This is a genomic window from Pseudomonas sp. X10 (genome assembly GCF_054889225.1).
In genome coordinates this window covers 1657916-1714254 of sequence record NZ_CM142677.1, presented here as the reverse complement: position 1 = coordinate 1714254, position 56339 = coordinate 1657916, and the positions used below count along the sequence as shown (strand labels likewise).

Genomic DNA, 56339 nt, shown 5'->3' with positions numbered 1-56339 from the left:
CCCGAGGAGAGCCATGCCTTGTTTATGGAGCGCTTCGACGAACTGCTAAGCCTGCTGCCGCAGGACCCGCTACATAGCCAATACTTGGGGCAGGATCTGATTTGCCAGGTAATCCAGCGCTACCCGCAGATCGCCCATCTAGTGCCACGCGACCTGCTCTGGTTCTTTGGCGGCGACTGCCTTCACTTCATGCCCGATGAAGAGTTGTACCTCTATCAGCAGCTGGAGGAGCGCCGCTATGAAGCCGAGCAGAATGGCGATCCCTTCGATTGGAACAAGCAGAAGCAGCTGCTAAACGCCTCAGGCCATAGCCACTGACACCATCCATTTCGGCAGGCATCGCGTTTTCCGCCCACCCAAAAGAATTCCCCTACAGATCACATTTTACGATCACCGATAGGCTTGCTAGTACCGATTAGGCGTCTCTCCCCTGGACGCCGCATCGGCATACACCGACAAGTCTACCCTCTATTGGATCGCAAAATGAAACGTATCCTTACACTATTCACCCTGGGCCTGTGTTGCAGTTCTGCTATGGCCGCCGAGACAGGCACCGGCATCATCACCTTCGAAGGCAACGTTGGTACCGGTGGCACCTGCCCGATCAACGTCGTCATGCCGGGTGGCTCTAGCCTGCCGAAGGTCTACCTGGGAGACTTCAACACCAAGGACTTCAAGCAGGTGGGCCTAAAAACCCCGATGCAGAAGTTCGGCCTGCGGGTTGACACTGATGTTTGCACCCTCCCCACTGATGCCACTGCAACTGTGAAGTTCACCGCCGGCTATGGCGAGGCCCCCTCTGGGCTATACAAACTGCAAAGCGGCCATGGCTACAGCTCTGGCTTCGCCATGGCCATCTACGACAAGAGCGACACTCAGCTCAAGCCGGGTGATGAATCTGTTGTCTACGAGGACATAGAGAACACCGACATGAACTTCACCGCACAGCTGCATACCATTGAGCCCGCGGTGACTGAAGGGCACATCTCGACAAGCGTAAACTTCCTGGTTGCCATTCCTTGACACCGGCCCCCAGCAAGTGCAGACCGCTGCGCTTGCTGGCGACCATTTACAGAACACCACTTATGCCTACCTCATTTTTTCGCAACCTGCTATTGGTTGCTGCCGCCACCGGCTGCTTCATGCCGGCTGCCCAAGCAGCGCTCACCATCAGCGCTACACGCATCATTCACGGCAGCGACAAACAAAGCAGCTCGATCATCGTTGCCAACCCCAGCACTCAAGTTTTTGCGGCCCAGAGCTGGGTCAACACCGACACGGACGACAGCACCATCGCTGTGCCACTCATCGCTACGCCTTCCTTGTTCAGGCTGGATCCTGGCAACGAACAAACCGTACAGATCAATCGCCTCCCCAATGACTTGCCAAAGGACCGGGAATCATTGTTCTACTTCAACGTACAGGAAATCCCTCAAGCGGATGACGAGCCATCGAACACGTTGACCATCGCAATGCGCACCCGGATCAAACTGTTCTATCGCCCAGCCGGGCTGCAAGGGTCTCCAGAGGAAGGCTTAAAGACCTTGCAGTGGTCCGTGCAACACACCAACGGCAAAGCAAAACTGCTCGTGCACAACCCTTCGCCCTACCACTACACCTTCCAGCGCGTTCAGGTAGGCCATCCCACAGCGCTTGAAAGCGTCGAAACCCGGGAGATGGTCGCCCCTGGGGGTACACAGGCCTATGCTTTGCCAACACCGGTTCCAGCTCAAGGCATGCAGGTATTTTTTACAACAATCAATGATTACGGTGGCACGACAAGAGAGATCACGGCGCCTGTCTCCGAGCTGTGAAGGCATACGGCTCAGGTTATCAGTGTCGGGCTTGAGCTCGGGAAGTTTACGGGAACGCCTTGCTCGGCAAATCTGACCTGAACGTGCAAGGTGAACGCCTCATCAAGCTTCAGCGTCGCCAGATAAGACTTCAATACAACCACATCATCAGCTCGACCTATGCCTCCACTCAGATCACCTGACTGGACTGCATAGTCTTTCAGCACCTGAAATGGCTCTGCACCTGTGCCATTGCGCAACACCCCAGTGACCCAGATGTCGACGAATTGCCCCTCAGCCATCAAAGGCCAGGTCTTCAGCGTTACGGGAATTCGCTCTGGCGCCTTTGACAGGCTCAATTTGCCACTTTCGACGCGTGCCAGCTGGACCACGGGCAACCCCTTGCTCAGCGCTGATACGACCAGATTGACCACTGGCGACGGATAATCCTGACGCTTGTCACCAGATGCCGCGAACCTCACTTTGGTCTCGATTCCGCTCTGCGCCGCGATTTTCTGCACCGGGATCTCGAACGCTCGCTCTCGCCCCTCATAGCCTGTCGTCGCGGAGAAATAGCCAGGATCATCCGGCTCCCCCCACTCGACTCGCAGTGTTTCATCCGGATAAACCGAAGCTTCCTCCGGCACCTCCACCAGCAGCGGCAGACTCAGGTCATTCAGCGCAAGACGTAACTGGTCCCCCGTTCCCTCGGCCTGGGCAACTTCCGGTAACGGAAAGGTTCGCGTAGCTGCCGATACAGCCACCCTCAAGGGTTTGGAAAACGCGCTGAAGTTGCCTGCTCGATCCTTGATCGCATAGTACAGATAGCGATTACCGTCTCCGCGCTGAAGAATCATTTCACTGTCAAAGTCGATGTAAAACGGGCCAGGAATGTCTTCGCAATCCATTGCGTATTGATCAACCTCGGTCTCGTCTAAAGCTTCGTCATCCCAGTAGTAAATAATCGTGTCACCCGCCACCGGCGTCGTGTACCGCGGTACCTCGGTTCGCAAGCGCTGACCATGGTTTCTTAGATAGCGCTCCGTCAGGCCGTCGCGCTCGATTTCCTCCGCGTCCTCAACTATCGTCAGCATGCCTCGCTCCCCGCCCAATGTGGGCTTATCGAGGTCAATCAACAACTCCAGCACATCGGAGGGGCTCATGTCGCCATTGCTCCCCGTCACCTCGTAACGCAGTTCATGGGGTCCGCTCACGAGTTTTGCCACTGGAACGCTCAATTGCAAATCCCCGGGTAACACCGGAGATTCCCACTCTTTTTCGTCCACAACGACATTATCCCAGAGAAGCTGCAGGCGCTCCGGCTCACCGGGATGAGGATTGGAGAAAGGCCACATGGGCACTACTACCATTAGCGCTTGCTCCGTTGCAATGACGGGTAGAAGGTTGTGATCGCCGCCTGGAATATCTTCGAGCAGCGCTGGCACCTCTGCGGGCTGCAGCAACGCCTGGTCGTTATGTGATATGGACCCCATCTGCCTCGCTCTCCTTGAAAGGAGGCCAGGCGGCCTCCTCGATTAGCGTTTACCAGTTGTAGCGCACGCCCAAGTTCACACCCCAAGGTTGGTCAATATGCTCTCCGCGGCTGTGATCAAGGTCGACATGCATTTGCAGGCGCTCGGCCACCGCTACCGCCAGACCTGCCCCGAGCTCCAGCCGCGAGCCCGAAAGGTCATTGGAAAAACGGTTTTGGTTCACCTTCACATCGTTATTGTTGATGAACTCATGAACGTAGGCTGCACGCAGATATGGCTGGATGACATGACCGCTCTTCACCTCTAGATTACGACCAAAGGTTGCCCCTGCCTTGCCAAGCACGGAAGCCACCGCGTCACCCTCAGCCTGCAGGCCATTATCCAAGTGGTAATCCTTGCCTTGAAAATACGCCGTGGACCATTGGGTGAACGGCTCGATGAAATACCCTTGCTCCATTTCGATATGCCGCCCAAACTCGGCCGACACACCGATACCCTGATTGCTGTAGTGCCCCTTGGCCCGGGTACCATCACTCATCGCAACTTTCGAATCGTTATCAAAGCGGTTGAGCTTCATAACACCATCGAAGTAATAGCCACTGGCCCGATCGAGCCAGGTGGTGTAAAGCCCCAGGTAGTAGCTGTCGACATCGCCACTGGTGCCACCACTGAGGTCCAGGTCCGAGCGGCTATGGCCGGCCATTACACCGAGTAACCATTGGCCATCCCCCACCGGCAGCGGCGCGTCCGCCCCCAGCGAAAAACCTTGCTGAGTTTGCTTGTAGGCAACGCCGGAACTGGCGGCCACGTCGTACTTGTTGCCATAAGTACGTATCCAGCCACCTGCCTTGCCACCGTCCAGTCGCAGTTCTCCCATGCGACCACGCAAAGATGTCAGTTCGCCATACCATACAGTGGGGGCTGCATTGAACAACGCCATTACAGAACTTGTGCCGGGGCTGATGATCTTGCGCGAGCCATCCAGGTACCAGTCGTTGCCGCGCTGAACGAGCTCATAGGAAAAAGCCCCCAGGTCCACTGTGCCGTTGACCAACGAGAACGAAGCGTCACCACCGCCTGTGTGCACCACCTGAAGGTTGCCTTCCTCCTGTGGCTCTGCACCGCTACTGCCAATCAACAAATCGTGATTACCGCTGGCATTGCCCGTGATATCGAGAAAATCGGTTTGTCCGCTGGCGAAGTCTGCATGCATGACGAAAGTGCCGCTACCCGACAAGCTATCCAGCGTCAGGCGGTGGTAGTCAGTGGGCTGGCCAAACTGCACCGTACCGCCATCGAGGGCAAGATCACCCACGCTGGCATCTGCGCCCATAATCCAGCGCGACTGATTGCCGATGGTCAATTTACCCACATTTTCCAACTGCCCGGTGAGCGTGGCTTGCTTGTCGAGCATAACGGCTGCGCTGGAGCCTTGCTCAACCCAGACATTGCCCTCCAGATGACTATTTTCGACGGTCAGTTCGGCATTGGACTGGTTACGCACTTCAAGCAGGTTTCGATTGCTGCCACTCAACTGCGACCCATTGCTGACTGTGATCTTTGCCGCTGCCGCTCCTTGTCGACCAGCTCCTACCACGATGGCGGCGCCGTCCTGCCCGACGACTTGCGAACCGTCAAGCTCAACCCTGGCCTCGCCCGCAGTGCCATCGGCATTGACCCGAATCCCCTCTTGGGCACCGATGATCTGGCTGCCTTGTGCCTCCAACCAGCCATTTACCATCTGCACACCGGCACTGCCTGCGCCTATACCCTGTACTTTGCTGCCATTGAGGTGCAACTCGGAAGTGCTCGCAACAGTGGCACCGCCATTCTTGCCGGTCACGGTACTGCCGCTGAGCCAGGCTGCCGAACCGCCCACCCGGCTACGGCCCACGACGATGCCACGATCCTCGCTGGTAATGCTGCTGCCATTGATAATGGCTTGCGCGCCGCCCTCCATTAACAGGCCATAGTCCGCTGTGATGATTGAACTACCGTTGAATTCCAATGCCCCCCCTTCGCGCAGGAAAATCTGCTCGGTGGTCGCACCATTGGCTGTCAGCGTAGCGCCATTCAAAACCTGATAGTCGACCAAGGAATTCGAACTATCGATGACCGTATCACGCTCGATAATGGCCTGAGCGGCCAGAAGGTCTCCGGCGTATATACCCACAGGCAATGCCGTCACGCAATACACCAAGCCACGGCAAAACTTTCGATGAAATAACGTGCTGCCCATATCAATACTCTCATGCTATTCAGGTTCAGGCACCACCTTGGCGATTAGTAGAAACACGCAAGCCAGCACCAGCAGCAGTCAAGCTACAAGATTGAAAACCTCGCTCGTATAGGAAAAGTCCTGCAGATTGCAGGGAATATGCCGACACCGCACAGAGGCCATCCGTACAACATCGGCTCGCTCCGGTACCTAAGAGCTGCTAACGTCGCAATGGCCGCCTGGGGGAATAAAAGAAAGCCTGACCTTGGCTACTTCGGAAAGGACATCCCCCTTTGCCATCTTCAGGGCGTAGGTCACGTTTGCCCTGGAACTTTTAAAGTAGGGATCATCAGAGCCATCATAAGTCGGGAGAACATGGGTTGCATAAGGTATGCGCCAGGTAAAACCGGTAACCGGATGCGCGTCATCCAATGCGACCGTCTCCTCAAGCCTGACTTCTTCAATTTCGTCGAAACCTTGCTCATCGCTGCGCCCGCGATAGACCCACCATGTGAGATCAATATTCGTAAACGCACCATGTTGCTGATACTCAGTAAGATCTGGGATCAACACCTCGACTGCGGGCCCATCCTCATGTCCTGCCGTTGCCTGGATGCTGGCGCAGCTGACCAATCCATTGACCAAGTGATCGAACGTGGCTGGTACTGGAGTAATGGTAATGGCGTCAACCTTGACGGAGGTAATGGCAGAACGCACGGGGTTGTGTACCCCATCTCGCCTGGCCTCATAGTCCACAGGCACAGCGGCGTTGTTGCCAACTGCGTGGATAATCTCCCAAGGCACCTCCAGATCAATTGTGTCACCAGGTGAATCGGTGCCCTTCACACTGTAAGTCTGCGCTGCCTCACCCGCCCAATAGAACGTCAGGTCATCATCCTCTTTGGCAAAACCATAAAGTTCAAACGTCAGTATCGCCGGTTTGTCTGCATCACTCTCGTCCAACTCATCTTTCTTACCGCTCTCCGGGCCGGTGATAACGACCTTTTTCAAACCTGGATGAATCGGCAGTGGCCAAGTCGGGTCGGGACCGCCCGGATCCATGGTTTCGAAATCGACCTGGATATCGATATCAGCGCCTCCCATTGGGTGGGTGCCTCGCAGCAGTGTATAACTGACGTTAGTCGCCACTGGACCTGTGCCGCTGCCATACTCATTCAGCATTACCTCACCGGGTACCTGAACTCGAATAAAATCGCCACCAGCGGAGCCAACCATTTCGGGCAGCAAACTTGTGTCACCCCATTTCACGACGACGAAATCACTGGCCTTCTTGCCCTCGTAAACCGGGACCCAAACTTCAACGCCCTCGTTGGCGTCAGCCTGATCGATCAGGTACTCGTCTTCTTCTGTGGCAAGCGGCACAACAGGAGGGGCGAAAACCGTGGGCAGCTTGCCAAGTGCCACAGCGATGCTGGTGTAAACAGAGATTTCACTGACGTTGCCAGCTTTGTCAACTAGCAAGTAGACCACGAACACGCCACCGTCGCCCACAGTGCGAATGGCACTTTCGGGGATATCGATCTGTTGATTAGCTCCGGTTGTCGGCAGCGTGACGACAGGCGGGTCCAAGTCTGCAGCATTTTCCGGGAGGTGGTTCATCCAGTATACAAGGACATTGTCGCCATCTGCCCAATCTGGATAGGCTGGCAACTGCAGAACCGCCTTGCCGCCGGCAGCACCCAACGACTCATCGGTCACTACAGAAATGCTGGGGAACTTGGTGGGGGATTTATGGCTGTAGGGGGGTACACGATCAAAAATCAGTGCCAGCGGTTCAGAGAAGTTAAAATCCCCGTTGTCATCGTTCATAACCCAGGACCGGAAATAATGGGTACCATCCAATCCCATTTGGTCCTTGCTTTTATCCAGCACGATCGGGTGAGGATCAGCAATTGGCTTGTCAAAATACTCTACAGTTTCTTGATGGAGCACAGTCCAGACCGATCCATCGCGTGAGTGCTCGATACGCAAAATATCCTTGAGGGAAAAAGACCAGGCCGGCACCTTCAAAACAATATTGAGCGCATCGTCTGTCAAGTAGCGGCTGCGCAACAGGCCGGTTTCTTTATCAACTAACAATTCATCGTCGATTTGCAGATCGTCCAACGCTAAAGGTGTTTCAGTTGAGCGGACCGTTTGCCAGGCCGTGGTCAAGCGCCGATAAGCCTGGCGAACAAGTTCGGAAGCGGTTTTTTTCTGATTAAGAGCACTCATATTTTCTCTCTCTAAACGAGGACAAAACAGACGACACGGGTTGATTTAAAGCGATACGCCCGCTCATGACAACTGGCATTTTTACTAGGTCCTGCATGAAACCTTTGAAACTTGGCCGAGCCTGCGCAGGGCCTGATTGACTTAAACACCTGGAGCATCGACCCAAAAGCCGTAAGGGCAACGCGGGTCTCTGCGCTTGCTGTGTATGTTTGACAAGCCCACGTATCGACAACGAAACGCTATCGAACCACTGTTGATTGGCTGCAGGAGAACCGCCGCCTGCTTGCTGGCGGCGGTGTTTACGACTTTACTTTTCGTGAAAAGCCCACAAAAACTATTGCAGTTTAAGCTCCAGATAATTGCGAGGGTCTACCTCACCGGAAAACAGCACCCTGAGCTTGTGCTTGTTTCCGTAATTATCGACAACCGTAAACTTCATAGCACTCTTCAACACCTGTCGGTACTGAGTATCTTGATACTCGTCCCAGAAATTCAACCCCGAGGTGCGGTGCAGCGTGATCAATACCGCTCCAGCTGTAGGTTCCTCCTGGCCTTTAAAACTGTAATCAAGCTCGGTAAAACTGACCGCCGGCTCATTGGCCAGCAGCTGCATTTCAGCTTGATAATTTACGCCTGACACTGTATCCATCGCTTCTTCTGGTCGTCGTGGTTTGAAGGCGAACCCGGTGTAGCTACAAAAAGTCTCATCGAGTTGTTCCGACTCCCACATGGTCATCGATTGAGTGTCGCACTGTACACCAACAATACTTATACCTTCTCCAGACAACTCCCAATAATCAGTGGTCGAGTGCCAATAGTTGAAGCGATCTCCCTCGTAATCTTCACCACGCAAACTCTCCACGCGCTTACCCATCGCTGGCCAGTTGAAATAACTCAAACTTTTTTCAGGCAGTTTCATGCCTTCGAGCAGAATTTCGCCCTTTTCGCTGTCGATGTCCACCGATCTATGCCAGCCATTCCTATGATCCTGGAACGTGGCCCTGAACTTCGCCGTTTCCACCTCGCGTGAGTGAACGTAAAGGGTGATTTCGACCTTGCCATCATCCTCCGCAAACCTGCGCTGCGTTGCTACGGGTTCCGCGGGTTCGGCAGCTCCCGCCGTGGGGTAATAGTCATAAATTTTTTGACGCCGCTTGGTGTACATCCAAGTGTGATCGCTATCTTCTGGAATGCCTAGCTGGTCCCCTGTCAAATAGGGAATTACATTATTTTTCCCGTCCGTGAGAACTAGCGAACTCAGTTCAATATTATCGATCGGGTCCCACACTTCATCACCGTGCGAGTTCGTGAAGCTGACGGTAGCAATTACGATGTCTATGCCAACCTGCTGCAGACCATTAGGGAAACTCCGAACAAGTTACTCAGCGACCAGCACTGAACGGCATCTTGACCCAGGCCGACTCGATTTCGGCCGCCGATCATTGCGATAGCCAGGGCTCAGCCCTGGTTATCGCACCTTACAGGCGCACCTCTCCCGCAGGGCTCAATAACTGCCGGCGCGCCATCCACAGATTCGACAGCGCAAACAACGTGGTCAATTGCGCCGTGTTCTTGGCCAACCCACGGAAGCGGGTCTTCACATAGCCGAATTGGCGCTTGATCACCCGAAATGGGTGTTCGACCTTGGCACGTACCTGGGCTTTGGCCTTTTCGATCTTGCGTCTGGCCTTGTACAGCGCGCTGCGTTTGCTCAAGCGTTTGTAGGTGCTGCGTCGGGCTGCGATCTGCCAGATCACCTGCCGCCCTTCATGCTCTGGTCGTTTCTCGACACCTGTATAACCCGCATCCGCACAGACGACATTCTCCTCACCATGCAGCAGTTGCGCGACTTCCGTCACGTCTGCGACGTTCGCGGCAGTGCCGTGAACGTGATGCACCAGCCCCGACTCAACATCGGCGCCGATATGCGCCTTCATGCCGAAGAGGTGAGTCGGCCACAGGAACTGCCCCCGTAGCCGCTCGCAGAACCGTACGTGACACTCTCGCGTCATACGGCTCCCGTTATCCAACCTGTTGCTCGGTTACTTGCCAGTGATAAAACAGTCGAGGGGCAGCCGTATGCACCGTGTCCAACCATTGAGATATACGCCGCTTGCGCCCGTGAAGTATTTTGTACTTACGACTGGCCCAACGCTTGAGCGCGCTATCGATATGTCGAAAGATGCCAAGCATGGCCGTCCGATAGAACGCGCCATAGTACTGCCACCAACCTTGTATCACTGGGTTGTAAAGCCGAGCCACAGCAGCCAGCGTCACATGAGTTTGGCGGCTGACCCGCCACTCGCGCACTGCTCGCCGCATCCGCTTCAACGCTTGCGCACTGACTCCCGGAAGGAAGCTGGTGAAAAGCTTGTTCTGCTGGCCGATTGCCTTCCTGGGTCTAAAAGTGAAACCAAGGAAGGTAAAGCTCACATGCGGATACCCTGCGCGTCGATTGCTGTCCTTGCAGTACACGATTTTCGATTTCTCGGGATGCATCGTGAGGCCACAAACCGCTAGACGTGAAGCGATTGAACGCATCACGTGTTCTGCTTGCCTCTGGCTACGACAATGCACTACCGCATCATCGGCATACCGGGCAAAAGGACAGTTTGGGCTGTTTCGTTGCATCCATGCGTCAAAGGCGTAATGCATGAACAGATTCATCAAAATGGGACTGATCACGCCGCCTTGCGGGGTGCCACGTTCGCGTTGAATGCGAATGCCATCTGCTGCCTCGAACGGAGCAACCAGCCATCGTTCGATGTACAGCAGTATCCAGTCCTCTTTGATATGGGTTCGCACCGCTTTCATCAGCAGTTCATGATCAATGTGATCGAAAGCCGCCTTGATATCAAACTCCACCACCCAGTCGTATCGCCAGCAGCGTTCGCGTGTGATCGCTATGGCCTGTTTGGCTGAACGTCCTGGTCGGTATCCATATGAGTCCGGATGGAAAAGCGCATCCAGCTTTGGCTCGATGAGGAGTTTGACTACAGTTTGTGCGATACGGTCGCTGACCGTAGGCACTCCCAGCCTGCGTATACCCCCCGATGCCTTCGGTATCTCAACAACCTTGACCGGCGGCGGGAAATAAGACCCCGACGACATTCGATTCCATAGCTTGTAAAGATTCTTCGGCAGGTTCCGCTCAAAATCGGCAATGGTCTCATCGTCGATTCCAGCAGCTCCCCGGTTGGTTCTGACCTGCTGATAGGCCCCCCATATCACGCGCTTCGCTATGTTGTAAGGTTTGTTCGAACTCACACCGCTCATCCCCTGAGGTTGGCGGCGTTCGTTGACAGGATAACGCCTCCCCTTCGCTCCAGCTTCATTACAAAGCCTTCATCACTACTACAGGAGGCTCCGCCCCTCATTCCAGCATTGGTATTCTTCCTCATGGTTTTAGCCATTTGTCATTTTCCTTTGCATCTGGAACAAGGTTCTCACGTTCCGTACCCAAGCCTGTATGAAGATCATGCCGCCTTTACACCGGCTGCCACTGGGGCCGTAAGCAGGTAACGCCCCAACTCGTCCTGAAGCCAATACTCAACCTCAGTTTCGACAGCACTTTAGGGAATAACGATGCGTCATCGGACGGTTTGCTCTCGCTCATCTTCTCCATACTCACCTGCCATCATCATGGGATGACTTTTCCTCGGTCGCTCACCACCGCACCTTTTGGATGCAGCAGCACCGGGTGGTTTGAAGCCTGCTCCTGCAAGCCGACTTCGGAAGGCCTACTTCCATCTTCGGTACAGCATCACAGGTCATACGACCTGTGTTCGTGACACACAGTACTGGTTGCCTTTCTTGGTTTGATGCATCTCTGGATCGCGCTTGCCTTCCTTGTTCTTGGTCGAACTGGGCGCATGGATGATCGTGGCATCGACAATCGTGCCCTGGCGCAGTGACAGGCCTTTGTCTTGCAGATAGTTGTTGATGGTTTCCAGAATCCCTGCTGCGAGCTGATGCTTCTCCAGGAGGTGTCGGAAATTCATGATCGTCGTGTCTTCGGGAATCGGCGCGCTTAGCGTCAGCCGAGCAAACTGGCGCATAGAGGTGATCTCGTACAACGCTTCTTCCATCGCCGGATCGCTCAGCGAAAACCAGTTCTGCAACAAGTGAATGCGCAGCATCGTTTCCAATGCATAAGGCTTACGACCGCCACCGGCCTTTGGATAGTGCGGCTCGATCAACGCGACCAACCCGCTCCACGGCACGACCTGCTCCATTTCGGCCAGGAAACGCTCTCGGCGGGTCTGCTTGCGCTTACCGGCGTACTCGAAATCGGAGAAGCTCATCTGACTCATGGGCAAGGCTTGCTTGGGGTGGCTAAACGAAGGGCCATTTCAGCACAGGTCGTGCAGCCTGTGCTGACTTGATCGGAGAATCCCTTAAGCGAGTATCCCAAGGTTGTTTGCGACAGGGTGGATTCGGGCAAATTGTCATTGACATTGGTTCCCGACGCGGGTGTCGATCTTACTTTGGGTACTTGGTACTACGCTGGCAAAGGGAATCTTGTTGAATTGTCAATTACTGGCGTTACCAAAAACGGCGGTTTGAATGAAATTATTCGTGATGCGTCGCAACCGGTGACTGAAAGTGAAGCGAAAGAGGGCATCAAGGCGAAACTGCAGAGGTCAATACTGGAAAAGTTGGATATGGATTCCAATTTCACGTTGCATGCACGGATGAGCTTTGATGGGGGGGCGCATTATTTCTCCTTTCCCAACCAATCCGTTCAGATTGTGCCATAAGCCCCCTGGCGATGAACAAATCGATTGCAGTGCATTGATCATGTTTCTAATCTCTGAATATATGTATCGAGGACCTTGATATGCCTAGGCCAACCATGGAACAGTACGTACAGTATCTCAAAATGCGACCACGCACCTTTGACTGGGGGGCGTTATTGGTTTATGACCGTTTCAAAACCAACAGGCTGCTGGCTCAAGAGCATGTAGAAAATTTGGACCTCGGAAAGTGGATGCCCCTGATCACGTTTCGCAAAGAGAGCGACGGGCTGACTACAACTGTGAGCGATCTGCAGCTGGACAGGCCGGTACTGTCTTTCGTGAACTCCAACTTGGGTGCTTCCCGGGCCCGATTGAGCATGAATGTAATCAGTGGTCTTATTGTTCAGACGCGGCGGCAACCAGGGAGCGATCAAGATGAGCTCGTGAGCTATTCCAATCTGGACTTGCTAACGGCACCCGCAGTGCGCATGGACATCTATCTGAATGAGTCCAATCAGGGTAACGTAAACGATGCAGGGCGAGTGACGCTCGATCTTTCCAAGGGCGAAAGCTACAAATTCGAGGTTTCGACGTGGAGAGACCTGAATGAAAAACTGGGTCAGGCAATTGCTGATGAGTTACGTGGCTGGAATGAGGAGGACCAGGTGTGGGAGCTCAATGTTCTCAAGCCAATAGAGGGTCAGTTAAACCCAACCGCTTTCGAGGTGCGTACACATTCATATGCCAGAGCGCAACAAATTTCCAATGCGAGTGAAGAAGAACAAGAAGAAGGTGCCGTTATCGTAGGGGTTGCGTTCGATGGCAAAGCGGGCGGGAGTTTCCCAGGCCAGGATTCGGCCATGCCGTATCTGCTGCCAAGTCCCACTCATGATCCCGAAAAACCGTATACGCTGAACCTGATTTACAGTAATGAAGTTTGGCTGAAAGATACATTGTCTGAAGTGGTTGAGAAGATTTTAAGCTTGCAGAATATAAAGGTGGAGCGCAATCATTACGGGTTTTATGGGGATGTTACTGGAGACTTGGATCTGTCCATTCCCGGGCGTGAAGATAGAACCGCGCGAGAATATGACACCTTCGATGTGTATAGCTTCAAATGGCCGGATTTGAACCTTAATTCATCGTTTAATATTCGGCATGATGATGATATGCTGAACTATGATTTCGCGGTTGCTACCGAATCGCAGCGCTATGTTGTCCAGTTCATGCACCCGGACGGGGTCAAGGTCATGCGCCCAAACGGGGAGATCTCGGTAAAAATAAAAGGGGGGCTGCAATTCAAGTTGGCTGAGGAAAGCTCCAGAAAGGGAGAGCTCGATATTGTCGTTCATCCGGCGACAGTGGAGTATAATACTGCTTTTTCAGGTTCCGAGTATAGTTACTATGATAGCTATACCAAACGCGCCGCCGAAGATTACGTCATGGCGGAGGTTCGAAAAAAAGTAGAGGCATTCGTCAGTCAATTTACCTCGCTTTCTGAGATTACCATTCCATTCAACTTGCTGCGTCTCAATGGGTTGCTGTTCCGCGGCACGGACGTCACTACCCCGCGAAGCCTGCTATTGCCTGGTGATCTCTCGCTACTGGGCGATCTTGCGCCGAAATTGACAACGTTTGCCATCGAACCGCTAGAAAGTGTTGTCAGTGCCGGCACCGGCGAGACGGTGGAATTACGCCTCGACCCAGAGCCGAATGGCCCTGTGGATTGGCAGGTCAAACCGCTGAAAGGCGAGTCAGAAAACGCAGGTACAATAGCTAATGGTGTCTATACCCCTCCTGCTGTTTCATCCATTAGCGGTACGCAGAAACGTGTGATCGTCACGGCTACTGCCGACGGCAGTTCCAGCAGCGCACTGATTACCGTGGTGCCGAACAGTGTCTCCATCTATCCATACTTCTTGATCGCACAGTACGACTCCAGTAAACCTGAAGAGCTCCCTCCGCGGTACGTGTTAGTGGGTGGCGATATCAATAACGAGCTGACCTGGAGTATGGTCGGTGGCAGTAAGGGCAGTCAACGTTTGCCTGAAGAGGGTGATAGCGATCTGGACATTCCCAAGGACAAGAATGTTCGAGTTTATGTGTCCCCAAAAAGGGCACCAGGCGAGGGCGGGGAGGTGGAGGCGCTTGTTCATCTTGACCGGGTGCAAGTTTCAGCTGGCGGGTTGACGCAGTGGATTGATGTCATCGTCCCCTGGACAACTGCCACCGCAAAAATCAAGTCCCACCAGATATCTGAAGGGGGGTGGCAGCTCGCGGTTGCGTATGACAGCGCAGAAACCGGTGAGGAAGAGGAACTTGGGCCTGAATTCACCAAATGGGCCGTGCTTTTAGGCACCGGCGAAATTGACCCTGCTACCGGTATTTATCAACCGGGTGAATCTGAGGGGCCCTATATTATTGTGGCCGGTCGCGAGACACCTCCAGAACGTATCGCCACCTGGGGTTTTAAAGTGATCTTGTTATCCAGCACTGCGAAGCACGCCGTTGCCTTAGGCGCTCCGTTCAAAAAGGAGGTGTGACGATGAGCATCAACTCAAAAGCAGCGTTGCTTGAAGAGCTCCGCAAAGGCTCAGCTGTTCACGATTGGGGGGCGATCTTGGCCCTTGGGCGTGATACGGTGAATGCGCTGCTTGAGGCTACATTCAGCGAGCGTTTGAGCCGGATGGATTTTATCCAGCCCATTACTGGAACTTACTATGTGGATGAACATAGAACCGAGCGGGTGGCTTTCGAGGAACTGATGTTCGGGCCGCCATCCCTGTCATTCGAACACGCCTCGGGTCGGACCAGCAGAGTACGTGTGCACATGGAGTTGATTGCCGGGCATTGCGCGCGCTGGTCGATGGCTCCCGGAGAGCCGAAGTACTTGCGTGACAGTCATCAGTTATCCCAGGGCCTTGGCTACTGGCTTGCGTTTACAGTCGACCTTGTGGTGATTCCCATCGAAGGGTCGGATGTCAGGCAATTTCAGTTGGGGCTGGATTTGTTCAATGCAAGAGACCCAGATTGCAACCTTGGCCGGGGGGCGGCTGCCCGAATGGGGCAATTCATGCTGGAGCAGTTACTGCAACAATCGGCATTCGCCCAGCCTTATACGTTCCTCACCATTGCTCCAGTTGCCCAAGATGTATTTACGACTGTCGAGGTTACGCCGATCACCCAAAGGGCCCCGGACGGCGCCGGTACTGGCGTTATGCCTGAAACCGATGGGGCCATGCTCTTGCTGATGCAACTGACCGGTTCCGCGAAAGGTGGTTTAATTCCGGGATCGATGCCCTATCTGTTGCCCCGTAAGGTTGACAGCGTCGCTGAAAATACGGGTGCCGCACTGCTGATAGGCAGGGTGAGGGCCTTGATTGGGGCGGCGCAAGCTGACCGGCTGTTGTCGCAACTGGTTTTGCCTGGTGGGTCGATCATTGTTCTTGACGATGACGATGAGAACCTACTGCCTTACGACATGATCCGTTTTGGGGAACTTGAAGCAAGTTCCCAGGTGGCCCGGCTTTCCCCAGCCCTCAGCAGTATCGCCGCAGGCGAACGGGTCGCTTTCACATCCAATGGCGTTCCAGTGCATGGCTGGCAGGCGCAGGGCATGAGTAGCCCCAGGTCAGCAGGAACGCTATCCGAACAAGGTGAGTACCGCGCAAGGTCGATCGAAGAGTTTGGAAGTGCTCAACGTTTGACTGTGGTGACAGCGAAAGTTTCGCAGGCGGCGGATGCTGCAACTTCGGCGGCATTGGTGGTGGAATCTGCGGAGCCGCTGACAATATCGCCGCGCGTGGTTACCTGGTACCCAGGTTATGAGGATGTTGCCCTGCGCGTATCTGGAGGCAGCGAAGTCACATGGAAAGTACTTGGCGATGGAATGGGTGAGATCAAGCCTGACTCTGAAGGCGCTCGCCAAGCCACGTTCAAACCTATACCCCAGAATACGCCCTTCGTGCGTTTGCAGCGCATTGAAGTCAGCGACGGCGAGAATACCGGCCATGCCACGATCGTGTTGTTTGGCGTTGGCCATAGATTGGATATCGAGCCTTTCCCGGTCCCGCGCCTGTCGCCAAATGCCTCGCAGTCGTTCAGCCTGGTTGATCAAACATCGGCCAATTGGCAGGTGTTTGGCCGCGGCCAGATCGAGCCTGCCACGGGGTACTATACGGCCCCCGCGCAAGCTAGCGAAGAGGCAAGCGTTGTCGTGGCATTCGCCGGCCCATTTGCCGGTGCGGCTGTGGTCGAGCATCGAACACCGGCCCCTGTCCAGGCTCTGGCGTTGGAGGAGCGATGGAGGGATCTGAAAGAATTCAGCCTGAAGCTGAACAATCCGGCTCGAAACCGGGTATATGCTAAGGATTCTCCGATCAAGTCAGCACAGGCTGCACGACCTGTGCTGAAATGGCCCTTCGTTTAGCCACCCCAAGCAAGCCTTGCCCATGAGTCAGATGAGCTTCTCCGATTTCGAGTACGCCGGTAAGCGCAAGCAGACCCGCCGAGAGCGTTTCCTGGCCGAAATGGAGCAGGTCGTGCCGTGGAGCGGGTTGGTCGCGTTGATCGAGCCGCACTATCCAAAGGCCGGTGGCGGTCGTAAGCCTTATGCATTGGAAACGATGCTGCGCATTCACTTGTTGCAGAACTGGTTTTCGCTGAGCGATCCGGCGATGGAAGAAGCGTTGTACGAGATCACCTCTATGCGCCAGTTTGCTCGGCTGACGCTAAGCGCGCCGATTCCCGAAGACACGACGATCATGAATTTCCGACACCTCCTGGAGAAGCATCAGCTCGCAGCAGGGATTCTGGAAACCATCAACAACTATCTGCAAGACAAAGGCCTGTCACTGCGCCAGGGCACGATTGTCGATGCCACGATCATCCATGCGCCCAGTTCGACCAAGAACAAGGAAGGCAAGCGCGATCCAGAGATGCATCAAACCAAGAAAGGCAACCAGTACTTCTTCGGCATGAAGGCGCATATCGGCGCCGATGTTGAGTCGGGGCTGGTGCATCACGTTCACGGCACTGCCGCGAACGTCGCAGACGTGACGGAAGTCGCGCAACTGCTGCATGGTGAGGAGAATGTCGTCTGTGCGGATGCGGGTTATACAGGTGTCGAGAAACGACCAGAGCATGAAGGGCGGCAGGTGATCTGGCAGATCGCAGCCCGACGCAGCACCTACAAACGCTTGAGCAAACGCAGCGCGCTGTACAAGGCCAGACGCAAGATCGAAAAGGCCAAAGCCCAGGTACGTGCCAAGGTCGAACACCCATTTCGGGTGATCAAGCGCCAATTCGGCTATGTGAAGACCCGCTTCCGTGGGTTGGCCAAGAACACGGCGCAATTGACCACGTTGTTTGCGCTGTCGAATCTGTGGATGGCGCGCCGGCAGTTATTGAGCCCTGCGGGAGAGGTGCGCCTGTAAGGTGCGATAACCAGGGCTGAGCCCTGGCTATCGCAATGATCGGCGGCCGAAATCGAGTCGGCCTGGGTCAAGATGCCGTTCAGTGCTGGTCGCTGAGTAACTTGTTCGGAGTTTCCTTAGCGCTTTTTGTGCTTTCATGACTCAACTCCTTGTAAATGCACAACCAAAAACCTTTCGCGAATAGGATGGAAGGGGCAGCCGATTGGAACTAACATCGTTTTCTTCCAAGAAAGACGCGCTTCCAACCATTTCTCAGAATCTGAATCCAGCGTGGGTCGGCCAATAGATTGACCTCTATGGGAGAAGTAAGTCCTGTGACGCGCTGACGGAGTTTCAGAAAGTTCTTCAGATCGCTACGGCGCAGTTGTCGGCATAGATAGCAGTTGCGCAGCCAAGCTGGCGAATGCCAAGCAGAGGCAAAATCGATAAGCACGGGTACACCCGCTCTGACGATGACATTGGTGCCATGCAGATCGTTGTGAGTGATGTTCTCGGAGTGCAACTTGCACAATGCAGCTTGCAGTTGATCGAGAACTTCGTGGCCCACATGTCCAACGCTCTGACTGAGCGTTTCGCCTGGAATGAATTCCATGCTGAAAGCCAGCGTGCTTATCCCGATCAAGGATGGAGCATGACGCCAGCCGGCCAGCCGTCGCAGAATTGCGATTTCATTCCTTACTAGGATTCGGGCTGGCAACGCTAAAAGAGTCCCGTGATAACGTCGGTAATCTTTCACTACCACGGGGGGGGATCGTCTGCACGAATGACGTAGACATCCGGTTTGAGCAATCTCGCGCCGCGCTGGAGCAAGCAGGTGATATAGAAACCGGCTCTGTGATGTGGCGGCAATAGCGCGACGCTCATGGCGAACTACCTGTTAGATATTGCTGAGAATCAGTGCCCCGAGACTTTCTTGAGTGGCCCTTTCGGCCGCTTGGCCAGCCAGATCGCACCAATTGAGAGAAGCATCAGGACGGTCGCCAGCGCATAGAAATCGTTCGTGGCTAGCATTACGGCCTGGCCATCTACCATGCGCGAGAAGAACGCTGTTGAACTAGATTGCGGGATGCCCGCGCGGATCGCTGCGGAGGCGATTTGCTGCCCTGCGTTCGGGTCGATGATTGCGACAAGCTCGGAGCGGCTTGCCTTCGACATATGCTCCCAATAGGTTTGAGTCAGTGACGACCCGAGCGCCATTGAAAGGACGCGCAGGAAGTTTTGCAGGCCGGCTCCATTTGCAACGCGCTCGGGGGGGAGGTCGGATACCCCGAGGGAGGTCAGCGTAATCATGCATGCGGGAATACCAGCGCCGAGCACAAACATCGCAATAGCCACCGACATGAAATCGGCCTGTGACGTTAGATGCGCCCGCATGAAGAACGAGACGGCCAGCACACCCATGCCGTAGGTGACGATCCAGCGAGGGTCGAGCTTTGGCAGGAGGCGACCGACGATCGGAGAAGATGCCACCGCGAGAATGCCCATCGGCGCGGTGGCAAAGCCCGCCCATGTCGCCGTGTAGCCCATCTGCTGCTGGAGCCACAGGGGTGTCAGCACGATGTTGCCAAAGAAGATGCCGAACATCAGGCTCAGCGTGATTGTGGACACCAGCCAGTTGCGCGAGCGAAAGACGCTGAGGTCGATCACGGGGTCGGAATCCGTGAGTTCCCAAATAATCAGATAGATCAGAGAAATCGCCGCGACGATCGCGCAAGTGACCACCAACGGCGAAGCGAACCAGTCCAACTCGCGGCCCTTGTCGATCATGATCTGGAAACTGGTGACGAAGACCACCAGAAGGGCCAAGCCAACTCCGTCAATGCGAGATCGCTCAGTGGGTTCGTCCCGGCCTTGAAGCACTTTCAAGGCACCGAGCATGACCAGAACGCCAAACCCGAAGTTGATGTGGAATACCCAGCCCCAATGCCAGTTGTCCGAAATGATCCCGCCTAGGATGGGGCCGAAGATCGGAGCGACGACCGTCATCATTCCCCACAAAGAGAGCGCGATGTTCGACTTGTTCTTAGGGAACACCGCCAGCATCAGCGTTGATGAGAGTGGAATCAGTGGGCCGCCGGCAAGGCCTTGCATCACGCGAAAGAAGATGAGGCTTTCCAGAGACCACGACAAGCCGCAGCACACAGAGAACAAAACGAACGCCACCACGCAGACCATGAACAGCCGTACTTCGCCAACCTGGCGGACGAGCCAGCCGGTCAAGGGGATCGTGATGGCCTCAGCGACTGCGTAAGACGTGATGATCCAAGTGCCTTGACTTGTCGAAACGCCCATCGAGCCCGAGATGGTGGGCATGGCCACGTTGGCAATGGTGGTGTCCAGCACCACCATGAAGTTCGCCAGAGACAGAATGACAGCCGCGATGACAAGATCCGTCCCGGATAGCGGTTTATGTTCCGAGGAAGCCATTTCACTACCTCGCAGCAACAGGCTTGGAGTCAGCGTGGTCGCTCAGATCGACGGTAGCCTCCATGGACAGGCCGACCCGCAGCGGATGCTGCTTCAACTGCTCGGGCTCAAGCCGAATCCGGACCGGCAGTCGCTGAACCACCTTGATCCAGTTGCCAGTGGCGTTCTGCGCTGGGATAGCTGCGAAGGCAGAACCTGATCCCCCGGCGAAGCCCTCGACGCGGCCCTTGTAGACGACATCGCTGCCGTAAAGATCCGAGGTCAGTTCCACGTGCTGTCCAGGACGTACCTTCTGCAACTGGCCTTCCTTGAAATTTGCATCGACATAGATACGGTCGACCGGAACAATGGTCATCAGCCGCATGCCTGCCTGAACCTGCTGCCCAGTCTCCACCGACCGTTGTGCCACTACTCCATCGAAAGGCGCTCGCAGTACGGTTCGTTCGAGATTCACGCGCGCTTGGTTGAGCTTTGCTTTTGCCATGAGTACGGCCGGGTTGTCTTCGACCGTGCTGTCGGCGATCAGCGCCGAGTTAGCTGTCCGCGCGCCGCTTGCGGCTTCGCGTGCGGCCTCGGCTGCGCGAACGCGGGCATTGGCTTGTTCCAGCGCGGCACGTGCCTCGCGTAACTGCGTCTGCGCATTAGTCAGCTCTTCCTTGGACACCGCACCCTCTTCAACCAGGTTCTGCCTGCGGCGCTCGTCAATGACTGCCTTCTCATAAGCGGCGGTCGCGCGGGTTAGGTCGCTACGGGCAGTGGCGATTTCCGCCGCACGCAAGGACACTTGTCCCGCGAGGCTCTGGTCATTTCCCATCAATTGCCGCACTTGGCGCTGGGTACGCGCCAAGTCCGCCTCAGCCTGCGCGACGGCGATCTTGGCGTCGGTATCGTCGATAACGACCAGCACGTCGCCGGTTTTGACGGAATGCGTGTCGCTGACTTTGACTTCCTTTACAGGGCCGGCAACAAGCGGCGTGATCTGAGCCACTTCCGCTGCCGTATAGGCGTTGTCAGTGGTAACGGATTTTCCTGCGAACAGAAGTTCCCATGCACCGTAAAGAACGCCGATAGCAACCAAGCCGGTCGTCACAATGAGAACGAGACGTTTGCGCTTCGCCTTCTGTTGCGAAGCGTCCGGCTTCGCGGAGGATTCCTGGGAGTCGGGGGACATCGGATCACTCATTGGGACACCTGTTCATTCATTGAAGAGTCGGAGAAGCCGCCACCAAGGGCTTTGGTCAGAGCAACGTCGAGGGAAAGGCCCCGTACCCACAGGGCAGTAGCGGCCATCCGCGCATTGAGCACGGCATCCTCTGTCGTCAGCACGGTTTGATAGTTGGAGAGGCCGCCCTCGTAACGGCGTTTGGCAAGCTGATAGGCTTTATCGCTGCTGACGACTGCCGACTCCGTTGCATCGAGGCGGGTTGGAAGCGCTTGCAGGCTCCTCACCGCGTCTGCGGTTTCTCTCAGCGCTTGAACCAGCGCATCGTTGTAGCTGGCGACCGAGAACTCATATTCGGCCCAAGCCTGGCTGTAGTTCGCACGGAGCCGTCCACCCTCGAAGATGGGCAAATGAATGGCGACTCCGGCACGGCCCGAATCGGAACCCGAGTCGAACAGGCGATTCAGACCCAGCGACTCGTAGCCCACCAAGGCCACCAGATTGACGCTGGGATAAAAGCCTGCCTTCGCAACGCCGATACGCTTGGCCGCCGCCTCCACGCGCCACCTGGCTGCCACGATTTCAGGCTTGCGCCCGATCAGATCGCTCTTCAGCGTCTCCGGGAGCGCCAGGGACAAATTCGGCGAAAGATGTGTCTCGCGGATGTCCAGACCACGATCTGGCCCGCGCCCCAGCAGCGCTGCGATTCCATTGCGGGCCAGTTCGATTCTTTCTTCCACGTCAGCCAAGTCAGCCCGTGCCAGCTTGGCCCTTGCATGCGCTTGTTCCAGCGTTGTCTGTGTGTCGAGGCCCTGGTCAACGCGCCGCATGGCCAAGCGCTCGGAATCCTCGCGGTTTTTGAGTGTTTCCGTCGCCAGGTCGCGTTGGACATTCAGGCCATTGAGTTGGATGTAGCGGCTTGCAAGCTCCGTCGTCAGGAGGACACGAGCCGCAGCGGCATTGGCCTGCACCGCCAACGCCTCAGATGTGGCCGAATCCAGCGCGGAGCGGTTCTTGCCCCAAAAATCGAGTTCCCAGCCGAAATTCAGAGAGGCCGCACCGTAGTCGTTCCACCCTTTAGGAACGACATCCCGAGGGAAGATGCTGTTGTACGTCAGCTTCTGCTCGCTTGCGGATGCATCTAGCGACACAGAGGGCAGCAGGGCCGCCCGCGCACCCTTCGATCGTGCAATAGCGGCGTTGAGACGGGCCTGTGCCTGTGCCATGGATGGTGCATTGGCCAATGCCTCGTCCATCAACTGGTCAAGTTGCGGATCGCCAAAGGACTTCCACCACGCCTGCGTCGGCCATTCGCCGACTGGGGCGGCGAGGCTCTTGTCGGCCGTAAACCCATCCATCGAGGCCGGCTTTTTCATTGGCCCCAAGTCTGGGATGGCAGCGCAGGACGCCAGAACGGCGCAACAGATCGCCACCATTGCGGTTCGACACAATGCAGCGGTCGGTTTGATCGACGCAGGACGCTGAAGCGAAGGGCTTGACATTGGAACTCACTCGAAGCTTGGCATGGCGCGATACTATACCGAGCGGTTCGGTATAGTCAAGCGATGAAGTTGGCGTTAATGTTGAACAATAGAAGAATATTTCATTCAAACAAGAACGAACCGCTCGGTTTGAATTTTACGCCCTATGTGGTATCGTTCGACTATTTCTGCGGCGTTGGAACGAACATATGGTCACTTCATCAGCGCACTCAAAAGCGAATGCGTCACCCAAGCAGCCCTCGTCCACCGGGGGGGCAGTGCAGTCAGAAAAAGCGCGCCTAGTCCTGGCTGGCGCGAAGTCGGTCTTCCTCGCCAACGGCTTCAGCGCCGCAACGACCGACTTGATCCAGCAGGCGGCCGGCGTATCGAAATCGACGGTTTACGCGCACTACCCAAACAAGGAAGCCTTGTTCGTGGCCGTCGTCGAGGCTGAATGTGAACGTTTGCTCAGGGCCGTCCGTAAAGCCGAGTTTTCAGGCGAGCGACTTGCCGACGTTTTGAAAGAAATGGCACTCGCCTACTTGGAGATCGTGCTGTCGCGCGACGGCTTGGCGCTATATCGCATGATTGCGTCCGAAGCTCCGCGATTCCCCGAGCTTGGGCGATGCTTCTATCTGGCAGGTCCCACCGCCATGAACAACATCGTCGCAGAGACGCTGGAGGCTGCTGCTGAGAGAGGTGAACTGGATCTCGGGAGTATCGGACTGGATTCTGCTGCCACTCTCTTTGTGAACATGGTTCGCGGCGACGCTCAAATGCAGTGCGTGATGCATCCCGATGCGCCAGCATCTGCGGCCCAGCGGGATCGTTGGGCAAAAGATGCAGTTACTGCATTTCTTCTCGCGTTTCGGAAGTAATGACGGCTGAGTGGTGTTGCTGCCTAAGTACAGCTTAGACCGCCTTGAGAAGAAGGGCATGATCCAGAGAGCGACGCACGAGCGCGTGGATCGCACGCACGATCACAGAGTTATCGAAATAGTTCTGACTGAGCGTGGACACAGTGCGATAGGCGAGTTGAAGTCACACTGGCGCTCCGCACTTGCGGAATTGTCGAATGCGTTCAAACAAAGCGAAATACATGGCTTGTTGCGCCCGCTAGAACTGTGCAACCAGAACGCTCTTCATCTCGCTCTCGATTGCAAACCGTTGTCCGTCACAGAACCACGGCCGTGAAACGGAAATCGGGGGCGCTTCATGGAGCTACGTCACCTTCGCTGCTTTGTCGTCCTCGCCGAAGAACTGCATTTCACCCGCGCCGCCGAGCGCCTGCATATCGAGCAGCCACCCTTGTCTCGGGCGATCAAGGAACTGGAGGATGAGCTAGGCGTCCTGCTCTTCGACCGCGACCGCAGGGGAACCCGGCTGACCGCAGCAGGCACCGCGTTCCTGCAAGACACTCGCCGACTATTCACCGTCTTGGAACAGGCACGCGAGAATGCCAAGGCCATCGCAGCGGGCTCGCGAGGCAGCCTGCGCATCGCGGTGTCCGATGGCGCGATCGACCCCTGGCTACCGGATTTTCTTGCCAGTTGCCGCGCTGAAGAGCCAGACATCGAGATCCGCTTGTGCGAGGTACCGTTGGCCGAACAGTTGCGCGGCCTGCGTGCCGGCGACTTCACCATCGGGTTCGCGCACACGGCCGAAGTCGGCGACGACATTGTTGCCGAGCCGATCTGGCAAGACCCGCTGGTGATCGCCGTACCAGTCAGGCATGAACTGCTTGTTCACAAGGCGGTCCCGCTCCATGAACTCGGCGGCCACCCACTCGTACTGTGCGATCCACAGGTATGCGAAGGTTACTGTCGTGAACTGGCTCGGCTTCTACGGCTTCTGGAACGCGAACCGAATGTGGTCGAACACGTCTCCTCGCTGGAGATGATGCTTACCCTGGTCAGCGCGGGCTTTGGTGTCGGTTTCACGACGGCGACCAGGGTTGCCATCAGTCCACGACCAGATGTGCTTACCCGCCCTCTGGCGGTGGAATCGGCAGTAATCACGACCTATCTGCTCCGGCTCGGCGGCGGCGACGCACCGGCTTCGCTGGAGCGATTCATCGTTCGTCTGCGCGATCTCGTCCGCCTACGTGACAGTCTGGGTAGCTGACAGCCCCATCATCGACGGTCACCCTCAAGAATCGGTGTTGCCGCCGGTGCCAAGGTAGCGCTCCGTTGCAGCCATCAATTCAGCAGCGCTTATTCTGAGCGCCATGGCAATTTTCAATATGAGAGGAAGCGTGGGCACGTGCTCCCCGCGCTCGATCTTGCCCATGTGCGAGCGCGAGATGCCTGCCCTAGATGCAAACTCGTCTTGAGCGATGCCTTGAGCGACGCGCGCAGCGCGCACGGCCTGCCCAAAGGCTAACGCTGGCTCGGATTCATATGTCGATGTGCCAGAGGGGCGGCCTGGCTGAATAGTGGGCTTCTGCATTAGCAGAAGCGTCGAACAATCTTCCGAAATTAACCACGTTAAAGTTATAGACGTTAAAGTTCGCTCTTAACTATCATGTCGGCTTGCCCTCGACCTGCCGCTTAGCCGCCTTGCGGCGCCATCATGCACAACGCCATCGGCCAGTTCTCCCGTCTCAGGCTTGCCATAGCGCCAGGCGTGCCGTCGTCAAAGCTCTCGGCGCTGCTGGCGCTGCAACGCGCGGAAGAGCCGGATGTCACCCTCGCGTTCTTCGAGGTTTCAGATGACGATCTGCGTGAGGGACTCCATGAGAGCCGCTACGACGCAGGGCTATCGGTTCAGGGATCGAGCGACGCGGCCCTGAAAATCCAGCCGTTGTGGATCGAGGAGATGGCCGTTGCCGTGCCTCCACGGTTCCCTTTGCTTGACCAGGCGACACTCACGATCGCCGATCTGTTGGACTACTCGCTGTATCGCTGGCAGGCGGAAATCTGCTCCAAGTTGGATGAGCGGCTTTCCAACCTCCTGCCGACCGGTCGGCAGAACATCCAGTACGTGACCTCATTTGGCCTGTTGGCCACGTGGGTCGCGGCCGGATATGGCGTCGGAGTGTCCTCGCAATCGCGCATCGCGCATGCCCATAGATGGGGAATCACGATGCGGCCGCTCATCGATGGCCCCTACGAGATCGTGACGCATTTGCAGCGCCCCAAGGAGGAAACCAGTTCAGTTGTGGACCGGTTCGAGCGTAGAGCGCTGCAAGTTGCCGGGACGGGGGCTGCATAGTGGACGCCCCCTATGGCCGGGGTAACAACCCCGGCCATAGGTTCCAGCGCGAAGTTAGGCCCCCTCTAACACCGCTGCGCTATCCACTAGCCGACGGACGCTCTGCCGCACATCCTCGGGGATGGGCCGCAAGGCAATGGCTTCGGGCGCATCCTCATGGCGCTGGTAGTCGCCCACGATGACCCGGATGATGGCGGGCACGTTGGTCGGCGTGACCGCATCGATGGCCGCGCGATCACCCAGGTCAGGGTGCGGCTGGGTCAGCATGCGGTACAGGTCCCACGAATCCGCGTGCGGGCACTGGTTCATGAGCACCTGGGCCAGCTTGTGCTTGAGCGGCACCAGTTGCCAGTCGGGAACCCGCTGCCCCCGATTGCCCAGGCTGATGGACAGCAGCTTGCCCGCCTTCAGCTCGCGGTTGATCTGATCCTTGGACTTACCGGCCAGCTTGCCGAACAGCGGGACCGGCAGATTGTTCGGCGACTCGTACATGGCCAGCATTTCCTCGCGCTCGCGCTGGATGGCGGAGACTTCCGGCTCCGGGGCGTGCACCGGAGGCGGAGGCACCTGCGACAGCCGCTGGAACGTGATTCCGCCGCTGTTGGGGGTCACGACGATGGGCGTGGCCACCACGGGCGGCACGCCGGGGGCAGCGGGCTCGGCCACCGCGGGGATCGCGCCCACCACTTCCTCCACTTCCGCCATCGCCGGCACCCCGTCGATGCGGATGGTCAGGTGCACGCTCGCGGCTTCCACTTCGCCCTGTTCGAGCAGGTCGAGGCGATCGGCCCAGTCCTGCATCATGCGGCGTCGCGGCTCCACGTACTTGGCGTGGTTGTAGGCCGAGCTGACCTTGTTCGGGTCGGAGTGCGAAAGCTGCGCATCCACCCAAATCTTCGGGTATCCGATCTCGTTGAGCGCGGTCGAGATGGTGCCGCGGATGCCGTGGCCGGTCAGGCGCCCCTCATATCCCATGAGCTGCACGGCCTTGTTGAGGGTGTTCTCGCTGATGCGCTTCTTGAGTTCGCTGCGATGCGACAGCAGGTACTTCTGCGCCGGCCGCATCACGCCCAGGAGATAGCGCACAATCTCGATGGCCTGCAGGGACAGGGGCACGATGTAGGGCGGCACGTCCTGCGGCCGCTTGCCGGCCTTGCGCATTTCGTCCTGGAGCTGCTTGACGACCTGCGGCGGAATGATCCACAAGCCGCGGTCGAGGTCGAATTGCTCAGGTTCGGCCAGCCGTAACTCGCCCGTGCGCACCCCCGTCAGGAACAGCAGACGGACACCAAGCTGGGTCTGCCAGCCGCGGGGGTTGTAGCGCCGGAGCTTCTGAAGGAACTCGGGCAGCTCGGGCAGGTGCAGGTAGGGGTTGTGCGCCACCGGAGGCTTGGGTTCGGCCACCACGTCCAGGTCCGCGGCCGGGTTGACTTCCAGCCCCTCGGCGATGACCAGGGCATAGCGGAACATCTGGTTGAACCAGGTGCGGACCTTCTCGGCGGTGGTGAACGCCTTGCGCTTCTCGATCGCCGCCACGACGCCTACGAGCTGGGGCCGACGAATGTCGTAGATCGACATCTTCCCCAGGGTGGGCAGCACGTCCTTGTTGAAGATACGCAGGATCTGTGAAAGCGTGCTTTGACGGCCTTCCTTGAGTTCCTTGCGGCGATGCTCGACCCAGGCATCGAAGACGTTCTTGAAGGTGTATTCGCCTGCCAGCCTGGCCGCGTGCCGCCGCTGGTCGCGCTCAATCTGGGGATCGATCCCCCTGGCGAGCAGAGACTGGGCCTTGTCCCGCTCGGCGCGGGCCTCGCGCAGGCTGAGGGCGGGATAGCCGCCCAAGGACATGCGCTTTTGCTTGCGCAGCCAGCAGTAGCGGAAGATCCATGACTTGCCGCCTGCGGCAGAGACCATCAGGCTCAGGCAGTCGTTGTCGTGGAGGGTGTAGCGTTTGCCGGTGGTCCTTGCCTGCCGGACTGTCAGATCAGAGAGTGCCATTTCGAGGCTCCTAAGTGATGACTTAGGCCCTATGCTCGTCATGGTTCCCGCTCAGCCCCAGCAACTATCCGGAAGCCGTCTCACCCGTATTCCTGTGCCTAGATTGGAGCCTAAAAAAGGCTGGCTGTGGGTGGATTTCCGTGGCGCTCGCTGGAATGAAAAAAGGGGCCGAAGCCCCTCTTTTCAACGACTTACAGCCCTCAGTAGAAATCTGTAGATCATAACTTGGAGCGGGAAACGAGACTCGAACTCGCGACCCCGACCTTGGCAAGGTCGTGCTCTACCAACTGAGCTATTCCCGCATTGTGAAACTTTACCGCTTTTGGCGTGAAGCGCCTTGACGACCTTCACCACCACTGCACTGCATAGACGCCACAGTATTTAAACTGGAGCGGGAAACGAGACTCGAACTCGCGACCCCGACCTTGGCAAGGTCGTGCTCTACCAACTGAGCTATTCCCGCAAATGGCGTCCCCTAGGGGACTCGAACCCCTGTTACCGCCGTGAAAGGGCGGTGTCCTAGGCCACTAGACGAAGGGGACACACAACGCTTTTCAGCGCACCAGGCTTTCCTTTCGAAGCATCCTGGATTTCTTTTTCCAGCACCGCCCGAAAGCAATGCCGTGGAAACTGGAGCGGGAAACGAGACTCGAACTCGCGACCCCGACCTTGGCAAGGTCGTGCTCTACCAACTGAGCTATTCCCGCAATGGCGTCCCCTAGGGGACTCGAACCCCTGTTACCGCCGTGAAAGGGCGGTGTCCTAGGCCACTAGACGAAGGGGACACACTACATCTTTTCACTCCCTGCCACGTATCGCTGTGTGCTTTACGCTGCAAGTGGCGCGCATTCTAGGGATGCCTTTAAAAGCCGTCAACCCCTTTCTATAAATTTATTGAAATCAATGACTTCGCACTGACCTGCAAGTCAATCCGCTGCACGCCCAGGGATTGACGTTGATTTTCTGACGGCTTGGCGGCAAGCTCGCGGCAAAGTGCCATCAACACGGTTCACTGATTGCGCACAGTGGCTGCGCGGAGGCAGGCTTACCCAGTGATCAGCGATCTGCCAGGCAGCCCTACCCGCTCCCAGTCGAACCCACTACACTCGATTTGTAAAACTTCATAAATGAGGCGCTAACGGTGACCCCACTCCTGATCACCCTGCTCATCGTCGCGGGCATCGCGTTACTGATCGTGATCGGCTATCTCAACAATGTGGTCGAGAACAACAAGCTCGAACGCGCCCGGCTCAAGATCGAGCTGGCCGAACGCCTGCGCCGCTGCGGTGAAATCACCGAGACCTTCCCGGGCCAGTTGATGACCCCGGCGCTCAAGCTGCTGCTGACCCGCCTGGAGCTCAACCTCAATCAGCGTCAGTTGGCGGCAGACAAAAACAATGCCGCGATCGAGTCGCGCATCGCCGAACTCGAGAGCCTGATCGCCCAGGGCGAAAACCTGCCGGTGAACAACCCGCCCAGCCCGATCCAGACCGAGGTCAAGGCCAAGGATGTGCGTTTTCTGCTTGAAGCCCTGCATAGCCAGATCGTGCGCGCCACTCAGGAAGGCTTCCTGCAGGCCAGCGAAGGCAAGCGTTGGGTCAAGGAGATCCGTCATATTCTGGTGTTGCTGCACATCGAGTTCTTCAACAACCTGGGGCAGCACGCGCTGCAACAGGACCAACCCGGACAAGCCCGCCTGGCCTTCGAGCGCGGCGTGCAGTACCTGCGCAAACAACCGGAGCCGGCGGTCTATCAGGAACAGTTGACCTACCTGGAGAAACTGCTGGCACGGGCCAATGCCCAAGTGTTGGACCAATTGGAGCCGGCGGCGGATGAAGTGAATGAACTGACCCAGGGGCTCAAGACCGACGAGGACGAAACCTGGAAAAAGAAAGCGATCTACGACTGAAAGACGGGTTGGATAGGCGATCCATGGTTGGTGGCAAGTACGGTATTGCTTGTACCGACCATTCGCGGGCAAGCCCGCTCCTAACAGGGCCCTGCATACGCTGAACCTTCAGAACGAAAGAGGGGCCGTCGCCGGCCCCTCTTGTATTTTCAGCAGTCGCTCAACTCAAGGAAGATCCCCGCCAGCTTCTCCAAGCCAATCTGGTCAGCCTCGCTGAAGCGCCCCACCTTCGGGCTGTCCAGATCCAGCACGCCGATCAAGCGGCCCTCCTTGACCAATGGAATCACCAACTCGCTGTTCGAGGCGCTGTCACAGGCAATATGCCCGGGAAACGCGTGCACGTCCTCGACCCGCTGGGTCTGCCGGGTCTTCGCCGCCGCACCGCAGACGCCTCGATCAAAGGGAATACGCACGCAAGCCACCTGGCCCTGGAACGGGCCGAGCAGCAGCTCTTCGTTGCGGTTGAGGTAGAAGCCTGCCCAGTTCAGGTCCTCGACCTGATGGAAGAGGAACGCCGAAAACTGTGCGGCGTTGGCAATGAAGTCACGCTCGTCAGCGAACAACGCCTGCACTTGCGCGGCCAGCAGGTCGTAGCCGTCGAGACCGGCGCCACTGGCATTAAGGTCGATCATCGTTTTTGCTCCAGCAATTGCAGCCCGACCCAATAGCGGGCGAACTGGTAGGCACAACGGCCGTTACGGTTGCCACGCCCGGTTGCCCAGCGCACGGCGAGTTTGTCCAGCTCTTCATCACGCTGCCAGCGCAGCCCGGCCGCGCTTGCCAACTGGCCGATCCAGTGCTCGACGACATTAAGGAAGTGTTCCTGGGTGAAGGGGTAGAACGACAGCCACAGCCCGAAGCGGTCCGACAGGGCGATCTTGTCCTCGACCGCCTCGTTGGGGTGCAGCTCGCCGTCAACCATCTTCCAGTTTTCGTTGTCGCTCTGCCTCTCAGGCACCAAGTGACGGCGGTTGGAGGTGGCGTACAGCAGCACGTTATCCGGCGCCTGCTCCAACGAGCCGTCGAGCACGCTCTTGAGTACCCGGTAATCGCCCTCCCCGGCTTCGAACGACAGGTCGTCGCAGAACAGTACGAAACGCTGCTCGAGCTTGTGCAACTGCTCGACCACCCGTGGCAGGTCGGCCAGGTGATCGCGCTCGATCTCGATCAGGCGCAGGCCGGCCTTGGCGTGTTCGGCCAGCAGCGCGCGGACCAGCGACGACTTGCCTGTGCCACGCGAACCCCACAGCAAGGCGTGGTTGGCCGGCATGCCACTGATGAACTGATGGGTGTTACGGCCCAGTTGCTCACGTTGTTTGTCGACACCGATCAGGTCGCTCAGACGCATGTCCAGGCTGACTTCCAGCGGCATCAGGTAGCCGCTGCGGCCATCGCGCTGCCAGCGTGCGGCCAGGGTGGTGTTCCAGTCGATGTGCGGGCGCGGGGCCGGCAACAGAGGTTCGAGGCGCGCCAGGACGGATTCGGCGCGTTCGAGGAATGCATTCAAGCGGGGGTCCATGATGGCTCCTAACAAGACAGGTTCAAGGGCGAGGCTCGAGGGTAGTCAGGCAACTCTTGGTACAAGTGCCACGGCCCTGCATTCGAGCAAGGCTGAATGTTGGACAGGCCCGCCAGCAGCCGGGGCTATTCGGCTATGCTTGCGCAGCGCACGGAACGTGAAACTGGCTCGGGACTCATGGATATCAAGTTCACCAATCGCCTGTCCTACAAGCAAGCCCGGCTGACAGTCCTGGTCGGCTTCATCCTGGGAACATTGCTCAGTCTCATCCAGATCGGTATCGATTATGCCAGCGAAGACGCCTCTATCAACCGTGAAGTTCAAGCACTGCTGCAAATCAGTCACAACCCGGCCTCACGCATCGCCTACAACATCGATGCAGAACTCGCTCAGGAACTGACCGGCGGCCTGCTGCAATCCCCGGCCATCATCCGTGCCCGCCTGATCGACAATAACGAGACCGTGCTCGCCGACGTTCAGCGCCCACGCCAGGAAGACCGCTACCGGATGCTGAGCGACTTCCTCTTCGGCGAGCAGCGTCAGTTCCAGGACCGCCTGGCACTCGACCACATGCCGGATGAATACCTGGGCACCCTGTACCTGGATGTCGACACCTACACCTTCGGTAGCCGCTTCCTCGACCGCGCCGGGGTCACCCTATTCAATGGCTTCGTCCGCAGCCTGGTGCTGACCGGCATCCTCCTGGCGCTGTTCTACATCATGTTGACCAAACCCCTGGTCACGGTGATCAGCACCCTGAGCAACAACGACCCGCGCCGCCCCGAAAACGCCAAGCTGGCCTGCCCTCACGGCCATGAGAACGACGAGATCGGCGTGCTGGTCAAGGTCGCCAACCAGCAGTTCGTCACCATGGCCACCGAGATCCAGCAACGGCGCAATGCCGAGAACCGCCTGACCGACTACCTCAACGAACTGGAGAACATCGTCTCGGCGCGCACCAATGAACTCAAGGCCAGCAACAGTCGCTTGAGCCAATCCAACCAGGAGCTGGAAGAAGCCCGCCAGCGAGCGCTGGAGATGGCCCAGGCGCGCGCGGCGTTCCTGGCCAACATGAGCCATGAGATCCGCACCCCGCTCAATGGCCTGCTGGGCATGATTGCTCTGGCGCTGGACAGTCCCCTCAACGCCGAACAGCGCCAACAGCTGTCGATCGCCCATGATTCGGGCAAAGTACTGGTGGAACTGCTCAACGATATCCTCGACCTGTCCAAGTTCGACGCCGGCCAGCTGGAACTGGAACGCATCCCTTTCGACATGGGCGCCCTGGTCGAGGACACCGCCAACCTGCTGTCGCAGAACACCGCGCCGAGCGTCGAGCTGACCTGCCTGATCGACCCAGCGTTTCCCAGCACGGTCCTAGGCGACCCGACGCGGGTACGGCAGATCGTCAGCAACCTGCTGTCCAACGCCTTGAAGTTCACGCGCTTCGGTCGTGTCGATGTGCGCCTGGGCACTTATCCCGGCGGCGTGCGCTTGGACGTGCGCGACACAGGGATCGGCATTCCGGTGGAAGCCCAGACGCGTATCTTCCAGCCTTTCATCCAGGCCGGTGCCGGCATCACCCGGCAATATGGCGGCACCGGCCTGGGCCTGGCCCTGACCAACAATCTCTGCCAAGCCATGCAGGGCCGCCTGAGCATCGATTCGGAGTCCGGCTTCGGCAGCCAATTCAGCGCCGAGCTACCCTTACCCATCCATACCGAAGCCGTACCGCCAATGCCACTGCAAGGCCAGGTGGTGGCCTTGAGCAATGCCAGCAGCGGCCTGGCCGAACTGCTGCAGATGCTCCTGCCCAGCTGGGGCCTGGACTACCAGCGCTATGACCGCGTCAGTGAACTGAACGGTGACAGCCCTGACCTACTGATCACCGACGACCTCGACAGCCTGTCCAGGCTGCGCCCAGCGCTCAACGCGCCGATCCTGCTGGTCACCGCCTACGGCAACTTCCTGCCCAGCGAACAGGCCACGCAGTTGGCGCCACTGCAACAACAGGCCCGGCCGCTGGCGCGCAATGCCCTGTACCAGACCTTGCGCCATATCCTGCAGGGCAACGACTTCAACACACTACCGCCAGGTGACGGCCCCGCCAGCAACTTGCGTCGCGCACGTATCCTGCTGGTCGAGGACAACCCGGTGAACCAGTTGGTAGCCAAGGGCATGCTGGCCAAGCTGGGCTGCCAGGTGCAGGTCGCCGCCCAAGGCGCCGAGGCCCTCGGGCTGTTGGAGCAGCAGGGCTTCGACATAGTGCTGATGGACTGCAACATGCCGGTGATGGACGGCTACGAGGCCAGCCGGAGAATCCGCCAGAGCGGGCGCTGGCCGGACCTGCCGATCATCGCCCTGACCGCCAACGCCATGCCCGAAGAGCGCGAACGCTGCCGCACCGCGGGCATGAACGACTACCTGGCCAAGCCGTTCCGGCGAGAGGAACTGCTGGCCCTGATCGACCACTGGGTGCCGCCGCTCAGCGACTGAGCAACTGCTCGATCGAGGCGCTCAGGGCCTCAGGCTTGGTGGTCGGCGCATAACGGCTGACCTTGCCGTTGGCCGGGTCGATGAGGAATTTGGTGAAGTTCCACTTGATCTTCTGTGTACCCAACACGCCCGGCGCGCGCTTCTTCAGCTCGACGAACAGCGGATGGGCGCCGTCGCCGTTGACCTCGACCTTGCGGAACAGCGGAAAGCTCACACCGAAGTTGGCCTCGCAGAACTGCGCGATCTCGCGGGCATCGCCTGGCTCCTGCTTGCCGAACTGGTTGCAGGGAAACCCCAGCACCACCAGCCCGCGCTCCCGGTAATCCCGCCACAGTTGCTCGAGGCCTTTGTACTGCGGGGTGAAGCCACACTGGCTGGCGGTGTTGACCACCAGCAGGGCCTTGCCCGGGAAGTCACCCAGGACCTTGTGCTCACCGCCGAGGGTGACCCAAGGGATGTTCAGCAATGCATCGCTCATGATGGGCTCTCCTGGTCAGTCGCGAGGCTTGAAGTCCAGACAGACCGAGTTGATGCAGTAGCGCAACCCGGTCGGTGGCGGACCATCGGGGAACACATGGCCCAGGTGCGCGTCGCACTGGGCACAGGTGACCTCGGTGCGGATCATGCCGTGGGAGGTGTCGCGGATCTCGATCATCGCGCTGTCCTCGATCGGCGCATAGAAGCTCGGCCAGCCGCAGCCGGAGTCGAACTTGGTGCCCGAATCGAACAGCGGCGCCTGGCAGCAGATGCAATGATAGACACCGTCCGCCTTGTGGCTGTTGTACTTGCCACTGAAGGGGCGTTCAGTGCCTTTGAGGCGGCACACCTGGTATTGCGCGGGATCAAGCATCGCGCGCCATTCTTCCAGGGTTTTCTCGATCTTCGTCATGACTGGACCTCGGCAGGCTAAAAACCCCGCGCACTGTCTTTTCCCTGGCGCGGGCGGCACGTATATTATTGCGCCTCTATCTCAGACATCAGTCTGGCACCCGCTACGTGCGCATTTCAAACCTTTTGACGGCCATGCGCGGCGACATTTCCAATCGGGATCACATCATGCAGTTCAGCAAATCGAACAAGCTTGCCAATGTCTGCTACGACATTCGCGGCCCAGTGCTCAAGCACGCCAAGCGCCTGGAAGAGGAAGGCCACCGCATCCTCAAGCTGAACATCGGCAACCCGGCGCCCTTTGGCTTCGAGGCGCCGGACGAGATTCTCCAGGACGTGATCCGCAACCTGCCGACCGCCCAGGGCTACAGCGACTCCAAGGGCCTGTTCAGCGCGCGCAAGGCAGTGATGCAGTACTGCCAGCAGAAGCAGATCGAAGGCGTGAGCATCGAGGACATCTACCTGGGCAACGGCGTCTCCGAGCTGATCGTGATGTCCATGCAGGCCCTGCTCAACAACGGTGACGAAGTGCTGATCCCGGCGCCGGACTACCCGCTGTGGACCGCTGCGGTGAGCCTGTCCGGCGGCAAGCCGGTGCATTACCTGTGCGACGAGGAGGCCGACTGGTTCCCTGACCTTGAGGACATCAAGGCCAAGATCACCCCAAACACCAAGGCCCTGGTGATCATCAACCCGAACAACCCGACCGGCGCCGTGTACTCGCGCGAGCTGCTGCTGGGCATGCTGGAACTGGCGCGCCAGCACAACCTGGTAGTGTTCTCCGACGAGATCTACGACAAGATCCTCTACGACGAAGCCGTGCACATCAGCACCGCCTCGCTGGCCCCGGACCTGCTCTGCCTGACCTTCAACGGCCTGTCCAAGTCGTACCGGGTGGCGGGCTTCCGCTCCGGCTGGCTGATCATCTCCGGGCCCAAGCAGCACGCCCAGAGCTATATCGAAGGCATCGACATGCTGGCCAACATGCGCCTGTGCGCCAACGTGCCGGCCCAGCACGCGATCCAGACCGCTCTCGGCGGCTACCAGAGCATCAACGACCTGGTGCTGCCACCGGGCCGCCTGCTGGAACAGCGCAACCGCACCTGGGAGCTGCTCAACACCATCCCGGGTGTCAGTTGCGTCAAGCCGATGGGTGCGCTGTACGCATTCCCACGGATCGACCCGAAAGTCTGCCCGATCCTCAACGACGAAAAGTTCGTACTCGACCTGCTGCTGTCCGAAAAACTGCTGATCGTCCAGGGCACCGCCTTCAACTGGCCATGGCCGGACCACTTCCGCGTGGTGACCCTGCCACGGGTCGACGACCTGGAGCAGGCGATTGGGCGTATAGGCAACTTCCTACAAACCTATCAACAGTAAAAACAGCTGAGTACCGAGGCCCGGGACTGCATTCATGCCGTCATCGCAGGCCTCGGCTCTCAAGGCCGACGCAGGGCCTGCACCGGCCGCAAGAATCAAGGCATGCTGGGCCCCTGTGGGAATAGGCGAAGCCTGCGATGGACTGCATCGCAGGCCTGGCTTGTATCTTTCTTACATCCTGCAACGCTCTACCTCACGGCCCAGCGCCTTTCGTCTGTCATACTCCGCGGTACACAGTTTGAAATAGTCGCCCGGTTGAATCACCGGGGCGCCCCCCTTATATACCCCGCAGTACGCGACATTTTCATCCGTCAGGAGAACGTAACAACCATGATGCGCATCTTACTGTTTGTGGCCACCAACCTCGCGGTTGTGCTGATTGCCAGCATTACCCTGAGCCTGTTTGGCTTCAACGGGTTCATGGCAGCCAACGGGGTTGACCTCGACCTCAGCCAGCTGCTGGTCTTCTGCGCTGTGTTCGGTTTCGCCGGTTCCCTGATCTCGCTGTTCATCTCCAAGTGGATGGCGAAGATGAGCACCGGGACCCAAGTCATCACCCAGCCCCGCACCCGCCACGAACAGTGGCTGCTGCAGACCGTCGAGGAGCTGTCCCGCGAGGCCGGCATCAAGATGCCCGAGGTGGGGATCTTCCCCGCCTACGAGGCCAACGCCTTCGCCACCGGCTGGAACCGCAACGACGCCCTCGTCGCCGTCAGCCAGGGCCTGCTGGAGCGCTTCTCACCCGATGAGGTGCGCGCCGTACTGGCCCACGAGATCGGTCACGTGGCCAACGGCGACATGGTCACCCTGGCGCTGGTCCAGGGCGTGGTGAACACCTTCGTGATGTTCTTCGCCCGTATCATCGGCAACTTCGTCGACAAGGTGATCTTCAAGAACGAGGAAGGCCGGGGCATCGCCTTCTTTGTCGCGACCATCGTCGCCGAGCTGGTCCTGGGCATCCTTGCCAGCATTATCGTCATGTGGTTCTCGCGTCGCCGCGAATATCGCGCAGACGAAGTCGGCGCACAGTTGGCAGGCACCGGCGCGATGATCGGCGCCCTACAGCGCTTGCGCTCGGAGCAGGGCCTGCCCGTGCACATGCCGGATACCCTGAAGGCCTTCGGCATCAACGGCGGCCTGAAGCACGGCCTGGCCGGCCTGCTGATGAGCCACCCGCCACTGGAAGACCGCATCGAGGCCCTGCGCCAACGCGGCTGATCCACAGGCACAAAACGGTCTGATGCTGTTCACTTAAACTGGAGTGCCTTCAGATGGGGCTGCTACGCAGCCCATCGCGACACAAGGCCGCTCCCACAGAGGGCTTGCAAGCCACGCGTTTACGTATCGGCAAGCCTCTTGTGGGAGCGGCCTTGTGTCACGATGGGGCGCGCAGCGGCCCCAAACCATACGACAGATGTCTTAAGTGAACAGCATTAGACCGAAGTCGCCTTTTTTGTGCTCGTTGTCCCGCCCTCACAAGGCCGCTCCCACAGAGAGCTTGCAAGCCACGCGTTTACGTATCGGCAAGCCTCTTGTGGGAGCGGCCTTGTGTCGCGATGGGCGCGCAGCGGCCCCAAACCATACGACAGATGTCTTAAGCGAACAGTATTAGACCGAAGTCGCCTTTTTGTGCTCGTTGTTCCGTCCTCAACGCTGTATCCGATATACCCGCTCGAACAGGCTAGGCACTCCGACCTGGAGAAACTTAGGGCTGTCCTGGAGGATATCGCAAGCCTCCACCTGCCCTACCCGCCAGTCAGCGAACAGCCGCATCACCTCGCCATCCGACACGGCAAAGGGTGGTCCATCCAACCTTGCCTGGTCGTAGTCCAGAGTCACCAGCAGCAGGTCACAACTGGCCGGCAATACCTGCGCCAGGTGCCCCACATAACGCTCACGCATGGCCGGCGGCAAGGCGATCAGGGCCGCGCGGTCATAGAGCGCGGCGCAGTCAGCGACATCACCGGCCTGAAGCGCGAAAAAATCACCGCACCACAACTCGACCTCGCCGCTGCGCCAGACCGTGAAAGCATCGTGCTCGAACACCTCGGCTTCCAGGCCCTGCTCATGGAAGAAGTCCAGCACCGCCCGCTCCGAGAGTTCCACCCCCAGCACTCGGTACCCCTGGGCCGCCAACCAGATCATGTCCAGGCTCTTGCCGCATAGCGGCACCAGCACCCGGCTGCCCGGCGCCAGGCCCAACGAAGGCCAATGATTTTGCAGGTATGCGTTCACCTGGGGTTGGTGAAAGCCGATCTGGTTATCCGCCCAGCGCTTGTGCCAGAACTCCGGTTCCATGGATTGCTCCCGATAATTCGATTGAAAGGCCGTAAAACTTGTATTGGATCAGAATACGGCACCTAGCCGAAAATAGAGCCATCTTAATCTCCAGGACTACTCCATGCTGCCCAGCCTGTTCATTTCCCACGGTTCCCCCATGCTGGCCTTGCGGCCAGAAGCCAGCGGGCCTGCCTTGGCCACGCTGGCAGCGGTCTTGCCTCGACCCAAGGCAATCGTGTTGGTTTCCGCCCACTGGGAGAGCAGCGATCTGATGGTGAGCAGCCATCCGCATCCCGAGACCTTGCATGACTTCTACGGCTTTCCTGCCGCCCTGTACGCTGTGCAGTACCCTGCCCCAGGCGACCCGGCGCTGGCAGCGCGTGTCAGCGAGCTGCTGAACGCCGCAGGCCTGCCATCCCAGCTCGATCCACAACGACCGTTCGACCATGGTGCCTGGGTACCGCTGTCGCTGATGTATCCACAGGCCGACATACCGGTAATCCAACTGTCACTGCCCAGCCGGCTCGGTCCAGCCTTGCAAGTCCGGGTCGGGCAGGCCCTGGCCGGGTTGCGCGAGAAAGATGTTCTTCTGGTTGGCTCCGGCAGTATCACCCACAACCTCGGCGAGTTGGATTGGCATGCTGGCCCGGATGCCATCGAACCCTGGGCCCTGGCATTCCGCGATTGGGTAGTGGACAAACTGGCCGCAGGCGACCTGACGGCCCTACTCGATTACCGTCAGCAAGCGCCCTTCGCCGTGCGCAACCACCCCAGTGACGAGCACCTGTTACCGTTGTTCTTTGCCCTCGGGGCGGGCGAGCAATTCGGGATCGTGCACCAGGGCTTTACCCTCGGAGCATTGGGGATGGATATCTACCGCTTCGACTGACGCCTCTGGCAAGGCTTCGCCAGCACCAACTGGCGATGGGCCGGTTACAGCGGATCGCCTCCAGCCGATACCCATGGCCCAGGCAAAAAAAATCCCCGAACCAGTCGCAATGCTGTTCACTTAAGCTGGAGTGCCTACAGGTGGGGCTGCTATGCAGCCCATCGCGAAACAAGGCCGCTCCCACAGAGGGCTTGCAAGCCACGCGTTTACGTATCGGCAAGCCTCTTGTGGGAGCGGCCTTGTTTCGCGATGGGGCGCGCAGCGGCCCCAAACCATACGACAGAAGTCTTAAGTGAACAGCATTACCGAACCAGTCGGGGATTTTTCGTTGCTCGCGGATCAGTCCTCGCGGTAACGGCGCAGCTTGAGCTGCTTACCGGCCACGCGGGTATCCTTGAGCTTGGACAGCAGGCGTTCCAGGCCTTCTTCCGGCAGCTCGATCAGACTGAAGCTGTCACGAACTTGGATACGGCCGATGGCCTCGCGAGCCAAGCCGCCTTCGTTGAGGATCGCGCCCAGCAGGTTCTTGGCAGCGATACCGTCACGGGCACCCAAGGCGGTGCGGCAACGGGCACGGCCTTCACCCAGCGGCATCGGCGCACGACGTTCACGCTCACCACGCTCGCTGCGTTCACCGCTGCGCTCGCGCGGGGTGTAGGTCGGCACCAGCGGCTGCTCGCGCTCCACGGCTTCCAGGTTCAGCGCCTGGCCATTGGTGGCCTTGCGCAGCAGGGCGGAAGCCAGGGCACGCGGGCTGCAGCCCAGGTCGGCGGTCAGGCGATCCAGCAGGTCGCCATGGCTGGCTTCCGACTCGGCCACCAGCGGCGCCAGGCTCGAGGTGAGCTTCTTGATGCGGGCATCCAGCACAGCCTGGGCATTCGGCAGGCGTGCTTCGGCAACCTTCTGCCCGGTCACACGCTCGATTACCTGCAGCATGCGGCGCTCACGCGGGGTGACCAGCAACAGCGCACGGCCTTCGCGACCGGCACGGCCGGTACGGCCGATACGGTGCACGTAGGACTCAGGGTCGTACGGCATGTCGACGTTGAACACGTGGGTGATACGCGGCACGTCCAGGCCACGGGCAGCGACGTCGGTGGCGACGACGATGTCCAGGCGACCGTCCTTGAGCGAGTCGATCACGCGCTCACGCTGGTTCTGGGCGATGTCGCCGTTCAGCGCGGCAGCCTTGTAGCCTTTGGCTTCAAGGGCGCTGGCCAGGTCCAGGGTGGCTTGCTTGGTACGCACGAAGGCGATCAGCGCGTCGAACTCTTCCACTTCCAGCAGACGCAGCACGGCCGGGATCTTCTGGTCGGCGTGGACCATCAGGTGGGCCTGGTCGATGGCGGTGACGGTCTGGGTCTTGCTCTGGATCTTGACGTGCTTCGGCTCACGCAGGTGGCGCTCGGCGATGGCACGGATCGAGGCCGGCAGGGTGGCCGAGAACAGCACGGTCTGGCGGGTCTCGGGGAGGGCCTTGAAGATCACTTCCAGGTCGTCCATGAAGCCCAGCTTGAGCATTTCGTCAGCTTCGTCGAGCACCAGGTGCTTGACGGTGGACAGGACCTTCTCGTCGCGACGCAGGTGGTCGCACAGACGGCCCGGGGTAGCGACGACGATCTGCGCGCCGTTGCGAATGGCTTTGAGTTGTGGGCCCATCGGGGCACCACCGTACACGGCCACCACGTTCACGCCCGGCATCTGCTTGGCGTAGGTTTCGAAGGCGGTGGCTACTTGCAGCGCCAACTCACGGGTTGGCGCCAGGATCAGGGCTTGCGGTTCGCGCTTGCTCGTGTCGATACGGTTGAGGATCGGCAGTGCGAAGGCAGCGGTCTTGCCGGTGCCAGTCTGCGCCTGGCCGATCATGTCGTGACCGGCGAGGATGATCGGGATCGACTGTTGCTGGATGGCAGATGGCTCTTCGTAGCCGGTGGCCAATACTGCAGCAACAATACTTGGATGAAGATCGAGAGCGGCGAATCCGCCGGTTTCCTGGGTCATGGGTCTGCCTCTAAGTGCATCCGCAAAGACCCATGCTCCAAAGCTGCACATGCCTTGAAAGACCCGAGGGTCACCCAGGCAGCTTTGGCGGCGGGGATTTGCGAAAACGATTGAAAAAGGAACATCTTGGGGAGGTCCGCCTAGCGGACACGCAGCCGAAGCTGAGTTCGGAGGATTTGCACCACCTAAATTGAAGGTCCGCTAAAAGACCGGCGCGTACTATACCTGAATTCGAGCCAGACGTAAGATTTTTTTCGCAAACGAAAGCCAGTGCCAAGCCATTGCCGATAGCCGGCTGAAACGATTTATTCAGGACAGTACGGGCGCCCTGGTGTAGAGCGGTCTTGTGTCGCGAAGCGGCCGAAAAGCCTTTAGTCAAGGTATGTCAGACCGATCAGGGCAGGTTTGACGTTCTCTGGATTTCTCAGGTCGCCGGGCGAATCAGTTCGATCAACAGTTGCAGAGAGTACCCCAGGCGCGGCGCCAAGGCCGCAGCACGGGCGCGCAGCCCCTGATGGTCCAGCGTCTGCTCGAGGTCGGCAGGGACGATCAGGATCACGTTGCCCTCCTTGACCGGCAACTCCCAGTAATGACGGTGATAGAGCCCACGCAGCAAGGCAGCACCGAGCGGCTTGCCGTCATCGCCGGCCCATTGGTTGATAACCAGCCAGCCGCCCGGGTTGAGGTGCTTCTGGCAGTTCTCCAGAAACCCCCAGGCCAGGTGCCCGACGCCCGGGCCATGGTCGGTATAGAGGTCGACGAAGATCAGGTCAGCGGTTTCGGCGCTGGACAGCAGCTCCAGGGCGTCGCCAACACGGATGTACAGGCGCGGGTCGTCGTCCAGGCCCAAATACTCCATGGCCAGGCGTGGCACGTCCGGGCGCAGCTCGATGACCTCGACGTCTTCCAGTGGCAGGAACTTCATGCACGCCTGAGTCAGGGTACCGGCGCCCAGGCCCAGGAACAGCGAGCTCTCCGGCTGCGCGTGGCACAGCGCGCCGATCAGCATGGCACGGGTGTAGTCATACTCCAGCCAGCTGGGGTCGGCAGTGAACACGCAGCTCTGCTCGATCGCCTCGCCGAACTCGAGGAAGCGATAGTCCTCGACCTCCAGCACGCTGATGGTGCCAAACGCATCCTGCACCTGCGCCAGAAGCCGCTCTTCCCGATCCCCTGCCATGCGTTCTCCCGGCACCCAGCCGCTCAAGCAAAGCGCCTATTGTCCGCCAATGCCGCCAGTGCAACAAGCGCACCGGCAGCTGATACCATGACAGGCATGCCTATCATCCAATAATGACCGAGCCTGTGATGAACCAACCCTGGAGTCCTGACAGCTGGCGCGCCCTGCCGATCCAGCAGCAACCGACCTACCCTGACGCCGCACACCTGCTCAAGGTCGAGCAGGCCCTGGCCGGCTACCCCCCGCTGGTATTCGCCGGCGAAGCCCGCGAACTGCGTCGCCAGTTCGCCGAGGTCACCCAGGGCCGGGCCTTCCTCCTGCAGGGGGGCGATTGCGCCGAGAGCTTCGCCGAGTTTTCCGCGGCGAAGATCCGCGACACCTTCAAGGTGCTGCTGCAGATGGCGATCGTCATGACCTTCGCCGCCGGCTGCCCGGTGGTCAAGGTAGGGCGCATGGCTGGGCAGTTCGCCAAGCCGCGCTCCTCGGGCGATGAGACGATCAACGGCGTCACCCTGCCCGCCTACCGCGGCGACATCGTCAACGGCATCGGCTTCGATGAAACAAGCCGCGTGCCCGACCCAGAACGCCTGCTGCAGGCCTACCACCAGGCCACCGCCAGCCTCAACCTGCTGCGCGCCTTCGCCCAAGGCGGCTTCGCCGACCTGCACCAGGTGCACAAATGGAACCTGGACTTCATCGCCAACTCCGCTCTGGCCGAGAAGTACCACCAGTTGGCCGACCGTATCGACGAGACCCTGGCCTTCATGCGCGCCTGCGGCCTGGACACCGCACCGCAGTTGCGCGAGACCAGTTTTTTCACCGCCCACGAAGCGCTGCTGCTCAACTATGAGGAAGCCTTTGTCCGTCGCGACAGTCTGACCGGTGACTACTACGATTGCTCGGCGCATATGCTGTGGATCGGCGACCGAACCCGCCAGCTCGACGGCGCCCATGTCGAGTTCCTGCGTGGCGTGCACAACCCGATCGGGGTCAAGGTCGGCCCAAGCATGGACCCCGAAGAACTGATCCGCCTGATTGACCGGCTCAACCCCGACAACGACCCGGGCCGCCTCAACCTGATCGTGCGCATGGGCGCCGGCAAGGTCGGCGATCACCTGCCGGGGCTGATCCGCACCGTCGAGCGCGAGGGCCGCCAGGTGCTGTGGAGCTCGGACCCGATGCACGGCAACACCATCAAGGCCAGCAGCGGCTACAAGACCCGCGACTTCGCGCAGATCCTCAGCGAGGTCAAGCAGTTCTTCCAGGTACACCAGGCCGAGGGCAGCTACGCGGGCGGCATCCACATCGAGATGACCGGACAGAACGTCACCGAGTGCATCGGCGGCGCCCGGCCGATCACCGAAGACGCCCTCTCAGACCGCTACCACACCCATTGCGACCCACGGATGAACGCCGACCAGTCGCTGGAGCTGGCCTTCCTGATCGCCGAGACCCTCAAGCAGGTTCGACGCTGAGCGACTCGCGCAACAGCGCCTGACGTAGCCGGGCGCTGGTTTCTCGCGGGCAGTTCAACTGCACCCGCGCCAGGCCCAGCCACCCCGCCAAGCGCAACAGGTTGTGGGCCAGGGCCTGCATCCCGGCTTCGTCCAGCCCTGGTTGCTCCTCATGCACGGCATGCACCGCCAACTGATCGTTGGCCCGTTCGGCGCGCAGGTCCAGGCGCGCAGCGATCCGTTCGCCGTGCAGGAATGGCAGCACATAGTAGCCATACACCCGCTTGTGCGCCGGCGTGTAGATCTCCAGGCGGTAGCGGAAGCCGAACAGCCGCTCGGTGCGCCCCCGGTCCCAGATCAACGAATCGAAAGGCGACAGCAGGGCACTGGCCTCGACGCGCCGGGGCACACGCGGCTTGCCGGGGCAATAGGCGGGCTGCTTCCAACCTTGCACCGTGCAAGGTTGCAGGCGGCCATCGGCGAGCAATTCGGCCAGCGCTGCCCGACTTTGCAACGGGGTAAGGCGGAAGTAGTCACGCAGGTCTTGCTCGGTGGCCACACCCAGGGCCGTGGCGGCGTGCAGCACCAGGCCTTGCTGGGCCTCAGTCTCAGAGGGTTCAGGCTGGGCGAGCAAAGCGGCCGGCAACACCCGCTCCGGCAAATCATACAAACGCTCGAAGCCCCGCCGCCCGGCCACCGTCACCTCCCCTGCGGCGAACAGCCATTCCAGTGCATGCTTTTCGGCGCTCCAGTCCCACCAGGGTCCGGCGCGCTCCTGGCGGGTCGACAGGCTGCCCGCGCCCAATGCGCCCTGCTCGCGCACGGCGCCCAGAACGCGGGCGATGGTCGCCTGCTGTTCGCGGCCGAACTGCGCCAACTGCCGGTAGATGCCTCGCCCCTGTGCGGCGTGAGCCATGCGCCAACGCAGCAAGGGATAAAGGCTCAAAGGCAACAGCGAGGCCTCATGGCCCCAGTACTCGAAGAGTTGGCGCTGACGCCCACGCCCCCAGGCCAGTTGGTCGAGGGCGGCAGGCGAATAGTCGCCCAGGCGGGAGAACAATGGCAGGTAATGGGAGCGCACCAGCGCGTTGACCGAGTCGATCTGCAGCACACCCAGGCGCATCAGCATGCGCTTGAGAGCACCGGGCGCCGACGGATTGGCCGAGGCAGCGCCAAAGCCCTGGGCGGACAGGGCCAGGCGCCGGGCCTGGGCGAGGGAAAGGCTGAAAGACATGCAGGGCTCCTTCGATAATGCCTTTCTACCTTAGCAGTCCCCTGCCACCACCCTGCCTCAGGCGACTGGAGAAACAACTGTCTTGTACGGCTACAGCGCCAGCCAATCAGGACAGTGCTCACTTGCGAAACGGATCATCCCAGAACGGCCGCTCCACTTCCTGGAGAACATCCGCCCGGGTCAGCCCCAGGTCGCGGAGCGTCTCCTCACTGAGGCTGGCGAGCTCCTGACGCTGACGATACAACTGCTGCCAACGCGCCAGGCGTCGGACCATCGCCAGGGCAAAGCCACTCAGGGAAACGCCATGCCGATGAGGTTTGAAATGCAGGATGCTGCTGTTATGACCTTTCATCTTGATGCCCTCCATGAAGGATGGCGTCAGTGTCGCGCCGGGATTAAGATCAATCCAACGAATGTTTCTTATGCCTTGCATCTAGGAGATTGATGCAATGTCCCAGTACCAGAGCCTCGATTCAGACGTACTGCGCACCTTCGTCGCCATTGCCGAGCAAGGCGGCTTCACCCGCGCTGGCGAGATAGTCAACCGCACCCAGTCAGCCGTGAGCATGCAGATGAAGCGCCTGGAGGAAGACATCCTGCAGCGCCAGCTGTTCGAGCGCGACGGTCGCCAGGTGCGCCTGACCGCCGAAGGCCAGGTGCTGCTCGGCTATGCCCGGCGTATCCTCAAGTTGCAAGGCGAGGTGTTCAACACCTTGCGCATGCCGCACATGGTTGGCGTGGTACGCATCGGTACGCCGGACGACTATGCCATGCGCTTTCTGCCGGGCATCCTGTCGAGCTTTGCCCAGGCCTACCCACTGATCCAGGTGGAGCTGCATTGCGAGCCCTCCAAGCAGCTAATGCTGCGCCAAGATCTGGACCTGACCATCGTCACCCGGGAACCGGGCTCCGAGGTCGGCCAGTTGCTGCGTCAAGAGCGCCTGGTATGGGCAGCGGCGCAGGGCTTCTGCCCGCACGAGCAGCGGCCGATGCCGCTGGCGATGTTCAATACCGACTGTTTCTGCCGCGCCTGGACCTGCAATGCCCTGGAGGCCATCGAGATGGACTACCGCATCGCCTACACCGCCCCCAGCCTGGCAGCGATCTTTGCCATTGTCAGCGCAGGCCTTGCCGTCACCGCCCAGTTGCAGAGCCTGGTCAGTGACAACCTGCGCATCCTCGGTGAGAACGAAGGCTTGCCGCAGCTACCGCTGGCCAATGTCATGCTGCTGCGCAACCCGCAAAGCCACTCGCCGATCACCGACAGCATGGCCGACTACATCATCGAAGGTTTTGGCTAGGAGGCTAGCGATGCACTTGCCATGGACGAAGGCCTGCATCACCGCCGATAAACCGCAGCATCAGATCTTGAATGCAAGCATGACGGCACAGATGACGAGGAAACCGCAGAACAGCGAACGCAGGACCTTTTCCGGCAGGGCATGGGCCAATTTCACGCCCCAACTGATGCTCAGCAGGCCACCCACGGCCAGGGGAATGCCCATGTGCCAATCGACGGTGTGGTGCCAACCATAGGTCAACAGGGTGACCGTGGTGCTCGGCGCGGCCAGGGCCAGGGACAGGCCCTGGGCCACCACCTGGGTGGTGCCGAAGACACTGGTCAGCACCGGCGTGGCTACCACTGCGCCCCCGACCCCGAACAGCCCTCCCATGGCGCCAGCGAAACTACCAAGCACGCCAAGCCACGGCCAGGGGTAACGCAGTTCATTGCTTGGCTTTACCGTGCGCATGAACATCCGTGCCAGGTTCCAGACGGCTAACGCCACCAGGAACGCCACAAAGCCCAGGCGCATCGCCTGGGCATCGAGGCCGACCGCCCAGATCGAGCCGAACCAGGCGAAGATGAAACTGCACAGCGCCAGGGGCACAGCATGGCGCAATTCGATGCGGTTACGCTGGTGATAGCGCCACAACGCCAGCAACACGTTCGGCACCACCATCACCAGTGCCGTGCCCTGGGCCAGTTGTTGGTCCAGGCCGAACAGCACCCCCAAGGCTGGAATGGCGATCAAGCCACCACCGATGCCGAACAAACCACCCACCGTGCCCAACGCAGCGCCCAACCCGATATACATCAACCACTCGATCATCAGCGCCTCATCCGCTTGCTCAATGAATGCATGCTACCCAGTGAGGGCTGGCGGGGAAACGCACAGCAACGCACAATGGCTATGCGTATTCCGCAAAGGCAGATTGATCCGATGAGCCCCGACACCCTGACTGAACAACTGCGCCTGTTTCTCGATGTACTGGAAACAGGCAGTTTCTCCGCCGCAGCCCGGCGCTACCCACTGACGCCATCGGCGGTGGCCCGGCGCATCGACAATCTGGAGAATGCCGTGGGCAGCCGCCTGTTCGTGCGCAGCACCCATGCGGTGCGCCCTACTCCAGCAGGCAATGCCTTTGCCGAGCGGGCCCGGCGTATCGTCGAGGAACTGCGCCTGGCCCGGGCCGAAGCCGTGTCCCTGAGCAGCGCGCCGGAGGGCCTGATCCGTATCGACGCCCCGGCGGCGTTCGGCCGCCGCCACCTGGCCCCAGCTATCGCCGATTTCCTGGTCGCTTACCCCGGCCTGGATGTGCAACTGCGCCTGATCGACAGCTTCGTCGACATGCATGGCAGCCACTTGGGAGAGGTCGACCTGGTGCTGCGCGCCGGCCCCTTGGCCGACACGCGGCTGGTGGCCACACCCTTGGCGTACATGGTGCGCATCGCCTGTGCCAGCCCTGCATACCTGGCCCGGCGTGGCTTGCCCGCCTGCCCCAGCGAACTGCCGGAGCATGACGGCCTGGACTGGGATGGCCTGGCGCCCCCCTTTGCCTGGCGCTTCGCGGTGGCGGGCCAGGTACGCCTGTACCGCCCGGCACGCATGCGCATGACTGCCAACAATGCCGAAACTCTGCTGTTCGGGGCCCTGGCCGGCCTGGGCATCGCCCACCTGCCGACGTGGCTGATCAGCGACTACCTGCTGCGCGGCGAACTGCTGCCGCTGTTCTGCGACGATGGACTGCCGCAACCCGAAACCAGCGGCATCTATGCCCTGCGCCTGGAACATGAAACGAACTCTCGCAGCCGCTTGCTGCTCGAATTTCTCAAGAGCCGTTTCAGCCCGGTGCCACCTTGGGACCTGGCCCTGCGCAGTGAACTGCGCTGGCAATGAGCACGCAAATGGTTTGCGTGCTAAATTTCATCTGACATTCGAATTCAAGGACCTGCATGAACGCTGACATCCAAGCCCCCTGCGACGAGCTGCTGCTGGACAATCAGGTCTGTTTCGCCCTGCACTCCACCTCGCTGCTGATGACCAAGGTCTATAAGCCCCTGCTGCAAGCACTCGGGCTGACCTACCCGCAATACCTGGCCATGCTCGTGCTTTGGGAGCAGGACGGCCTGACCGTGGGCGAGATCAGCCAGCGCCTGCTCACCGACCCGGGTTCGCTCACTCCGCTGCTCAAGCGCCTGGAAAGCGAAGGCCTGCTCAAGCGCACCCGCAGCCGGGAGGACGAACGCGTGGTGCTAGTGCAACTGACCGATCAGGGCCGCGCCCTGCAGGCACAGGCCAAGCGTGTGCCGCAGTGCATCCTGGCCGCCAGCGGACAAAGCCTGGAACGCCTGCAAAAGCTGCAGGCCGAGCTGCTGGAATTGCGCGCGAGCCTGCAAAAGAGCCTCTGAGGTCTATGCTGTGGATGACCGCTCGTAAGGGAGGTCGAAAATTTATCTTGTGCACAAAATAATTGTGCGCTAATTTAAATCCCGTACCTACCCAGCGCCACGGCGCAGCACACAAACGAGGCTCAAGATGCAAAAGGTCACTCCGCTGTACATCGCAGAAGCAACCTCCACCGGCGGCCGCGACGGCGCCTCCCGTTCCAGCGACGGCAAGCTCGAAGTCAAGCTGAGCACCCCCAAGGAGTTGGGCGGCGCAGGTGGAGAAGGCACCAACCCTGAGCAGATGTTCGCCGCCGGCTACTCGGCCTGCTTTATCGGCGCCCTGAAGTTCGTTGCCGGCCAGCAGAAGAAACAACTGCCAGCCGATTCGTCGATCACCGCCCGTGTCGGTATCGGCCAGATCCCTGGTGGGTTCGGCCTGGATATCGACCTGAACATCAACCTGCCTGGCCTGGAGCAGGCCGATGCCCAGAAGCTGGTTGAAGCGGCTCACCAAGTCTGCCCGTACTCCAACGCCACCCGCGGCAATGTGGATGTGCGGTTGCATGTAACAGTGTAAGGATCCAGCCCGCAGGCACCTGTTTCACAGACACAAAAAAACCCGGCCAAGGCCGGGTTTTTCGTGGGCGCCAGGAAGATTACTTCTTGGAACGGCCCTTGAAGCTGTTGTCGCGGGTGTCGATATCGATCCACTCGTCGATCTGGATGAAGTCGGCAACCTGGATCTCGGTGCCGTTCTTCAGCTTGGCAGGTTTCATGACCTTGCCCGAGGTGTCGCCACGGGCGGCGTTCTCGGTGTAGACAACCTGGCGGCTGATGGTGGTCGGCAGCTCTACCGATACCAGGCGCTCTTCGAAGAACACGGCTTCGCAGACGTCTTCCATGCCTTCTTCGATGTACGGCAGAACGGCCTCGATGTCTTCGGCGTTCAGTTCGTACATGGTGTAGTCGGTGGTGTCCATGAAGGTGTAAGAGTCACCGCTGATGAACGACAGGGTCGCTTCTTTGCGATCCAGGATCACGTCATCCAGCTTGTCGTCCGCACCGTAGACGGTTTCGGTCTTGTAGCCGGTCAGCAGGTTCTTCAGCTTGGTCTTCATGATCGCGCTGTTACGGCCCGATTTGGTGAATTCAGCTTTCTGAACCAGCCACGGGTCGTTGTCGATCCGCAGCACGGTACCGGGTTTGAGTTCTTTACCAGTTTTCATTACGAAGTATCCGAATCTGGATGGATTTATAAAAATCAAGGCCGCGTATCATAGCGAATTTCGGTAAAACTGTACCAGCGCCGCAGCAAGGTCCGGCCGAGCGGCCTGGAATTCGCACCACTGGCGCGCGTGCTGCTGCAGTTCATCCCAGTGCACCAGAGCCTCCCGCCAGGCCTGGCCCATGTCGCGGTCCATGTTCCAGGCGCGCCACAACCCGACCAACGCCGTCCCGGCAGCGTCCGACAAGCCTTGTCGATAATGCCCCAGAAAAGCCTCGAGTTTTTCCCAATGGGCATTTTCCTCCTGCACGTAGATGTGCCAAAGCATCGGCCGTGCCGCCCATTGGGCGCGGACGAAAGAGTCTTCACCGCGCACCGCATTGAAATCACAGCACCAGAGCAGCCGGTCATAGTCGTCCTGGCTGACGAACGGCAGGATCTGCAGGGTCAACGCGCCACGCTGGCGCAGGTCGCCGACGGTCAGGACGGGCTCACCGAGCCAGGCGCAGACATCACCGAGGACGCGCCCCTCCGGAACCAGCATATGGCTGGGCCGGTTGTCGGCAGCCAAGGCATCCAGCCAGTTGCCCAGTTGTGGGTTCTCGTAGGCGAACAGTGAGATCAGCCGCGCACCCGCTTGTGGCTGCACACCCAGGCCCTGCAGGAACGCCTGGCGCGTGGCCCCGTCCTGTTCGAACGCCTGGCGCCGGCTCAACAGTGAAGCTTCGCGCAACAGGCCACCGGTTTTCTCGGTGAACCCAGGAAAGAAGAACACCTTGCGTAGCCCGTTGGCCTGGGGCGACGGCAAACCGTGGCAACCGTCCACCCAGTCCTCGGCGCTGAGGTACTCGAGGTTCAGCCACAGTGGCGGCGCGGGATGCGCGCGCATGGCTTCTATGTAACCTTGTGGCAGCTGGCATGCGAACGCTCCGATCACCACGTCCGCCGGCTCAACGGCCTGCCAGGGCGCGGCCCACAGACGCACCTCGACACCCTGCTGCCACTGCTGCCCTGCCCCGGAATCGGCCTGTGGGCACAGGCGCACAAAGGCCTTGAGGTCATCCACCCACAGGCGTACGGCCAGGTCGTGCTCGGCCGCCAACTGCCGGGCCAGGCGCCAGGTCACACCGATATCGCCATAGTTATCGACAACCGAGCAGAAGATATCCCAGGTGGTTTTCATGCCGACTCCTCGCACCGGGCGGAAAAACCGCCGATTCTGCGGATAAATTCTCGCCGGCGAAAGCGCCGGTGCCGAAAAAACTTCACCGGTCATGCGACAATCGCCCCCTGCCCTGCCAAGAGGCCCACCATGCCCCGTCAACGCGAACTGAAGATCACCCTCAAGCCCCTGCCACTGATCGGCTGCGTAGCGCTCGGCCTGTGGCTGGGCGCCGTGGCCATCGCCCTGAGCCTGTGGCTCGCCTTGCGCCTGTGGCCCGGGCAGGTGCAGCCGGTGGTCCAGGCCATCGTCCCTCCCGCCAGCGCTCCAGCCCCAGCAGACGATGCCCAGGCCGCGATGTTCGAGCGCTACAAGGACATCCTGCAGCAGCAGGAAATTCAGCAGGCGGCAGCGGCAGCCCAGGCCAACCCGGGCAATCTGAACAACCCCAAGTGCCAGTTCTGGTTGCAACAGAACCGCACCGCGCCGACCGACAAGAGCCAAGCCAACGTCCTCGAGTTCTGCTACTGACCATGAACAAGGCCGACCTGCTGCACCGTATCCTCGCCACCCTGGAGCACGACCTCGACACACTCCGCCGTGCCGCCCAGACCGCCTACGAAACCGCCACCGCCGAAGAGAACATCGCCGAGAACAAGTACGACACCCTCAGCCTGGAAGCCTCTTACCTGGCCACCGGCCAGGCCCGCCGCGCAGGGGAAATCCGCCAGGCTCTGCTGGCCTACCAGCAACTGGTGCTGCGCGAATATGACCCGGCGCAAGGCATACAGGTCAGCAACCTGGTCACCCTCGAAGATGAAGAAGGCCAATGCCGTGTGCTGTTCCTCGGCCCTGAAGCCGCCGGACTGAAGATCGGCGAAGCAGAAGAGCAAGTCACCGTGATCACCCCACGCTCGCCCCTGGGCCAGCAGTTGCTGGGCAAGGTCGAGGACGATGAGGTGAGCCTGGTGCTGGCGGGAGTGACGCAGGTGCACGTGGTGGTCGAAGCAGTCTGAGCCCCTACAGGCCCGGCGTAGTCAAACAAAGCCCGCGAAGAGGCCGTCACCACGATGGACAGCGCTCACACAGGCTCCAGCGCATCGAACCGCCGCGCCAGCCCTCGCGCGGCGAACTGCTCAATCACGAAATCGATGAACGCCCGGGTCTTGCCCGGCAACAGCTTATGCTCGGCGTAGTACAGGCTGATGTTGCCATCGTCCACGTACCAGTCCGGCAGTACCCGTTGCAACCGCCCCGCCACCAGGTAGGGCACGGCGAACGGCAAGCTGACCAGGGCGATGCCCAATCCTTGCTCGGCGACGGCGCAGGCGGCGTCCGAATCACTCATCGTCATGGCCTGGCGCAGCTTCAACGGGCTCTGTTCCTGTTGCCGGCTGGTCAACGGCCAGGAACGCACACGCCCGGTCTGCGGCGAGCGGATCAGGATGCCAGCGTGCCGCTCCAGCACTTGCGGCGAGTCGACCGGCCCATGCCGCTCCAGATAGGCCGGCGCCGCCACCAGCACCCTGTGCGCCGGGGTCAGCCTGCGAGCCACCACCCCCGGCGGCAGTTCGAAGCCACCGCCAATGGCCGCATCGAACCCCTGGCCGATCAGGTCGACCTGACGATTGTCGAAGTGCCAGTCCGGGATGATCGCCGGAAACCGGCGCAGGAATTCACCCAACAATGGCAGCACATAAAGGCGCCCGAACACCGTACCCATGCTGACCCTGAGCAACCCGGCCGGCTGGCCTTCGGCGCTGGCCAGGTTAGTCACCGCATACTGGATAGTGCGGAAGCTGTCGCTCACTTCGCCGAGAAAACGCTGGCCCGCCTCGGTCAAGGTCAGCTTACGCGTACTGCGCAGGAACAGGCGCACACCCAGGCGCACCTCCAACTGCGCGACATTCTTGCCGACTGCCGCCGGGGTAAGGCTCAACCGCCGAGCAGCCTCGGCAAAACTGCCGACTTCGGCGCTGCGGATGAAGCACTCAAGGCTGTTGAAGGTTTCCATGCTCGATTACAAACCCTGGGTTTACACTGAGTATCTCGATTACCAGCTTATCAGAGGGTAATCGTGGGTCGATACTGCACACATCCAAGGCATCCAGCCTTGCGCTCTTTTCGGGAGAACAGCATGTCGACGCAAGATAACCTCAAGGGCAAAGTGGCCTTGGTCCAAGGTGGCTCACGCGGCATCGGCGCCGCCATCGTCAAGCGCCTGGCCAGCGAAGGTGCCCGTGTGGCCTTTACCTATGCCAGCTCAGCCGCCCCGGCCCAGGCACTGGTCGAGCAGGTCCAGAGTGCCGGCGGCCAGGCCCTGGCGATCCATGCCGACAGCGCCGACGCCCGCGCGGTGCAGCAGGCGGTGGAAGACACGGTGAAGGCCTTCGGTCGTCTGGACATCCTGGTCAACAATGCCGGCGTGTTGGCCGTGGCCCCGGTGACCGAGTTCGACCTGGCGGACTTCGACCGCATCCTGGCCATCAATGTGCGCAGCGTCTTCGTCGCCAGCCAGGCCGCAGCCCGGCACATGGGCCAGGGCGGGCGCATCATCAACATCGGCAGCACCAACGCCGAACGCATGCCCTTCGCCGGCGGCGGCCCCTATGCCATGAGCAAGTCGGCGCTAGTCGGACTGACCCGTGGCTTGGCCCGCGACCTCGGCCCATTGGGCATCACCATCAACAACGTGCAACCCGGCCCGGTGGACACCGACATGAATCCGGCCGATGGCGAATTCGCCGAGAGCCTGATCGGCTTGATGGCCATCGGCCGCTACGGCCATGTGGACGAGATCGCCAGCTTCGTCGCCTATCTGGCCGGGCCTGAAGCGGGCTATATCACCGGTGCCAGCCTGACCATCGATGGCGGGTTCGCCGCCTGAACCAATGCCCCGGCCCACCGGGGCATTGGCATGATCCGAGCCGATTACCGATACTGCACAGCCAACGCCGCCAACACGAGACACCCGATGCAAACCCCGCCCCTGAGCCGCGCCCTGATCCTGCTGATGGCCACCGCCACCGGCCTGGCCGTGGCCAGCAACTACTACGCCCAGCCCTTGCTGCACAGCATCGCCGAATACTTCGGCCTGAGCACCGCCAGCGCGGGCAGCATCGTCATCGCAGCCCAACTGAGCTATGGCGCCGGCCTGCTCCTGCTGGCGCCACTGGGTGACCTGTTCGAGCAACGCCGGCTGATCGTCAGCATGATCGCCATCGCCACCCTCGGCCTGCTCATCAGCGCCTGCGCGCCCAGCCTGCCGTGGCTGATCCTCGGTACGACACTGACCGGCCTGTTCTCGGTGGTGGCCCAGGTCCTGGTGCCCATGGCCGCGGCGCTCAGCGCGCCGGAGCAGCGCGGGCGAGCGGTAGGCACCCTGATGAGCGGACTGCTGCTGGGCATCCTGTTGGCTCGCACTGCTGCCGGCTTCATGACCGAGTTGGGCGGCTGGCGCAGCATCTACTTGCTGGCGGCTGCGTTGATGGCCCTGTGCGCTATCGCGCTGTATCGCAGCCTGCCGGATCATCGCCAACATGCCGGGCTCAAGTACCCGGCGCTGATCGGTTCGGTGTTCCGCCTGTTCATCGAAGAACCGGTGCTGCGCCTGCGCTCGCTGCTGGGCCTGCTGGCGTTCAGCCTGTTCGCCCTGTTCTGGACCCCACTGGCGTTCCTGCTGGCCCGCGAGCCCTACCACTACTCTGACGCAGTGATCGGGCTGTTCGGCCTGGCCGGCGCGGCCGGGGCACTCTCGGCCAACTGGGCCGGACGCCTGGCCGACCGCGGCAAGGGCGCGCTGGGCACCACCGTGGGCCTGGCCGTACTGGTGCTGTCCTGGGTGCCACTGGGGTTCGCCGAAAGCTCCCTGGCGGCGTTGCTGCTGGGCGTGCTGCTGCTCGACCTGGCAGTGCAACTGGTACACGTCAGCAACCAGAACGCGGTAATCAGCCTGCGGCCAGAGGCCCGCACCCGTCTCAATGCCGGATACATCGCCTGCTACTTCATGGGCGGCGCCCTGGGCTCGCTACTCGGCACCCAGCTGTTCCAGCGCCATGGCTGGATGGGCATTGTCGCCGCGGGAGTGGCCATCGGCGTCGTGGCGCTGCTGGTGTGGGCGCTGGCCGAGCGCAAGCGCCTGACCACGGCACAGGCCGAACTGTCCTGACCGCCTGAGGCCGTCCTCGCCTGCCTAGGGCAAGGACGGGCTCCATCCAGCCTGCCGGGAAATACGCGGCAATCTAGTGCCTACCCTCCGTCGCCTGCTCGTTGACTTGCCTGGGCGGGCAGCGCTCATTTAAGTGTCTGGTCAACAGCCCTTCCTGACAGGACCAAACAATGACAAGACTCACGGTGCAGTCCGGCGATTTCTTGCAAGGTGAAGGCGAGTATCGCAATGGATCGCTCACGCTCAAGACCCCACGCAGCCCCTCGCCGGGCGAACGTATCTCCCTGACACGCATCAAGGACCTCAAGCTGGCCAGCCACGAATCCAACCGCAACTTCGGCAGCGCCCTCGGCTGGGGCATGGCAGGCGCCCTGGTGGCCGGGCCGGTTGGACTGCTAGCCGGGCTTTGGCTAGGCGGCAAGGAAGAAGAGGTCACCTTCCTGGCCACCTTCAAGGATGGCCGCAAACTGATGGCCATCACCGACGGCAAGACCTGGTCGAAGATCGACAATACCTGGCGCAGGCGCCGCTCCCCAACCTCTGGCACTTGAACCTGCCCCCAGCTCGTTCGTTTCACACCCGACAGCATTGAAACAAGGGCCTCGGGGCACTCCTGCCTGTTAACATGGCGCCCCCCTGACCGGCGCAAGGCCGGCAGGCCCTTTCCTGCCCGACACCCTGATATGCCCC

The 56339-nt window shown here is 59.8% G+C and carries 47 protein-coding genes, 5 tRNA genes and 5 pseudogenes (1 of these 57 cut by a window edge); 26 read left to right on the top strand and 31 right to left on the bottom strand.

The window, feature by feature from the left end; translation table 11 throughout:
- The 3 genes from ACYU03_RS07940 to ACYU03_RS07930 all read left to right on the top strand — a co-directional run.
- A protein-coding gene (locus ACYU03_RS07940; RefSeq protein WP_461889517.1) for a PA2817 family protein crosses the window boundary here: on the top strand, positions 1-318 show its 3' portion. 87 nt of this gene lie to the left of the window's left edge; the window shows 318 of its 405 coding nt (coding positions 88-405); its start codon lies off the left edge, out of view; the stop codon is at positions 316-318.
- A gap of 165 nt (positions 319-483) precedes the next feature.
- Complete coding sequence (locus ACYU03_RS07935; protein WP_461889515.1) at positions 484-1023, top strand: fimbrial protein; 540 nt, start codon at positions 484-486, stop codon at positions 1021-1023.
- Between the two features lie 62 nt (positions 1024-1085).
- Entirely contained in the window at positions 1086-1814 is a 729-nt protein-coding gene (locus ACYU03_RS07930; protein ID WP_461889513.1) for a fimbrial biogenesis chaperone, read from the top strand.
- Between the two features lie 11 nt (positions 1815-1825).
- On the opposite strand, the gene ACYU03_RS07925 is transcribed toward ACYU03_RS07930, so the two are convergent.
- The 3 genes from ACYU03_RS07925 to ACYU03_RS07915 form a co-directional block, all read right to left on the bottom strand.
- On the bottom strand, positions 1826-3286 hold the full coding sequence (locus ACYU03_RS07925; RefSeq protein ID WP_461889511.1) for a hypothetical protein: 1461 nt from the start codon (positions 3284-3286) through the stop codon (positions 1826-1828).
- Positions 3287-3335: 49 nt separating this feature from the next.
- Positions 3336-5525 (bottom strand): autotransporter outer membrane beta-barrel domain-containing protein, encoded by a 2190-nt coding sequence (locus ACYU03_RS07920; protein WP_461889509.1) that lies wholly within the window; start codon positions 5523-5525, stop codon positions 3336-3338.
- A 189-nt stretch (positions 5526-5714) separates the two neighbouring features.
- The gene (locus ACYU03_RS07915; RefSeq protein WP_461889507.1) at positions 5715-7739 is read right to left on the bottom strand and encodes a hypothetical protein; all 2025 of its coding nucleotides are present in this window, start codon (positions 7737-7739) and stop codon (positions 5715-5717) included.
- Between the two features lie 205 nt (positions 7740-7944).
- Here ACYU03_RS07915 and ACYU03_RS07910 point away from each other — a divergent pair.
- A pseudogene (locus ACYU03_RS07910) lies at positions 7945-8059 on the top strand (IS5/IS1182 family transposase); the annotation flags it as partial.
- A 14-nt stretch (positions 8060-8073) separates the two neighbouring features.
- Here ACYU03_RS07910 and ACYU03_RS07905 read toward each other — a convergent pair.
- From ACYU03_RS07905 to ACYU03_RS07890, 4 genes and pseudogenes are all read right to left on the bottom strand, one after another.
- Entirely contained in the window at positions 8074-9027 is a 954-nt protein-coding gene (locus ACYU03_RS07905) for a hypothetical protein (RefSeq protein ID WP_461889505.1), read from the bottom strand.
- 190 nt (positions 9028-9217) lie between these two features.
- Positions 9218-9688 (bottom strand): annotated as a pseudogene (locus ACYU03_RS07900) (IS5 family transposase); the annotation flags it as partial.
- Between the two features lie 59 nt (positions 9689-9747).
- A pseudogene (gene ltrA, locus ACYU03_RS07895) lies at positions 9748-11015 on the bottom strand (group II intron reverse transcriptase/maturase).
- A gap of 521 nt (positions 11016-11536) precedes the next feature.
- Positions 11537-12052, bottom strand: a pseudogene (locus ACYU03_RS07890) (IS5-like element IS2000 family transposase); the annotation flags it as partial.
- A gap of 132 nt (positions 12053-12184) precedes the next feature.
- Between ACYU03_RS07890 and ACYU03_RS07885 the strand changes: the two are divergent.
- The 4 genes from ACYU03_RS07885 to ACYU03_RS07870 all read left to right on the top strand — a co-directional run bounded on the left by ACYU03_RS07885 (position 12185) and on the right by ACYU03_RS07870 (position 17913).
- Positions 12185-12499 (top strand): hypothetical protein, encoded by a 315-nt coding sequence (locus tag ACYU03_RS07885; RefSeq protein ID WP_461889504.1) that lies wholly within the window; start codon positions 12185-12187, stop codon positions 12497-12499.
- A gap of 95 nt (positions 12500-12594) precedes the next feature.
- Positions 12595-15021 (top strand): hypothetical protein, encoded by a 2427-nt coding sequence (locus ACYU03_RS07880; protein ID WP_461889502.1) that lies wholly within the window; start codon positions 12595-12597, stop codon positions 15019-15021.
- 2 nt (positions 15022-15023) lie between these two features.
- A complete protein-coding gene (locus tag ACYU03_RS07875) occupies positions 15024-16907 on the top strand; it encodes a hypothetical protein (protein ID WP_461889500.1) in 1884 nt (627 codons plus the stop codon).
- 22 nt (positions 16908-16929) lie between these two features.
- Entirely contained in the window at positions 16930-17913 is a 984-nt protein-coding gene (locus ACYU03_RS07870; protein ID WP_461887441.1) for an IS5 family transposase, read from the top strand.
- Positions 17914-18121: 208 nt separating this feature from the next.
- Here ACYU03_RS07870 and ACYU03_RS07865 read toward each other — a convergent pair whose 3' ends face one another.
- The 4 genes from ACYU03_RS07865 to ACYU03_RS07850 all read right to left on the bottom strand — a co-directional run bounded on the left by ACYU03_RS07865 (position 18122) and on the right by ACYU03_RS07850 (position 22938).
- Complete coding sequence (locus tag ACYU03_RS07865; RefSeq protein WP_461891418.1) at positions 18122-18649, bottom strand: RIO1 family regulatory kinase/ATPase domain-containing protein; 528 nt, start codon at positions 18647-18649, stop codon at positions 18122-18124.
- A gap of 158 nt (positions 18650-18807) precedes the next feature.
- Positions 18808-20340, bottom strand: a complete 1533-nt coding sequence (locus tag ACYU03_RS07860; protein ID WP_461889498.1) for a DHA2 family efflux MFS transporter permease subunit — start codon at positions 20338-20340, stop codon at positions 18808-18810.
- Between the two features lie 4 nt (positions 20341-20344).
- A complete protein-coding gene (locus ACYU03_RS07855; protein WP_461889497.1) occupies positions 20345-21523 on the bottom strand; it encodes an HlyD family efflux transporter periplasmic adaptor subunit in 1179 nt (392 codons plus the stop codon).
- Complete coding sequence (locus ACYU03_RS07850; RefSeq protein ID WP_461891417.1) at positions 21520-22938, bottom strand: efflux transporter outer membrane subunit; 1419 nt, start codon at positions 22936-22938, stop codon at positions 21520-21522. Before ACYU03_RS07850 ends, ACYU03_RS07855 begins: the two co-directional genes overlap by 4 nt.
- A 254-nt stretch (positions 22939-23192) precedes the next feature.
- On the opposite strand from ACYU03_RS07850, the gene ACYU03_RS07845 reads away from it, so the two are divergent.
- Both ACYU03_RS07845 and ACYU03_RS07840 read left to right on the top strand, forming a co-directional pair.
- Positions 23193-23861 carry a TetR/AcrR family transcriptional regulator gene (locus tag ACYU03_RS07845; protein ID WP_461889496.1) on the top strand — a complete coding sequence of 223 codons (669 nt, stop codon included), beginning with the start codon at positions 23193-23195 and terminating at the stop codon, positions 23859-23861.
- A 337-nt stretch (positions 23862-24198) separates the two neighbouring features.
- Positions 24199-25107 (top strand): LysR family transcriptional regulator, encoded by a 909-nt coding sequence (locus tag ACYU03_RS07840; protein WP_461889494.1) that lies wholly within the window; start codon positions 24199-24201, stop codon positions 25105-25107.
- A gap of 24 nt (positions 25108-25131) precedes the next feature.
- Here ACYU03_RS07840 and ACYU03_RS07835 read toward each other — a convergent pair whose 3' ends face one another.
- A complete protein-coding gene (locus tag ACYU03_RS07835; protein ID WP_071559761.1) occupies positions 25132-25431 on the bottom strand; it encodes a helix-turn-helix domain-containing protein in 300 nt (99 codons plus the stop codon).
- Positions 25432-25554: 123 nt separating this feature from the next.
- Here ACYU03_RS07835 and ACYU03_RS07830 point away from each other — a divergent pair, with 123 nt between their 5' ends.
- A complete protein-coding gene (locus ACYU03_RS07830) occupies positions 25555-26196 on the top strand; it encodes a substrate-binding domain-containing protein (RefSeq protein ID WP_461889491.1) in 642 nt (213 codons plus the stop codon).
- 54 nt (positions 26197-26250) lie between these two features.
- Here ACYU03_RS07830 and ACYU03_RS07825 read toward each other — a convergent pair whose 3' ends face one another.
- The 6 genes from ACYU03_RS07825 to ACYU03_RS07800 all read right to left on the bottom strand — a co-directional run bounded on the left by ACYU03_RS07825 (position 26251) and on the right by ACYU03_RS07800 (position 28979).
- Positions 26251-28194, bottom strand: coding sequence for a tyrosine-type recombinase/integrase (locus ACYU03_RS07825; RefSeq protein WP_461889489.1), 1944 nt, complete (start codon positions 28192-28194; stop codon positions 26251-26253).
- A gap of 226 nt (positions 28195-28420) precedes the next feature.
- Positions 28421-28496 (bottom strand) — tRNA-Gly (locus ACYU03_RS07820).
- An 85-nt stretch (positions 28497-28581) separates the two neighbouring features.
- Positions 28582-28657, bottom strand: a tRNA-Gly gene (locus ACYU03_RS07815).
- Between the two features lie 3 nt (positions 28658-28660).
- A tRNA-Glu gene (locus tag ACYU03_RS07810) sits at positions 28661-28736 on the bottom strand.
- 89 nt (positions 28737-28825) lie between these two features.
- Positions 28826-28901: transfer RNA gene (locus ACYU03_RS07805), tRNA-Gly, on the bottom strand.
- A 2-nt stretch (positions 28902-28903) separates the two neighbouring features.
- Positions 28904-28979, bottom strand: a tRNA-Glu gene (locus tag ACYU03_RS07800).
- A 356-nt stretch (positions 28980-29335) separates the two neighbouring features.
- Between ACYU03_RS07800 and ACYU03_RS07795 the strand changes: the two genes are divergently transcribed.
- Positions 29336-30103 (top strand): hypothetical protein, encoded by a 768-nt coding sequence (locus ACYU03_RS07795; protein WP_461889487.1) that lies wholly within the window; start codon positions 29336-29338, stop codon positions 30101-30103.
- 149 nt (positions 30104-30252) lie between these two features.
- On the opposite strand, the gene ACYU03_RS07790 is transcribed toward ACYU03_RS07795, so the two are convergent.
- Both ACYU03_RS07790 and ACYU03_RS07785 read right to left on the bottom strand, forming a co-directional pair.
- On the bottom strand, positions 30253-30735 hold the full coding sequence (locus ACYU03_RS07790) for a GAF domain-containing protein (protein WP_461889485.1): 483 nt from the start codon (positions 30733-30735) through the stop codon (positions 30253-30255).
- A complete protein-coding gene (locus tag ACYU03_RS07785) occupies positions 30732-31622 on the bottom strand; it encodes an ATP-binding protein (RefSeq protein WP_461889483.1) in 891 nt (296 codons plus the stop codon). Before ACYU03_RS07785 ends, ACYU03_RS07790 begins: the two co-directional genes overlap by 4 nt.
- A gap of 135 nt (positions 31623-31757) precedes the next feature.
- Between ACYU03_RS07785 and ACYU03_RS07780 the strand changes: the two genes are divergently transcribed.
- On the top strand, positions 31758-34118 hold the full coding sequence (locus ACYU03_RS07780) for a response regulator (RefSeq protein WP_461891416.1): 2361 nt from the start codon (positions 31758-31760) through the stop codon (positions 34116-34118).
- Here ACYU03_RS07780 and ACYU03_RS07775 read toward each other — a convergent pair.
- Entirely contained in the window at positions 34108-34596 is a 489-nt protein-coding gene (locus tag ACYU03_RS07775; protein WP_461889481.1) for a glutathione peroxidase, read from the bottom strand. The two genes, ACYU03_RS07780 and ACYU03_RS07775, sit on opposite strands and share 11 nt — an antisense overlap.
- Positions 34597-34611: 15 nt before the next feature.
- Entirely contained in the window at positions 34612-35007 is a 396-nt protein-coding gene (gene msrB / locus ACYU03_RS07770) for a peptide-methionine (R)-S-oxide reductase MsrB (RefSeq protein ID WP_461889479.1), read from the bottom strand.
- A 167-nt stretch (positions 35008-35174) separates the two neighbouring features.
- Here msrB and ACYU03_RS07765 point away from each other — a divergent pair, with 167 nt between their 5' ends.
- The gene (locus ACYU03_RS07765) at positions 35175-36386 is read left to right on the top strand and encodes a pyridoxal phosphate-dependent aminotransferase (protein WP_461889477.1); all 1212 of its coding nucleotides are present in this window, start codon (positions 35175-35177) and stop codon (positions 36384-36386) included.
- 330 nt (positions 36387-36716) lie between these two features.
- Positions 36717-37604: a protease HtpX gene (htpX, locus tag ACYU03_RS07760; RefSeq protein ID WP_461889475.1), complete on the top strand. Its 888-nt coding sequence runs from the start codon at positions 36717-36719 to the stop codon at positions 37602-37604.
- Between the two features lie 429 nt (positions 37605-38033).
- Here the strand turns inward: htpX and ACYU03_RS07755 are convergent, their stop codons facing one another.
- Positions 38034-38684 (bottom strand): thiopurine S-methyltransferase, encoded by a 651-nt coding sequence (locus tag ACYU03_RS07755; RefSeq protein ID WP_461889474.1) that lies wholly within the window; start codon positions 38682-38684, stop codon positions 38034-38036.
- A gap of 103 nt (positions 38685-38787) precedes the next feature.
- Here ACYU03_RS07755 and ACYU03_RS07750 point away from each other — a divergent pair, with 103 nt between their 5' ends.
- On the top strand, positions 38788-39555 hold the full coding sequence (locus tag ACYU03_RS07750) for a DODA-type extradiol aromatic ring-opening family dioxygenase (protein ID WP_461889472.1): 768 nt from the start codon (positions 38788-38790) through the stop codon (positions 39553-39555).
- A 339-nt stretch (positions 39556-39894) separates the two neighbouring features.
- Here the strand turns inward: ACYU03_RS07750 and ACYU03_RS07745 are convergent.
- Positions 39895-41590: pseudogene (locus ACYU03_RS07745) on the bottom strand (DEAD/DEAH box helicase).
- Between the two features lie 390 nt (positions 41591-41980).
- On the bottom strand, positions 41981-42736 hold the full coding sequence (locus ACYU03_RS07740; protein ID WP_461889470.1) for a spermidine synthase: 756 nt from the start codon (positions 42734-42736) through the stop codon (positions 41981-41983).
- 128 nt (positions 42737-42864) lie between these two features.
- Here ACYU03_RS07740 and ACYU03_RS07735 point away from each other — a divergent pair, with 128 nt between their 5' ends.
- Positions 42865-44211: a class II 3-deoxy-7-phosphoheptulonate synthase gene (locus ACYU03_RS07735; protein ID WP_461889468.1), complete on the top strand. Its 1347-nt coding sequence runs from the start codon at positions 42865-42867 to the stop codon at positions 44209-44211.
- Here ACYU03_RS07735 and ACYU03_RS07730 read toward each other — a convergent pair.
- Together ACYU03_RS07730 and ACYU03_RS07725 are read right to left on the bottom strand one after the other, a co-directional pair.
- Complete coding sequence (locus ACYU03_RS07730; RefSeq protein WP_461889466.1) at positions 44192-45424, bottom strand: winged helix-turn-helix domain-containing protein; 1233 nt, start codon at positions 45422-45424, stop codon at positions 44192-44194. The genes ACYU03_RS07735 and ACYU03_RS07730 overlap by 20 nt on opposite strands.
- A gap of 118 nt (positions 45425-45542) precedes the next feature.
- On the bottom strand, positions 45543-45776 hold the full coding sequence (locus ACYU03_RS07725; protein ID WP_461889465.1) for a DUF1127 domain-containing protein: 234 nt from the start codon (positions 45774-45776) through the stop codon (positions 45543-45545).
- A gap of 97 nt (positions 45777-45873) precedes the next feature.
- Here ACYU03_RS07725 and ACYU03_RS07720 point away from each other — a divergent pair, with 97 nt between their 5' ends.
- Positions 45874-46725 carry a LysR substrate-binding domain-containing protein gene (locus ACYU03_RS07720; RefSeq protein WP_461889463.1) on the top strand — a complete coding sequence of 284 codons (852 nt, stop codon included), beginning with the start codon at positions 45874-45876 and terminating at the stop codon, positions 46723-46725.
- A 60-nt stretch (positions 46726-46785) separates the two neighbouring features.
- Here the strand turns inward: ACYU03_RS07720 and ACYU03_RS07715 are convergent, their stop codons facing one another.
- The gene (locus tag ACYU03_RS07715) at positions 46786-47535 is read right to left on the bottom strand and encodes a sulfite exporter TauE/SafE family protein (protein WP_461889461.1); all 750 of its coding nucleotides are present in this window, start codon (positions 47533-47535) and stop codon (positions 46786-46788) included.
- Between the two features lie 111 nt (positions 47536-47646).
- Between ACYU03_RS07715 and ACYU03_RS07710 the strand changes: the two genes are divergently transcribed.
- From ACYU03_RS07710 to ACYU03_RS07700, 3 genes are all read left to right on the top strand, one after another.
- Positions 47647-48603, top strand: coding sequence for a LysR family transcriptional regulator (locus ACYU03_RS07710; RefSeq protein WP_461889459.1), 957 nt, complete (start codon positions 47647-47649; stop codon positions 48601-48603).
- A 56-nt stretch (positions 48604-48659) separates the two neighbouring features.
- The gene (locus tag ACYU03_RS07705; protein ID WP_461889458.1) at positions 48660-49115 is read left to right on the top strand and encodes a MarR family winged helix-turn-helix transcriptional regulator; all 456 of its coding nucleotides are present in this window, start codon (positions 48660-48662) and stop codon (positions 49113-49115) included.
- Positions 49116-49242: 127 nt separating this feature from the next.
- Positions 49243-49671, top strand: coding sequence for an organic hydroperoxide resistance protein (locus ACYU03_RS07700; RefSeq protein ID WP_461889456.1), 429 nt, complete (start codon positions 49243-49245; stop codon positions 49669-49671).
- Positions 49672-49750: 79 nt separating this feature from the next.
- On the opposite strand, the gene efp is transcribed toward ACYU03_RS07700, so the two are convergent.
- Together efp and earP are read right to left on the bottom strand one after the other, a co-directional pair.
- Entirely contained in the window at positions 49751-50320 is a 570-nt protein-coding gene (gene efp / locus ACYU03_RS07695; protein ID WP_461889455.1) for an elongation factor P, read from the bottom strand.
- A 48-nt stretch (positions 50321-50368) separates the two neighbouring features.
- The gene (earP, locus tag ACYU03_RS07690) at positions 50369-51502 is read right to left on the bottom strand and encodes an elongation factor P maturation arginine rhamnosyltransferase EarP (protein WP_461889453.1); all 1134 of its coding nucleotides are present in this window, start codon (positions 51500-51502) and stop codon (positions 50369-50371) included.
- A gap of 129 nt (positions 51503-51631) precedes the next feature.
- Between earP and ACYU03_RS07685 the strand changes: the two genes are divergently transcribed.
- Together ACYU03_RS07685 and ACYU03_RS07680 are read left to right on the top strand one after the other, a co-directional pair.
- Positions 51632-52012, top strand: a complete 381-nt coding sequence (locus ACYU03_RS07685) for a hypothetical protein (RefSeq protein WP_461889451.1) — start codon at positions 51632-51634, stop codon at positions 52010-52012.
- A 2-nt stretch (positions 52013-52014) separates the two neighbouring features.
- Positions 52015-52497 carry a GreA/GreB family elongation factor gene (locus tag ACYU03_RS07680; RefSeq protein WP_461889449.1) on the top strand — a complete coding sequence of 161 codons (483 nt, stop codon included), beginning with the start codon at positions 52015-52017 and terminating at the stop codon, positions 52495-52497.
- 65 nt (positions 52498-52562) lie between these two features.
- Here the strand turns inward: ACYU03_RS07680 and ACYU03_RS07675 are convergent, their stop codons facing one another.
- Positions 52563-53495, bottom strand: a complete 933-nt coding sequence (locus ACYU03_RS07675; RefSeq protein ID WP_461889447.1) for a LysR family transcriptional regulator — start codon at positions 53493-53495, stop codon at positions 52563-52565.
- A gap of 123 nt (positions 53496-53618) precedes the next feature.
- Here ACYU03_RS07675 and ACYU03_RS07670 point away from each other — a divergent pair, with 123 nt between their 5' ends.
- From ACYU03_RS07670 to ACYU03_RS07660, 3 genes are all read left to right on the top strand, one after another.
- A complete protein-coding gene (locus ACYU03_RS07670) occupies positions 53619-54368 on the top strand; it encodes a 3-oxoacyl-ACP reductase family protein (RefSeq protein WP_461889445.1) in 750 nt (249 codons plus the stop codon).
- Between the two features lie 87 nt (positions 54369-54455).
- Entirely contained in the window at positions 54456-55649 is a 1194-nt protein-coding gene (locus ACYU03_RS07665; RefSeq protein WP_461889443.1) for an MFS transporter, read from the top strand.
- A 170-nt stretch (positions 55650-55819) separates the two neighbouring features.
- Positions 55820-56200, top strand: coding sequence for a hypothetical protein (locus tag ACYU03_RS07660; RefSeq protein WP_461889441.1), 381 nt, complete (start codon positions 55820-55822; stop codon positions 56198-56200).
- The last annotated feature ends 139 nt before the right edge of the window (positions 56201-56339 follow it).

What these genes read in the sequence shown, in the direction of transcription:
- ACYU03_RS07935 (WP_461889515.1), top strand. Translation starts at nt 484, where the DNA reads ATGAAACGTATCCTTACACTATTCACCCTGGGCCTGTGTTGCAGTTCT.
- ACYU03_RS07930 (WP_461889513.1), top strand. Translation starts at nt 1,086, where the DNA reads ATGCCTACCTCATTTTTTCGCAACCTGCTATTGGTTGCTGCCGCCACC.
- ACYU03_RS07925 (WP_461889511.1), bottom strand. Translation starts at nt 3,286, where the DNA reads ATGGGGTCCATATCACATAACGACCAGGCGTTGCTGCAGCCCGCAGAG.
- ACYU03_RS07920 (WP_461889509.1), bottom strand. Translation starts at nt 5,525, where the DNA reads ATGGGCAGCACGTTATTTCATCGAAAGTTTTGCCGTGGCTTGGTGTAT.
- ACYU03_RS07915 (WP_461889507.1), bottom strand. Translation starts at nt 7,739, where the DNA reads ATGAGTGCTCTTAATCAGAAAAAAACCGCTTCCGAACTTGTTCGCCAG.
- ACYU03_RS07880 (WP_461889502.1), top strand. Translation starts at nt 12,595, where the DNA reads ATGGAACAGTACGTACAGTATCTCAAAATGCGACCACGCACCTTTGAC.
- ACYU03_RS07875 (WP_461889500.1), top strand. Translation starts at nt 15,024, where the DNA reads ATGAGCATCAACTCAAAAGCAGCGTTGCTTGAAGAGCTCCGCAAAGGC.
- ACYU03_RS07870 (WP_461887441.1), top strand. Translation starts at nt 16,930, where the DNA reads ATGAGTCAGATGAGCTTCTCCGATTTCGAGTACGCCGGTAAGCGCAAG.
- ACYU03_RS07860 (WP_461889498.1), bottom strand. Translation starts at nt 20,340, where the DNA reads ATGGCTTCCTCGGAACATAAACCGCTATCCGGGACGGATCTTGTCATC.
- ACYU03_RS07855 (WP_461889497.1), bottom strand. Translation starts at nt 21,523, where the DNA reads ATGAGTGATCCGATGTCCCCCGACTCCCAGGAATCCTCCGCGAAGCCG.
- ACYU03_RS07850 (WP_461891417.1), bottom strand. Translation starts at nt 22,938, where the DNA reads ATGGTGGCGATCTGTTGCGCCGTTCTGGCGTCCTGCGCTGCCATCCCA.
- ACYU03_RS07845 (WP_461889496.1), top strand. Translation starts at nt 23,193, where the DNA reads ATGGTCACTTCATCAGCGCACTCAAAAGCGAATGCGTCACCCAAGCAG.
- ACYU03_RS07840 (WP_461889494.1), top strand. Translation starts at nt 24,199, where the DNA reads ATGGAGCTACGTCACCTTCGCTGCTTTGTCGTCCTCGCCGAAGAACTG.
- ACYU03_RS07835 (WP_071559761.1), bottom strand. Translation starts at nt 25,431, where the DNA reads ATGCAGAAGCCCACTATTCAGCCAGGCCGCCCCTCTGGCACATCGACA.
- ACYU03_RS07830 (WP_461889491.1), top strand. Translation starts at nt 25,555, where the DNA reads ATGCACAACGCCATCGGCCAGTTCTCCCGTCTCAGGCTTGCCATAGCG.
- ACYU03_RS07825 (WP_461889489.1), bottom strand. Translation starts at nt 28,194, where the DNA reads ATGGCACTCTCTGATCTGACAGTCCGGCAGGCAAGGACCACCGGCAAA.
- ACYU03_RS07790 (WP_461889485.1), bottom strand. Translation starts at nt 30,735, where the DNA reads ATGATCGACCTTAATGCCAGTGGCGCCGGTCTCGACGGCTACGACCTG.
- ACYU03_RS07785 (WP_461889483.1), bottom strand. Translation starts at nt 31,622, where the DNA reads ATGGACCCCCGCTTGAATGCATTCCTCGAACGCGCCGAATCCGTCCTG.
- ACYU03_RS07780 (WP_461891416.1), top strand. Translation starts at nt 31,758, where the DNA reads ATGCTTGCGCAGCGCACGGAACGTGAAACTGGCTCGGGACTCATGGAT.
- ACYU03_RS07775 (WP_461889481.1), bottom strand. Translation starts at nt 34,596, where the DNA reads ATGAGCGATGCATTGCTGAACATCCCTTGGGTCACCCTCGGCGGTGAG.
- msrB (WP_461889479.1), bottom strand. Translation starts at nt 35,007, where the DNA reads ATGACGAAGATCGAGAAAACCCTGGAAGAATGGCGCGCGATGCTTGAT.
- ACYU03_RS07765 (WP_461889477.1), top strand. Translation starts at nt 35,175, where the DNA reads ATGCAGTTCAGCAAATCGAACAAGCTTGCCAATGTCTGCTACGACATT.
- htpX (WP_461889475.1), top strand. Translation starts at nt 36,717, where the DNA reads ATGATGCGCATCTTACTGTTTGTGGCCACCAACCTCGCGGTTGTGCTG.
- ACYU03_RS07755 (WP_461889474.1), bottom strand. Translation starts at nt 38,684, where the DNA reads ATGGAACCGGAGTTCTGGCACAAGCGCTGGGCGGATAACCAGATCGGC.
- ACYU03_RS07750 (WP_461889472.1), top strand. Translation starts at nt 38,788, where the DNA reads ATGCTGCCCAGCCTGTTCATTTCCCACGGTTCCCCCATGCTGGCCTTG.
- ACYU03_RS07740 (WP_461889470.1), bottom strand. Translation starts at nt 42,736, where the DNA reads ATGGCAGGGGATCGGGAAGAGCGGCTTCTGGCGCAGGTGCAGGATGCG.
- ACYU03_RS07735 (WP_461889468.1), top strand. Translation starts at nt 42,865, where the DNA reads ATGAACCAACCCTGGAGTCCTGACAGCTGGCGCGCCCTGCCGATCCAG.
- ACYU03_RS07730 (WP_461889466.1), bottom strand. Translation starts at nt 45,424, where the DNA reads ATGTCTTTCAGCCTTTCCCTCGCCCAGGCCCGGCGCCTGGCCCTGTCC.
- ACYU03_RS07725 (WP_461889465.1), bottom strand. Translation starts at nt 45,776, where the DNA reads ATGAAAGGTCATAACAGCAGCATCCTGCATTTCAAACCTCATCGGCAT.
- ACYU03_RS07720 (WP_461889463.1), top strand. Translation starts at nt 45,874, where the DNA reads ATGTCCCAGTACCAGAGCCTCGATTCAGACGTACTGCGCACCTTCGTC.
- ACYU03_RS07715 (WP_461889461.1), bottom strand. Translation starts at nt 47,535, where the DNA reads ATGATCGAGTGGTTGATGTATATCGGGTTGGGCGCTGCGTTGGGCACG.
- ACYU03_RS07710 (WP_461889459.1), top strand. Translation starts at nt 47,647, where the DNA reads ATGAGCCCCGACACCCTGACTGAACAACTGCGCCTGTTTCTCGATGTA.
- ACYU03_RS07705 (WP_461889458.1), top strand. Translation starts at nt 48,660, where the DNA reads ATGAACGCTGACATCCAAGCCCCCTGCGACGAGCTGCTGCTGGACAAT.
- ACYU03_RS07700 (WP_461889456.1), top strand. Translation starts at nt 49,243, where the DNA reads ATGCAAAAGGTCACTCCGCTGTACATCGCAGAAGCAACCTCCACCGGC.
- efp (WP_461889455.1), bottom strand. Translation starts at nt 50,320, where the DNA reads ATGAAAACTGGTAAAGAACTCAAACCCGGTACCGTGCTGCGGATCGAC.
- earP (WP_461889453.1), bottom strand. Translation starts at nt 51,502, where the DNA reads ATGAAAACCACCTGGGATATCTTCTGCTCGGTTGTCGATAACTATGGC.
- ACYU03_RS07685 (WP_461889451.1), top strand. Translation starts at nt 51,632, where the DNA reads ATGCCCCGTCAACGCGAACTGAAGATCACCCTCAAGCCCCTGCCACTG.
- ACYU03_RS07680 (WP_461889449.1), top strand. Translation starts at nt 52,015, where the DNA reads ATGAACAAGGCCGACCTGCTGCACCGTATCCTCGCCACCCTGGAGCAC.
- ACYU03_RS07675 (WP_461889447.1), bottom strand. Translation starts at nt 53,495, where the DNA reads ATGGAAACCTTCAACAGCCTTGAGTGCTTCATCCGCAGCGCCGAAGTC.
- ACYU03_RS07670 (WP_461889445.1), top strand. Translation starts at nt 53,619, where the DNA reads ATGTCGACGCAAGATAACCTCAAGGGCAAAGTGGCCTTGGTCCAAGGT.
- ACYU03_RS07665 (WP_461889443.1), top strand. Translation starts at nt 54,456, where the DNA reads ATGCAAACCCCGCCCCTGAGCCGCGCCCTGATCCTGCTGATGGCCACC.
- ACYU03_RS07660 (WP_461889441.1), top strand. Translation starts at nt 55,820, where the DNA reads ATGACAAGACTCACGGTGCAGTCCGGCGATTTCTTGCAAGGTGAAGGC.